Origin of the sequence: Acidimangrovimonas pyrenivorans, from assembly GCF_042643245.1 — a bacterium.
GTDB classification, from domain to species: Bacteria; Pseudomonadota; Alphaproteobacteria; order Rhodobacterales; family Rhodobacteraceae; genus Acidimangrovimonas; species Acidimangrovimonas pyrenivorans.
In genome coordinates, this window is sequence record NZ_JBHRSK010000004.1 from 1284826 (window position 1) to 1339950 (window position 55125).

General features: G+C 70.6%; 55 protein-coding genes (2 of these 55 cut by a window edge). 22 read left to right on the plus strand and 33 right to left on the minus strand.

Features of this window, described 5'->3' with window-relative positions:
- Positions 1–21, plus strand: partial view of a LysR substrate-binding domain-containing protein gene (locus tag ACFOES_RS09095; protein ID WP_377832918.1) — the final stretch only. It extends 846 nt beyond the left edge of the window; the window shows 21 of its 867 coding nt (coding positions 847–867); its start codon lies off the left edge, out of view; its stop codon occupies positions 19–21.
- A gap of 222 nt (positions 22–243) precedes the next feature.
- Here the strand turns inward: ACFOES_RS09095 and ACFOES_RS09100 are convergent, their stop codons facing one another.
- Genes ACFOES_RS09100 through atpD form a run of 9 tightly spaced genes read right to left on the minus strand, consistent with a single transcriptional unit; the run spans position 244 to position 6931 of the window.
- Positions 244–1158 (minus strand): F0F1 ATP synthase subunit gamma, encoded by a 915-nt coding sequence (locus tag ACFOES_RS09100; RefSeq protein WP_377832919.1) that lies wholly within the window; start codon positions 1156–1158, stop codon positions 244–246.
- Positions 1145–2659, minus strand: coding sequence for a F0F1 ATP synthase subunit alpha (locus tag ACFOES_RS09105; RefSeq protein ID WP_377832920.1), 1515 nt, complete (start codon positions 2657–2659; stop codon positions 1145–1147). Before ACFOES_RS09105 ends, ACFOES_RS09100 begins: the two co-directional genes overlap by 14 nt.
- Positions 2656–3423, minus strand: a complete 768-nt coding sequence (locus tag ACFOES_RS09110; RefSeq protein ID WP_377832921.1) for a F0F1 ATP synthase subunit B family protein — start codon at positions 3421–3423, stop codon at positions 2656–2658. Before ACFOES_RS09110 ends, ACFOES_RS09105 begins: the two co-directional genes overlap by 4 nt.
- 3 nt (positions 3424–3426) lie before the next feature.
- Entirely contained in the window at positions 3427–3717 is a 291-nt protein-coding gene (locus ACFOES_RS09115; protein ID WP_377832922.1) for a F0F1 ATP synthase subunit C, read from the minus strand.
- Positions 3718–4491: a F0F1 ATP synthase subunit A gene (locus ACFOES_RS09120; protein ID WP_377832923.1), complete on the minus strand. Its 774-nt coding sequence runs from the start codon at positions 4489–4491 to the stop codon at positions 3718–3720.
- Between the two features lie 4 nt (positions 4492–4495).
- Positions 4496–4777 carry a hypothetical protein gene (locus tag ACFOES_RS09125; protein ID WP_377832924.1) on the minus strand — a complete coding sequence of 94 codons (282 nt, stop codon included), beginning with the start codon at positions 4775–4777 and terminating at the stop codon, positions 4496–4498.
- Complete coding sequence (locus ACFOES_RS09130) at positions 4774–5109, minus strand: AtpZ/AtpI family protein (RefSeq protein WP_377832925.1); 336 nt, start codon at positions 5107–5109, stop codon at positions 4774–4776. The genes ACFOES_RS09125 and ACFOES_RS09130 overlap by 4 nt, the downstream gene beginning before the upstream one ends.
- Positions 5106–5507: a F0F1 ATP synthase subunit epsilon gene (locus tag ACFOES_RS09135; RefSeq protein ID WP_377832926.1), complete on the minus strand. Its 402-nt coding sequence runs from the start codon at positions 5505–5507 to the stop codon at positions 5106–5108. The genes ACFOES_RS09130 and ACFOES_RS09135 overlap by 4 nt, the downstream gene beginning before the upstream one ends.
- Positions 5504–6931: a F0F1 ATP synthase subunit beta gene (atpD, locus tag ACFOES_RS09140; protein WP_377832927.1), complete on the minus strand. Its 1428-nt coding sequence runs from the start codon at positions 6929–6931 to the stop codon at positions 5504–5506. Before atpD ends, ACFOES_RS09135 begins: the two co-directional genes overlap by 4 nt.
- A gap of 268 nt (positions 6932–7199) precedes the next feature.
- Here atpD and polX point away from each other — a divergent pair, with 268 nt between their 5' ends.
- From polX to ACFOES_RS09175, 7 genes are all read left to right on the plus strand, one after another.
- Positions 7200–8921, plus strand: coding sequence for a DNA polymerase/3'-5' exonuclease PolX (gene polX / locus ACFOES_RS09145; RefSeq protein WP_377832928.1), 1722 nt, complete (start codon positions 7200–7202; stop codon positions 8919–8921).
- 148 nt (positions 8922–9069) lie between these two features.
- Positions 9070–9618 carry an HPF/RaiA family ribosome-associated protein gene (locus ACFOES_RS09150; protein WP_377832929.1) on the plus strand — a complete coding sequence of 183 codons (549 nt, stop codon included), beginning with the start codon at positions 9070–9072 and terminating at the stop codon, positions 9616–9618.
- Positions 9619–9803: 185 nt separating this feature from the next.
- Positions 9804–11192 (plus strand): NAD(P)-dependent malic enzyme, encoded by a 1389-nt coding sequence (locus ACFOES_RS09155; protein WP_377832930.1) that lies wholly within the window; start codon positions 9804–9806, stop codon positions 11190–11192.
- Between the two features lie 115 nt (positions 11193–11307).
- Entirely contained in the window at positions 11308–11751 is a 444-nt protein-coding gene (locus tag ACFOES_RS09160) for a YbhB/YbcL family Raf kinase inhibitor-like protein (protein ID WP_377832931.1), read from the plus strand.
- 14 nt (positions 11752–11765) lie between these two features.
- Positions 11766–12440, plus strand: coding sequence for a dienelactone hydrolase family protein (locus ACFOES_RS09165; protein WP_377832932.1), 675 nt, complete (start codon positions 11766–11768; stop codon positions 12438–12440).
- Positions 12430–13524: a CapA family protein gene (locus tag ACFOES_RS09170; RefSeq protein WP_377832933.1), complete on the plus strand. Its 1095-nt coding sequence runs from the start codon at positions 12430–12432 to the stop codon at positions 13522–13524. Before ACFOES_RS09165 ends, ACFOES_RS09170 begins: the two co-directional genes overlap by 11 nt.
- Positions 13525–13627: 103 nt before the next feature.
- Positions 13628–14980 carry a nicotinate phosphoribosyltransferase gene (locus ACFOES_RS09175; RefSeq protein ID WP_377832934.1) on the plus strand — a complete coding sequence of 451 codons (1353 nt, stop codon included), beginning with the start codon at positions 13628–13630 and terminating at the stop codon, positions 14978–14980.
- Positions 14981–15148: 168 nt separating this feature from the next.
- Here the strand turns inward: ACFOES_RS09175 and ACFOES_RS09180 are convergent, their stop codons facing one another.
- The 4 genes from ACFOES_RS09180 to ACFOES_RS09195 form a co-directional block, all read right to left on the minus strand.
- Positions 15149–15703, minus strand: coding sequence for a fasciclin domain-containing protein (locus ACFOES_RS09180; protein ID WP_377832935.1), 555 nt, complete (start codon positions 15701–15703; stop codon positions 15149–15151).
- A 104-nt stretch (positions 15704–15807) separates the two neighbouring features.
- Positions 15808–16500 carry an anti-sigma factor gene (locus tag ACFOES_RS09185; RefSeq protein ID WP_377832936.1) on the minus strand — a complete coding sequence of 231 codons (693 nt, stop codon included), beginning with the start codon at positions 16498–16500 and terminating at the stop codon, positions 15808–15810.
- On the minus strand, positions 16497–17042 hold the full coding sequence (locus ACFOES_RS09190) for a sigma-70 family RNA polymerase sigma factor (protein ID WP_377832937.1): 546 nt from the start codon (positions 17040–17042) through the stop codon (positions 16497–16499). Before ACFOES_RS09190 ends, ACFOES_RS09185 begins: the two co-directional genes overlap by 4 nt.
- Positions 17039–19078 carry an ASKHA domain-containing protein gene (locus tag ACFOES_RS09195; protein WP_377832938.1) on the minus strand — a complete coding sequence of 680 codons (2040 nt, stop codon included), beginning with the start codon at positions 19076–19078 and terminating at the stop codon, positions 17039–17041. The genes ACFOES_RS09190 and ACFOES_RS09195 overlap by 4 nt, the downstream gene beginning before the upstream one ends.
- Before the next feature lie 172 nt (positions 19079–19250).
- Between ACFOES_RS09195 and ACFOES_RS09200 the strand changes: the two genes are divergently transcribed.
- Complete coding sequence (locus tag ACFOES_RS09200; protein ID WP_377832939.1) at positions 19251–20252, plus strand: LLM class flavin-dependent oxidoreductase; 1002 nt, start codon at positions 19251–19253, stop codon at positions 20250–20252.
- A gap of 66 nt (positions 20253–20318) precedes the next feature.
- Here the strand turns inward: ACFOES_RS09200 and ACFOES_RS09205 are convergent, their stop codons facing one another.
- Positions 20319–21521: an MFS transporter gene (locus ACFOES_RS09205; protein WP_377832940.1), complete on the minus strand. Its 1203-nt coding sequence runs from the start codon at positions 21519–21521 to the stop codon at positions 20319–20321.
- 173 nt (positions 21522–21694) lie between these two features.
- Positions 21695–23065, minus strand: a complete 1371-nt coding sequence (locus tag ACFOES_RS09210) for a polysaccharide biosynthesis/export family protein (RefSeq protein WP_377832941.1) — start codon at positions 23063–23065, stop codon at positions 21695–21697.
- A 164-nt stretch (positions 23066–23229) separates the two neighbouring features.
- Between ACFOES_RS09210 and ACFOES_RS09215 the strand changes: the two genes are divergently transcribed.
- The 3 genes from ACFOES_RS09215 to ACFOES_RS09225 are packed head-to-tail and all read left to right on the plus strand — an operon-like array spanning position 23230 to position 25113.
- Positions 23230–24645 carry a hypothetical protein gene (locus ACFOES_RS09215; RefSeq protein WP_377832942.1) on the plus strand — a complete coding sequence of 472 codons (1416 nt, stop codon included), beginning with the start codon at positions 23230–23232 and terminating at the stop codon, positions 24643–24645.
- Positions 24635–24865 (plus strand): hypothetical protein, encoded by a 231-nt coding sequence (locus ACFOES_RS09220; RefSeq protein ID WP_377832943.1) that lies wholly within the window; start codon positions 24635–24637, stop codon positions 24863–24865. The genes ACFOES_RS09215 and ACFOES_RS09220 overlap by 11 nt, the downstream gene beginning before the upstream one ends.
- The gene (locus tag ACFOES_RS09225) at positions 24862–25113 is read left to right on the plus strand and encodes a hypothetical protein (RefSeq protein WP_377832944.1); all 252 of its coding nucleotides are present in this window, start codon (positions 24862–24864) and stop codon (positions 25111–25113) included. The genes ACFOES_RS09220 and ACFOES_RS09225 overlap by 4 nt, the downstream gene beginning before the upstream one ends.
- On the opposite strand, the gene ACFOES_RS09230 is transcribed toward ACFOES_RS09225, so the two are convergent.
- Genes ACFOES_RS09230 through ACFOES_RS09255 form a run of 6 tightly spaced genes read right to left on the minus strand, consistent with a single transcriptional unit; the run spans position 25005 to position 31932 of the window.
- A complete protein-coding gene (locus ACFOES_RS09230) occupies positions 25005–26528 on the minus strand; it encodes a hypothetical protein (protein ID WP_377832945.1) in 1524 nt (507 codons plus the stop codon). The two genes, ACFOES_RS09225 and ACFOES_RS09230, sit on opposite strands and share 109 nt — an antisense overlap.
- The gene (locus ACFOES_RS09235) at positions 26525–27535 is read right to left on the minus strand and encodes a glycosyltransferase (protein ID WP_377832946.1); all 1011 of its coding nucleotides are present in this window, start codon (positions 27533–27535) and stop codon (positions 26525–26527) included. The genes ACFOES_RS09230 and ACFOES_RS09235 overlap by 4 nt, the downstream gene beginning before the upstream one ends.
- Positions 27532–28632, minus strand: coding sequence for a glycosyltransferase family 4 protein (locus ACFOES_RS09240; RefSeq protein ID WP_377832947.1), 1101 nt, complete (start codon positions 28630–28632; stop codon positions 27532–27534). Before ACFOES_RS09240 ends, ACFOES_RS09235 begins: the two co-directional genes overlap by 4 nt.
- The gene (locus ACFOES_RS09245; protein WP_377832948.1) at positions 28629–29909 is read right to left on the minus strand and encodes a glycosyltransferase family 4 protein; all 1281 of its coding nucleotides are present in this window, start codon (positions 29907–29909) and stop codon (positions 28629–28631) included. Before ACFOES_RS09245 ends, ACFOES_RS09240 begins: the two co-directional genes overlap by 4 nt.
- Positions 29906–31105: a glycosyltransferase family 4 protein gene (locus ACFOES_RS09250; RefSeq protein ID WP_377832949.1), complete on the minus strand. Its 1200-nt coding sequence runs from the start codon at positions 31103–31105 to the stop codon at positions 29906–29908. Before ACFOES_RS09250 ends, ACFOES_RS09245 begins: the two co-directional genes overlap by 4 nt.
- 5 nt (positions 31106–31110) lie before the next feature.
- Positions 31111–31932, minus strand: a complete 822-nt coding sequence (locus tag ACFOES_RS09255) for a PIG-L deacetylase family protein (RefSeq protein WP_377832950.1) — start codon at positions 31930–31932, stop codon at positions 31111–31113.
- Between the two features lie 185 nt (positions 31933–32117).
- On the opposite strand from ACFOES_RS09255, the gene ACFOES_RS09260 reads away from it, so the two are divergent.
- Both ACFOES_RS09260 and ACFOES_RS09265 read left to right on the plus strand, forming a co-directional pair.
- Positions 32118–32936: a sugar transferase gene (locus tag ACFOES_RS09260; protein ID WP_377832951.1), complete on the plus strand. Its 819-nt coding sequence runs from the start codon at positions 32118–32120 to the stop codon at positions 32934–32936.
- Positions 32933–34048, plus strand: coding sequence for a GNAT family N-acetyltransferase (locus ACFOES_RS09265; RefSeq protein WP_377832952.1), 1116 nt, complete (start codon positions 32933–32935; stop codon positions 34046–34048). Before ACFOES_RS09260 ends, ACFOES_RS09265 begins: the two co-directional genes overlap by 4 nt.
- Here ACFOES_RS09265 and ACFOES_RS09270 read toward each other — a convergent pair.
- Positions 34043–34882, minus strand: coding sequence for a hypothetical protein (locus ACFOES_RS09270; RefSeq protein ID WP_377832953.1), 840 nt, complete (start codon positions 34880–34882; stop codon positions 34043–34045). The two genes, ACFOES_RS09265 and ACFOES_RS09270, sit on opposite strands and share 6 nt — an antisense overlap.
- 239 nt (positions 34883–35121) lie before the next feature.
- Between ACFOES_RS09270 and ACFOES_RS09275 the strand changes: the two genes are divergently transcribed.
- Positions 35122–36180, plus strand: a complete 1059-nt coding sequence (locus tag ACFOES_RS09275; protein WP_377832954.1) for a cellulase family glycosylhydrolase — start codon at positions 35122–35124, stop codon at positions 36178–36180.
- On the opposite strand, the gene ACFOES_RS09280 is transcribed toward ACFOES_RS09275, so the two are convergent.
- The 9 genes from ACFOES_RS09280 to ACFOES_RS09320 form a co-directional block, all read right to left on the minus strand.
- Positions 36170–37378 (minus strand): GNAT family N-acetyltransferase, encoded by a 1209-nt coding sequence (locus ACFOES_RS09280; RefSeq protein ID WP_377832955.1) that lies wholly within the window; start codon positions 37376–37378, stop codon positions 36170–36172. The genes ACFOES_RS09275 and ACFOES_RS09280 overlap by 11 nt on opposite strands.
- Entirely contained in the window at positions 37375–38601 is a 1227-nt protein-coding gene (locus ACFOES_RS09285; RefSeq protein WP_377832956.1) for a GNAT family N-acetyltransferase, read from the minus strand. Before ACFOES_RS09285 ends, ACFOES_RS09280 begins: the two co-directional genes overlap by 4 nt.
- Before the next feature lie 5 nt (positions 38602–38606).
- Positions 38607–39812 (minus strand): GNAT family N-acetyltransferase, encoded by a 1206-nt coding sequence (locus tag ACFOES_RS09290; protein ID WP_377832957.1) that lies wholly within the window; start codon positions 39810–39812, stop codon positions 38607–38609.
- Positions 39809–41020 carry a GNAT family N-acetyltransferase gene (locus ACFOES_RS09295; protein WP_377832958.1) on the minus strand — a complete coding sequence of 404 codons (1212 nt, stop codon included), beginning with the start codon at positions 41018–41020 and terminating at the stop codon, positions 39809–39811. Before ACFOES_RS09295 ends, ACFOES_RS09290 begins: the two co-directional genes overlap by 4 nt.
- 17 nt (positions 41021–41037) lie before the next feature.
- A complete protein-coding gene (locus ACFOES_RS09300) occupies positions 41038–42339 on the minus strand; it encodes a lipopolysaccharide biosynthesis protein (protein ID WP_377832959.1) in 1302 nt (433 codons plus the stop codon).
- 8 nt (positions 42340–42347) lie between these two features.
- A complete protein-coding gene (locus tag ACFOES_RS09305; protein ID WP_377832960.1) occupies positions 42348–44330 on the minus strand; it encodes an SDR family NAD(P)-dependent oxidoreductase in 1983 nt (660 codons plus the stop codon).
- A gap of 14 nt (positions 44331–44344) precedes the next feature.
- Positions 44345–45490, minus strand: a complete 1146-nt coding sequence (locus tag ACFOES_RS09310) for a UDP-glucuronic acid decarboxylase family protein (RefSeq protein ID WP_377832961.1) — start codon at positions 45488–45490, stop codon at positions 44345–44347.
- Positions 45491–45769: 279 nt separating this feature from the next.
- Positions 45770–46954, minus strand: coding sequence for a cytochrome P450 (locus ACFOES_RS09315; protein WP_377832962.1), 1185 nt, complete (start codon positions 46952–46954; stop codon positions 45770–45772).
- 67 nt (positions 46955–47021) lie between these two features.
- Positions 47022–47483 carry an Lrp/AsnC family transcriptional regulator gene (locus ACFOES_RS09320; RefSeq protein ID WP_377832963.1) on the minus strand — a complete coding sequence of 154 codons (462 nt, stop codon included), beginning with the start codon at positions 47481–47483 and terminating at the stop codon, positions 47022–47024.
- Between the two features lie 141 nt (positions 47484–47624).
- Between ACFOES_RS09320 and cobA the strand changes: the two genes are divergently transcribed.
- From cobA to infC, 7 genes are all read left to right on the plus strand, one after another.
- Positions 47625–48518 (plus strand): uroporphyrinogen-III C-methyltransferase, encoded by an 894-nt coding sequence (cobA, locus tag ACFOES_RS09325; protein ID WP_377832964.1) that lies wholly within the window; start codon positions 47625–47627, stop codon positions 48516–48518.
- Entirely contained in the window at positions 48515–48823 is a 309-nt protein-coding gene (locus ACFOES_RS09330; protein ID WP_377832965.1) for a DUF2849 domain-containing protein, read from the plus strand. Before cobA ends, ACFOES_RS09330 begins: the two co-directional genes overlap by 4 nt.
- Entirely contained in the window at positions 48816–50486 is a 1671-nt protein-coding gene (locus ACFOES_RS09335; protein WP_377832966.1) for a nitrite/sulfite reductase, read from the plus strand. Before ACFOES_RS09330 ends, ACFOES_RS09335 begins: the two co-directional genes overlap by 8 nt.
- Positions 50476–51267 carry a phosphoadenylyl-sulfate reductase gene (locus ACFOES_RS09340; protein WP_377832967.1) on the plus strand — a complete coding sequence of 264 codons (792 nt, stop codon included), beginning with the start codon at positions 50476–50478 and terminating at the stop codon, positions 51265–51267. The genes ACFOES_RS09335 and ACFOES_RS09340 overlap by 11 nt, the downstream gene beginning before the upstream one ends.
- Positions 51264–51677 (plus strand): DUF934 domain-containing protein, encoded by a 414-nt coding sequence (locus ACFOES_RS09345; RefSeq protein ID WP_377832968.1) that lies wholly within the window; start codon positions 51264–51266, stop codon positions 51675–51677. The genes ACFOES_RS09340 and ACFOES_RS09345 overlap by 4 nt, the downstream gene beginning before the upstream one ends.
- A 55-nt stretch (positions 51678–51732) precedes the next feature.
- Entirely contained in the window at positions 51733–52560 is an 828-nt protein-coding gene (locus tag ACFOES_RS09350; protein WP_377832969.1) for a ferredoxin--NADP reductase, read from the plus strand.
- A gap of 210 nt (positions 52561–52770) precedes the next feature.
- Positions 52771–53259 carry a translation initiation factor IF-3 gene (infC, locus tag ACFOES_RS09355; protein ID WP_449222434.1) on the plus strand — a complete coding sequence of 163 codons (489 nt, stop codon included), beginning with the start codon at positions 52771–52773 and terminating at the stop codon, positions 53257–53259.
- A 381-nt stretch (positions 53260–53640) separates the two neighbouring features.
- On the opposite strand, the gene ACFOES_RS09360 is transcribed toward infC, so the two are convergent.
- Both ACFOES_RS09360 and ACFOES_RS09365 read right to left on the minus strand, forming a co-directional pair.
- Positions 53641–54429, minus strand: coding sequence for an FAD binding domain-containing protein (locus ACFOES_RS09360; protein ID WP_377832970.1), 789 nt, complete (start codon positions 54427–54429; stop codon positions 53641–53643).
- Positions 54430–54441: 12 nt separating this feature from the next.
- Positions 54442–55125: the end of a xanthine dehydrogenase family protein molybdopterin-binding subunit gene (locus ACFOES_RS09365; protein ID WP_377832971.1), read on the minus strand. It continues 1686 nt past the right edge of the window; only the last 684 of its 2370 coding nucleotides appear in the window; its start codon lies off the right edge, out of view; its stop codon occupies positions 54442–54444.

Here is a 55125-nt window from a genome sequence, read left to right on the forward strand (position 1 = left end):
GATCGCCCCGACGCGCCCTAGCGGATCGGCCCAAAGCCAGGCTCCGCTTCAGGCGCGGAGCTGGCCTTCGTGGCGGAAGGGACCGGAGCAAGGCCAAGCTGCGCCGACCTTGACGGCCACAGCCGTATCAGGGCCGGGCACGAGCACCGGGCCCGGATCGTCGCTCCTCGGCCCGGGATCGGGCTCGCCTCCCAAAGCAGCTTGCGGCCGATGATCCCCTGCCCGCTGTTCCGGGGGGCCGCGTCAGCCCCGCGGCCCTTCGGCCTCGGTCGCGGAAGCCTCGTAACCGGCGATGATGTCGAGAAGCTCGGAGGTGATCGTCTCCTGCCGCAACCGCTGGTGCGTCGCACGCAGGTCGTCGAGCTTTTCGCCGATGCTGCGATCCGCGGCCTGCATCGCGGCCGCGCGCTCGGCATGTTCGGCGGCGCGCGACTGCAGCACCGCGGTGAAGACCCGCGCGTAGAGAAGCTGCCGGACCAGGTCGCGGGTCACCGCCGCCGGCGGGCCGAAACAGGCCGGGAGCCGCCGCGACGGCCACGGCCGGCCGCGCAGTTCCGCCAACCATCCGGGATCGATCGGGAACAGCGGCACTTCGACAGGGGCGCAGCCGCCCGCCGGGGCGATGCGCTGGTGAAACAGCACCAGGCGCGACGCCGCCTCGGCCTCGCGCCAGTCATCGAGCCGCATCAGCACGTTATGAACCACCGCCGGCAGGGCTTCGATCGTCGTCGGCGCCTCCTCGCCGTGGCGGGGCGGGCCGGCTTCCGCCCGCCAGCCGAGCTCCGCCCGGCTGCCGACCACGAGGACCAGGCGCTCCCCGACGCCGACGCCGGCGGCTTTCAGCCGGTCGAGCGCGAAGCTCACCACGCGCTCGTTGAAACCGCCGCAGAGGCCGATTTCCGAGCCGATGACGACCACGCCCGTCTTCCCCTCCACCGGCCCCGCCGCCGGCGCCCCGGCCCCGGCCGCGCTTCGCGGCACGTGCCGCAGGGCGACCTGCAGCCCCCTTTCGACAACCGCGAGATAGCGCCGCATCTCCTGCTCCGCCACCTCGTGGCGCCGGATGCTCACCGTCGAGATCGTCTTCATCGTGCGCACCACCGATTGCAGGTCCTCGGCAACCTCGATCCGGCGGGCCAGGTCCTCAAGCGAGGCCATGCTGCACCTCCTCCAGCGCCGTCCGCGCCGCCGCCAGGATCGCCGCGCGGCGGGCGCCCTCGAGCGGCGCCCCGGCGGCGATCTCGGCGGCCTCGGGACAGCTTGCCGCGGCGGTCATCACCGCATCGGCGACGGCGTCGGTATATTCGGCCGCCAGGCCGTCGAGCAGCCCTTCCGACACCGCCAGCAACAGCGCGATCTGCCGGGCGACGGCGATCGGCGCGCCCTCGTCCTGCTTCAGCGCCTCGCGCACCGCGCGGCCGCGGTCGAGCTGGTCGCGCGTGTCCTCGTCCAGCTTGGCGCCGAAGCGGGCGAAGGCCTCGAGCTCCTCGAACTGGGCATAGGCGAGCTTGAGCGGCCCGGCGACGGCACGGAACCCCGGCAGCTGCGCCTTGCCGCCGACGCGCGACACCGAGCGCCCGACATCGACCGCCGGCAGTTGCCCGCGCCGGAACAGCACCGGCGAGAGGTAGATCTGGCCGTCGGTGATCGAGATCAGGTTGGTCGGGATATAGGCCGACAGGTTCTGGGCCTGGGTCTCGATGATCGGCAGCGCGGTCAGCGAACCGCCGCCGGCCTCGGGCCGCAGCTGCGTCGCCCGCTCCAGCAGCCGCGAATGCAGGTAGAAGATGTCGCCCGGATAGGCCTCGCGCCCCGGCGGCCGGCGCAGCAGCAGCGAGAGTTCGCGATAGGCGCGGGCGTGGCGGGTCAGGTCGTCGTAGACGATCAGCACGTCGCGCCCGGCGCGCATGAAATGCTCGGCGATGCTGGTCGCGGCATAGGGGGCGGTGTATTGCAGCCCGGCCAGGTCCTCGCCGCCGGCGACGACGACGACGCAGTTGCGCATCGCGCCCTCCGCCCGCAGCCGCGCCACCACCCGCGCGGTGGCATCGCCGCGCTGGCCGATGGCGCAATAGACCGAGACGACATCGTCGCCGATCTGGTTGAGGATGGTGTCGACCGCGATCGCCGTCTTGCCGGTCTGGCGGTCGCCGACGATCAGCTCGCGCTGGCCGCGCCCGATCGGCACCAGCGCATCCACCACCTTGAGCCCGGTCTGCAGCGGCCGCGCGACCGGCGCGCGTTCGAGGATCGCGGGGGCGGCGACCTCGATCGGCGCCCGGCGCTCGGTCGCCAGCGGCGGGCCGTCATCCAGCGGCCGGCCGAACGGGTCGACGACCCGGCCCAGCAGCGCGTCCGACACCGGCACCGAGGCGACGTATCCGGTCCGGCGCGCATGCTGGCCGGGCCGCAGCCCCTGCGGATCGTGCAGCAGGACGACGCCGGCGCGGCCCGGCGCCAGGTCCATCGCCAGGCCGCTGGCGCCGCCCTCGAAGGCGATCACCTCGTCCGACAGCGCCTCGTTGAAGCCCTCGACCTCGACGACGCCGTGCAGCACGCGCCGGACCACGCCGCGCTCGTGGCTGGACAGGGCCGCCGGACGGGCCGCCAGCCGGTCGAGCCGGTCGAACAGGCTGTCGGCAAGGTCGGGCAGCGTCATGGCTCTGCCTCCCCGGCCTCGAGCATCTGCGCCACCTCCTTTTCGAAGCCGTCGAGATGCTCGGCGATGGTCCAGCCGACATGCTGCGAGCCGAGCCGCAGGACGAGGCCGCAACCCAGCCCCGGATCGGCCTCGAAACCGGGCTCGGCCGGGCGGTCGAGCAGCCCGACCACCGCCTCGCCGACCAGTTCCCGCGCCCGCTCCGACAGCGGCAGCGAGGCGAGGATGGTCGGCCGGTCGCCATCGTCGGCGGCCGCCCGCAGCCGCGCCTGCTGCGCCGGCTCCAGCGCGGCGAGGCGACGGGCGAAGGTCCGGGCCATGCCCTCGACCAGTTCCTGATCCGCCATCTCGTCCAGGATGTGGCGCAGGGTGGCGACGAAACTGGCGGCGGCGCGGCGGCGCAGCCGGTCGAGGAAGGCGGCCTTCTCGTCGGCGAGCTGCTCCTGCCAGGCGGCGCGGCGCGCGGAGATCTCCTGCTTGGCGGCGTCGAGCAATGCGGCCTTTGTCGCCTCGGCCTCCTGCTCGGCGCGTTCCAGCCGATCCTCCCGCTCCTGCTCCAACGCCCTTGTCGCGGCGCGATGGGTCTCGGCGGCGGCCTCGGCCTCGGCCCGGGCCGCTTCCGCCGCCTCCAGCCGCTGCGCCACCGCCACCTCGCGCGCCCGCAGCGCCCGTGCCAGCGGCCGGTACAGGGCCCAGCGCAGCAGCCAGATCAGCACCAGGAAATTGGCGATCTGGGCGGTGACCGTGAGCCAGTCGACCTGCACGTCTCAGCCTCCCGCGCCCTGGGCCGCGGCGGCGATCGCCCAGTTCCAGAACGGGTTGGCGAAGAGCAGGATCATGGCGATCACGAAGCAGTAGATCGCGGTCGATTCGATCATCGCCAGGCTGACGAACAGGGTGCGGGTGATGGTGTTCGCCTCGTCGGGCTGCTGGGCGATGGCGCTCAGCGCCTGGGCGGCGGTGCGCGCCTCGCCCAGCGCCGGGCCGATCGAGCCGATGGCGATGGTCAGCCCGGCGGTGACGATCGAGACGGTGGCAATCAGGGTCAGGGCATCCATTCAGCGGGTCCTTTCGCTTGCAGGCGCATCCGACGCGCCGGTCTGGGTTGAGGGCGGCGGGTTTGTGGGCGGCGGCTGGTTCTCGGCCGCGCCCGGTTCGGCGCCACTGGCCGAGGCGATGTAGACCATCGCCAGCACGGCGAAGATATAGGCCTGGATCACCCCGGTCAGCAGGCCCAGCAGCTGCAGCAGCACCGGAAAGAAGAACGGCACCACCGCCAGCAGCACCGCGACGACGACGGTGCCGCTCATCACGTTGCCGTAGAGGCGCACGGCCAGGGCGATGGTCCGCGACAGCTCTCCGATCACGTTGAAGGGCGCCATCAGCGGCGACGGCCGGAAATAGCGCTTCAGGTAGCCCAGCAGCCCGTTATCGGCGATGCCGTAGATCGGCACCGCGACCAGGACGCAGAGCGCCAGCGCCACCGTCGTCGACAGCGAACCGGTGGGCGACATGAAACCCGGGATCACGCCGAGCACGTTCGACAGCAGCACGTAGAGGAACAGGGTCCCGACGAAGGGCAGGTAGCGGCCGGGATCGCCGCCGCCGATCTGGCGGATCTGGTCGCGGATCATCGCGATCAGCAGCTCGACCGCGATGCGCCAGCGCGAGACCGGCGGCGCCGGGCCGATGCCCAGGGTGGCCAGCCGGCCGACCGCGACCAGCACCGCCATCACGATCCAGGTGTTGACGATGGTGGCCGAGACGGGCCAGCCGCCCAGCCCGCCCAGCGGCAGGGTGAAGACGATCTCGCTGTCCGGGGAAAGTTGCATCGCCCTAGCCCTTGCGCGCCCGCCGAACCGCCAGCAGCCGGATCGCGGTGAAGCCGGTCAGCGCCCCGGCCAGGGCGGCGCCCGGCTGGCCGGCCAGCCGCATCAGGACGAAGGTTCCCGCCAGCACCAGCGCCAGCCGCAGCAGCGCCCCGCCCAGCAACCCGGCTGCGCCGCCACCGGCGCCGAAACGCGCCGCGGCGCGCCACAGCCAGAGCATGTGCACCGCCCCCAGGGCCGCGCCGACGATGCCGCCAAGGGCAAGGTTCGCCACCATTTCTCCGCTCACCGCCGATCCTCCTTGTCGTTTCCTTCGCGCCCGTCGCCGCGCCACGCGCCGGTGCGGCGCACCCACCACCAGGCATTGGCCGAGCCCAGCGCGACCCCGGCCAGCAGCCCCATCATCGTCCAGGACGGGCCGTCGGCAAAGCGCGCGTCGAGCCAGCGGCCGACGGCAACGCCCAGCAGGGTGGGCACCGCGACCGCCCAGCCCACCAGCCCGAACATGCCGACGCCGAACCAGACCGTGTGCCGGCCCTCGCGCCGTGCCCGGACCCGGTGCTCGGCCTTGCGGGCGATGGTGTGTTCGAGCTTGTCGGGCCCTTGCTCCGGTTCGGTCACAGCTCGATCTCCATCACGCCGCGGATCGCCCCGGCCTCGAGCCGGGCCAGCGCCGTGCGCGCCGCCCGCTCGCTGTCGTCGAGCGACAGGAAGCGCCGCGTCACCTCGGCCCGCAGCGTCTCGAGGTCGTCGCTTGCGACCGCGCCCAGCACCGAAACCTGGACCGCGTCGCCGCATTTGACCAGGATGCCCTCGTCGATGCCGAGGAAGTGCTCGGTTCCGTCCTCCGCCAGGTAGGACAGAAGCCCGGGCCGCAGCGCCGTCACCATGTCGATATGGCGCGGCAGCAGCGCAAAGACTCCCTGCGCGCCCTCGGCCACGACCTTGCGCGCCTCGGCCTCGACGATCCGGGCGCCGGGAGTGAAGACCTCGAGGCGCAGGACGGGTTGAGACGTCATTTCCCGCCCTCCCCCACTTCCTCGATCGGGCCGATCATGTAGAGATGGCGCTCGGGCCGGTCGTTGAAGGCCCCGGCGAGGATCTGCTCGCAGCCCTCCAGCGTTTCTTCCAGTGTCACCCGGCGGCCGCTGGCAGCGGTGAAACGCTCGGTGGCCCGGAACGGCTGGGTCAGGAACCGTTCCAGCCGGCGGGCGATCGCCACCGTGCGCTGATCCTCGACCGAGAGCTGCTCCAGCCCGAGCATCGCGATCACGTCCTTGAGGCTTTCGTAGTCCGCCAGCGTCCGCCGCACCGCCCGCGCGACCCGGACGTGACGCGGCGCGGCGACCGACGGGGTCAGCATCTTGGACCCGGATTCGAGCGGGTCGACCGCGGGATAGAGCCCTTGCGCCGCGCGCTTGCGCGACAGCACGATCGTGGCCGAGAGATGGCCGAAGACATGGGCCGCGGCCGGGTCGGTGAAATCGTCGGCCGGGACATAGACCGCCTGAATCGAGGTCAGCGCCCCGGAGGCGGTGGAGCAGATGCGTTCCTCCAGCTCGGCGATCTCGGTGGCGAGCGAGGGCTGGTAGCCAACGCGCGAGGGGATCTGGCCCAGCAGCCCCGAGACCTCGGCCCCGGCCTGGACGAAACGGTAGATGTTGTCGATCAGCACCAGCACGTCGGTATTGAGCTCGTCGCGGAAATGCTCGGCGATCGACATCGCCGCGTGGCCGACGCGAAAGCGCACCGCCGGGCGTTCGTTCATCTGGCCGAACACCATCACGGTGCTGTCCAGCACCCCGGCCTCGGCCATTTCGCGGTGGAATTCCTCGGCCTCGCGCGAGCGTTCACCGATGCCGCAGAACAGGCTGACGCCCTGGTAGGAGCCGGCCATGTTGTAGATCATTTCCGCGATCAGCACCGTCTTGCCGACCCCGGCGCCGCCGAACAACCCGGCCTTGCCGCCGCGCTCGACCGGGCAGAGCAGGTCGATGGCCTTGATCCCGGTCTCGAAGATCTCCGACCGCGTCCGCCGCTCCTTCAGCGCCGGCGGCGCGTTGCGGATCGGCCGCCGCGGCGCCTCGCTCAGCGGCGGGCCTCCATCGACCGGTTCGCCGAACAGGTTCAGCATCCGCCCCAGCGCCGTCCGTCCGACCGGGATCTGCAGCCCGGCGCCGGTCAAGGAGAGTTCCGCCCCCAGCGCCACCGGCTGCGAGGCCGACAGCACCAGGCCGCGCGCCACCCCGGCGGCGGGAAACGAGGCCAGTTCGACCCGCAGCCCGGGATCGTCGACGCCGATGGCGAGGTCGCCCGTGCCGGGAGAGCCGCCCTCGAAGCGCAGCTCGAGCATCTGTCCCGAAATGCGGCTCACCCGGGCCCGAACGGGATCGCCGGGCTCCGGCGGGTCGACGCCATCGACGGTCTGCACGCGCGCAGTCATGAAATCTCCACTCGGTCGACGCGCAGGGCCCCTGCCCGGGCGATGGCGCGCCCCATCCTTCTTCACCGGCAGCCCCGCCTCCGGCGGCGCATGCGGCCTGTCGCCCGCTGGCTCCTGCCCGGTCCATGACAACGGCCGGTCCGGCGAATTGCATTGACGTGTATCAAGCCGGCCGGGAGGATCGCCGCTCCGGCGCTTGATGCCCGTCATTGCCAACGCCTCCCGCCCGGTCTTGCCTTGACGAGCGCAGGCAGCGGAAAGGCAGGCCATGCCGGTTCACAACAGCGAGATCGCCGAGGCCTTCGACCGTATCGCCGACCTTCTTGAGATCGAGGGGGCGAACCGCTTCCGGGTGCGCGCCTATCGCAACGCGGCGATGACGCTGCGATCCGAGACCCGCAGCATGGCCGATCTGGTCGCCCGGGGCGCCGATCTCAGCAAGCTGCCGACCATCGGCGACGACCTCGCCGCCAAGATCGCCGAATTCGTCCGGTCGGGCCGGATCAGGCTGCTTGAGCAGCTGCGCGGCGAGCTGCCCGAGGGGCTGGTCGAGGTGACGGCGATTCCGGGCATCGGGCCGAAGCGGACGCGCGCCCTCTACGAGGCGCTCGACATCCGCTCGCGCGACGATCTGCGCCGCGCCGCCGAGGCCGGACGGATCGCCGCCCTGCCCGGTTTCGGCGACAAGAGCGAGACGAAAATCCGGGCCGAGCTGGCCCATGCCGACCTGGCCGAACACCGGCTGAGGATCGACACGGCCGAGGATTTCGCCGCCCCGCTGCTGGCCTTCGTCCGCGCCCTGCCCGGCGTCACCGCCGCCGAGATCGCCGGCAGCTTCCGGCGCCGGCGCGAGACGGTCGGCGATCTCGACATCGTCGCCGCCGCGGCCGAGGGCGCTCCGGTGACCGCCGGCTTCGTCCGCTACGACGAGGTCGCCCGCGTCGTCTCGCAGGGGGCGACGCGGGTGACGGTGATCCTGCGCGCCGGCCTGCAGGTCGATCTGCGCGTCGTCGCGCCCGAAAGCTGGGGCGCCGCGCTGTTCTATTTCACCGGCAGCAAGGCCCATAACATCGCCTGCCGCAAGCGCGCCATCGCGCGCGGGCTGAAGCTGAATGAATACGGGCTGTTCTCGGGCAAGAGCTCGGTCGCCGGCAAGACCGAAGCTGACGTCTACGCGGCGATCGGGCTGCCCTATATCCTGCCCGAGCTGCGCGAGGATCGCGGCGAGATCGCGGCGGCCGAGGCCGGCCGGCTGCCCGATCTGATCGCCCCGGGCGACATCCGCGGCGACCTGCACGCCCATACCGAGGCCTCGGACGGGCACGACACGCTCGCCGACATGGCGGCGGCGGCGCAGGCGCGCGGCTACGGCTACCTCGCGATCACCGACCATTCGCCCAGCGCCCGCGTCGCCCATGGCCTCGACGCCCGCCGCCTCGCCGTCCAGCGGGACGAGATCGACCGGCTCAATGCCGGGTTCAAGGGCTTCCGGCTGCTGAAATCGAGCGAGGTGGACATCCTCGAGGACGGCCGGCTCGATTTCCCCGATGCGGTGCTGGCCGAACTCGACCTCGTCGTCGCCGCGGTCCATTCTGGTTTCAATCTGAGCGAGGCGGCCCAGACCGGGCGCCTGCTGAAGGCGATGGACAATCGCCACGTCTCGATCCTCGCCCACCCGACGGGGCGGCTGATCAACGAGCGGCGCGCCTATGCGGTGGATTTCGAGAGGCTGGCGCGGGGGGCGGCGGAACGCGGCTGTGCGCTCGAACTCAACGCCAATCCGCTGCGGCTCGATCTCGATGACCGGCAGTGCCGGATCGCCCGCGACGCCGGCGTGAAGATCGCCATCTCGACCGATGCGCATAGCGTGGCCGGCCTCGAGGTGATGCGCTTCGGCATCGACCAGGCCCGGCGCGGCTGGCTGGAGGCGGGGGATGTGCTGAACACGCGCGACTGGCCGGCGCTCGAACCGTTGCTGCGCCGGGCCTGAACGCGCGCCCCCGCCCCCGCGTTCGATATCGGGGGCCGATTGGCGCCGGCATTGACTGCCGTCAATGCCCGCTGGGGGGCCTCGGTGAACAAGATGGCAAGCCATCCTTTGGGGCGCGGTCGGGGCAGAGACGCGAAGGAGACCAGACATGCAGAGATCGCCGGTCATAAGCTGGAAGAACCTCGATCCGGCCCCCGCGGTCGAGGCCCGCATCCACGAGCGGATCGCCGCACTCGAGCGGTTTTTCCCCAATCTCATCGGCTGCCGGGTGGTCGTTTGCGCGCCGCAGCGCCGCAAGGTGTCGGGCCGCGAGATCGACGTCCGCATCCATCTCGAGGTGCCGGGCCCCGACATCGACATCGCCCGCTCGATCCACCAGGGGCAGGCCGGCGACGACGCCCTGCTGGCCGTCAACGCCGCCTTTGCCGCGCTGGAACAGCGGCTGAAGGAATATCACCGCCGCCTCGACGGCAAGGAGGTCAAGCACCACCCGCCGCTGCTGCATGGCGAGATCGTCGAGTTCGAACCCGAACTTGGCTGGGGCTTCCTGCGCGCGGATGACGGGCGCGAGGTCTATTTCCAGAAGGACGCGCTCGGAGAGGGCGCCTGGGAGACGCTCGCCCTCGGCGACCGGCTGCGCTTTCGCGAGATGGAGGGCGAGAAGGGCCCCTTCGCGGTCGATGTCACGGTCGTTTGACCGACCGGTTGGACGACAGGCCCGGCCCCGATGACGCCCGGCCTCCCTTGCCCGGCCTCCCTGCACGGCCTTCCGCTTCGCGGCCGACAGCGGCACGGCCAAGCGGTGCGAAGCCGCGAGCGGTCTGCGGCCGCAAAACCACCGCGCCGGCGCGACAGGACAGGAAGACCGGAAGGAGCCCGAGCATGAGCCAGTCCGAAACCCGCAGCAGCGAGATCGCGGCCCAGGCGCTCGACGCGCATCGCCGCTGGCACGGCAAGATGCAGACGCTGCCGAAATGCCCGGTGCGCGGCATCGAGGATTTCGCCCTCTGGTACACGCCGGGCGTCGCCGCGGCGGCCCGGGCGGTGGCCGAGGACCCGGCGCAGTCCTTCGCCCTGACCGATCGCGGCGACCGGGTCGCGATCGTCTCGGACGGCAGCCGGGTGCTGGGGCTGGGCGATATCGGGCCCGAGGCGGCGCTGCCGGTGATGGAGGGCAAGGCGCTGCTGTTCAAGTATCTCGGCGGGGTCGACGCGACGGCGCTCTGCATCGACCGGCACGGCATCGACGAGATCGTCGATTTCGTGCAGGCGATTGGCCCCAGTTTCGGCGGCGTCAACCTCGAGGACATCGCCACACCGAAATGCTTCCGCGTGCTCGAGAGGCTGCAGGCGGCGCTGCCGATCCCGGTCTGGCACGACGACCAGCAGGGGACCGCGGCGGCGGCCCTGGCCGGGCTGCTCGGCGCGCTGGAGATCGTCGGCAAGGCCATGGCCGAGAGCCGCATCACGCTGATCGGCGCCGGCGCGGCGAATGTCTCGGTCTACCGGCTGCTCAAGGCGGCCGGGGCCGACCCGGCGAAGATGCGGGTCTGCGACAGCGCCGGGCTGCTGCACCAGGACCGGGTCGACATCTCGGCGGATCGGGAGCGGCTGCGCGAGAAATGGACGATCTGCCGCGAGACCAACCCCGACAGGCACCGGGGCGGCATCGTCGAGGCGCTGGCCGGTGCGGATGTCTGCATCGCCTTCTCGGCCCCCGGCCCGGGGCTGATCCCGCCCGAGGCCATCGCCGGCATGACCCGCGACGCGATCGTCTTCGCCTGCGCCAACCCGACGCCCGAGATCTGGCCCGAGGCAGCGCGGCAGGCCGGGGCGCGCATCGTCGCCACCGGGCGCAGCGACTTCGCCAACCAGGTCAACAACGCGCTGGTCTTTCCCGGCCTGTTCCGCGGCGTGCTCGACATCCGCGCCCGCCGGATCAGCGACCGGGCGGCGCTGGCGGCGGCCCGGGCGCTCGTCGGCCGGGCCAGGGCGCTGGGACTGGGCGAGCAGAGCCTGCTGCCGCCGCTGGACGACATCGCCGCGGCGGCGGCGGTCGCCGGGGCCGCGGCGGCGGCGCTCGCGGCCGAGGGAGAGGCCGGGATCGACCGCAAGGCAGAATGGGTCCGCGAGGCGACCACGGCCCGCATCCTTGCCGCCCGCGCGGCCACGGCGCTGATCGCCGGCCCCGACGGGCTCGCCGACGGGCTCGCCGGCGGGCTCTCCGACGGGCGCCACAACGCGCCGGCCGCGTCCGGACAGGCGCGTTGACGCAGGACAATGAAGCGGCGGCGGCGCCGGGCCATGCTTGCGGCTGGATGCAAGCAAAAGACGGCGGGCGCGGCACCATCCCGCAGCAGCGGCTGCCCGCAGGAGGAGACCGCTCATGGCCATGGAACTCACCTCGCCGGCCTTCGCGCCGATGCAGCCGATCCCGAGGGAACATACCTGCGAGGGCGCGAACCTGTCGCCGCCGCTGAACTGGTCCGGGGTGCCGGAGGGCACGGTGAGCCTGCTGCTGACATGCGACGACCCCGACGCCCCGCGCGGGGTGTTCCACCACTGGGCGGCCTGCAACATCCCGGCCACGGCGACGGGTCTTACGGCGGGCGAAGGCGCCGGGCAGGCCGCGCTGAACGATTTCCGCAAGCCCGGCTATGGCGGCCCCTGCCCGCCGCCGGGCGACCGGCCGCACCGCTATGTCTTCCGCCTTGTCGCGCTCGACACCCGCCTCGCCCCGGCCGCCGGGGCGCGCTGCCCGGAGCTCGCGGCGCTGGCGCGGGGGCATGAGCTGGCCCGGGCCGAGTTGATCGGCCTGTTCGGCCGCTAGCAGGGAGGGCGGACATGACGTCCGAGCCATCTTCGCAAGTCCAGGCGGTGCGGATCGAGACCGGGGACGGGCCGGTCCTGCCCGGCGATCTCGGCCTGCCGCAACAGCCCGCCGGCATCGTCGTCTTCGCCCATGGCAGCGGCAGCAGCCGGCTCAGCCCGCGCAACCGCCATGTCGCCGCGGCGCTGCGGCAGGCGAGATTTGCCACGCTGCTGTTCGACCTGCTGACGCCGGAAGAGGCGGCCGACCGCGCCAATGTCTTCGACATCCCGCTGCTGGCCGGCCGGGTCTGCGACGCCCTGCGCTGGATCGCGCGCCAGCCCGCCCTGGCCGATCTGCCCGTCGGCCTGTTCGGGGCCAGCACCGGTGCCGGCGCGGCGCTGGTCGCCGCCGCCCGCATGCCCGGGGCGGTCGGCGCCGTGGTCTCGCGCGGCGGCCGGCCCGACATGGCCGGCGCGGCGCTGGCCTCGGTCCGGGCGCCGGTGCTGCTGATCGTCGGCGGCGCCGACACCCAGGTCATCGCCCTCAACCGCGCCGCAGAGGCCGAGCTGACCTGCGTCAAGGCGGTCGAGATCGTGCCCGGCGCCACCCATCTGTTCGAGGAGCCGGGCACGCTCGACGCGGTCGTGGCGCTGGCGCAGGGCTGGTTCGCGGCCCATCTGCAGACCGCCTCGCGCCATGACCGCTGAGCCCATCCGTCTGTTCCTCGCCGGCGACGTGATGACCGGGCGCGGCATCGACCAGATCCTGCGCCACCCCGGCGATCCCCGGCTCTACGAGCGTTACATGACCTCGGCGGCGGATTACGTGACCCTAGCCGAGCGGCATTCGGGCCCGATCCCGCGCGGCGTCACCGGTGATTACCTCTGGGGCGAGTTGCTGGACGAGATCGAGCGGCGCAACTGCGACCTGCGGATCGTCAATCTCGAAACGGCGATCACCACCGCCGCGCAGCCCGAGCCGAAGGGCATCAACTACCGCATGAACCCGGCGAATATCGGCGTGCTGACCGCGGCCCGGATCGACGCCTGCGGGCTGGCGAACAACCATGTGATGGACTGGGGCGAGGCCGGGCTGGTCGAGACGCTGGCAACGCTGGAGCGGGCGGGCATCGCCTGCGCCGGGGCCGGCCGCGATGCCCGGGCCGCCACGGCGCCGGCGGTCCTGCCCCTGGCCGGCGGCGGGCGGCTGCTGCTGCTCGCCTTCGCCAGCTCCGACAGCGGCGTGCCGCTGCATTGGGACGCGCCCCCGGACCGTCCCGGTCTCGCCCTGCTGCCGGCCGATCCGGTGGCGGCAACGATCCGCGCCGTGGCCGGGCTGCGGCGGCCGGGCGACATCCTGCTCGTCTCGCTGCACTGGGGCGGCAACTGGGGCTATGCGGTGCCCGACAGCCAGCGCCGGCTGGCCCGCGCGCTGATCGGGGAGGCCGGGGCGCAGGTCGTCTTCGGCCATTCCTCGCACCATCCCAAGGGGATCGAGAGGATCGGCGACGGCATCGCCCTCTACGGCTGCGGCGACCTGATCAACGATTACGAGGGCATCGGCGGAGAGGAGGCCTACCGCCCGCAACTGGGCCTGGCCTACTTCCTCGATCTCGACCGCCGGGACGGCCGCTTCCGCGGCCTCGAAATGCTGGCGCTGGAACGGCACCGGTTCCGGCTACGGCGCGCCTCGCCCGAAGACGCCGTCTGGCTGCAGCAGAGCCTCGCCCGCGTGCCGCTCGGCCCCGCGCCGCGGCTCGACCCGGACGGCACCCTCCGGCTCGAGGCCTGACCGCCGGCTTGATGCGCATCAACGCCTCCGCCGCGCCGCTGTGGCACGGGCAAAGACAGACGGGCACGGCCCCCGGCCGGCGGAGAGAGGATCGAACGGCGCGATGACGGACAGCTTTCTTCTTACCGACCTCTACCAACTGGCGATGATGCAGGCCTATCTCGAGGCCGGCGAGACCGACATCGCCGTGTTCGAGTTCTTCGTCCGCAAGCTGCCGCCGGGGCGCAACTTCCTCGTCGCCGCCGGGCTGGACCAGGTGCTGGACTATCTCGAGACGCTGACGGTGTCCGAAGAGGACCTGTCCTGGCTGGCGGGGAGCGGCCGCTTCTCGCCGCGGCTGATCGACTACCTGCGCGGCTTCCGCTTCACCGGCGAGGTCGCGGCGATGCCCGAGGGCACCGTGTTCTTCCCCGACGAGCCAATCCTGCGCCTCACCGCGCCGCTGCCGGAGGCGCAATATGTCGAGACCCGGATCGTCAACCTGCTGCAATTCGAGACCCTGATCGCGTCGAAGGCGGCGCGGATGCGGCTGGCGGCCGGCGCGCGGACGCTGGTCGATTTCGGCCTGCGCCGGGCGCATGGCAGCGAGGCCGGGCTGCTGGCCGCGCGCGCCGCCTACCTGGCCGGCTTCGACGCCTCGGCCACCGTGCTGGCCGAGAAGTGCTTCGGCGTGCCGGCGGTCGGCACCATGGCCCATTCCTTCGTCCAGGCCCATGACAGCGAGACCGCCGCCTTCCTCAGCTTCGCCCGGGCGCGGCCCGACAACCTGACCCTGCTGATCGACACCTACGACACCGAGGAAGGGGCGCGGAAGGTCGTCCGGCTGGCGCCGAACCTGCGCGCCGAGGGGATCGAGATCGGCGCGGTGCGGCTCGACAGCGGCGACCTGGTGGCGCTGGCGGTGAAGGTGCGGCAGATCCTCGACCAGGGCGGGTTGCCTGCCGTCCGCATCCTCGCCAGCGGCGGGCTGGACGAGCACCGCATCCGGGCCCTGCTGACCGCCGGCGCGCCGATCGACGGCTTCGGCATCGGGACCAGCCTGACCACCTCTGCCGACGCCCCGGCCTTCGACTGCGCCTACAAGCTGCAGGAATATGCCGGGCTGGCGCGGCGCAAACGCTCGGCGGGCAAGGCGACATGGCCGGGCCGCAAGCAGGTCTGGCGACGCTTCGATGCCGACGGGCGGATGGCGGGCGACACGATCTCGGTCGCGGGCGATCCGCAAGAGGGCCAGCCGCTGCTGCAACCGGTGATGCGGAACGGACGCCGGCTCGGCCCCGCCCCGTCGCTGGCGGAGAGCCGGGACCATGCCGCGCGCCAGCGCGCCGGCCTGCCGGAGGCGATGACGGCGCTGGAGGACAGCCGCGGCTACCCGGTGACCATCGCCCCGGCCCTGCGGGCGCTGGCGCAGGAGGTCGACCGGCGCATCGACGTGCTGAATGCCCGCGACGCCTAGGATGTGCCCTGACGGATCTCGCGCCCTCCGCTCGGCTCGGACGATCACGCCGTCGAGATCTTTGCAGGGGCTGCGGCCAGGCCGCTCGCCGTCCCGGCTGGCGGCCGAAACGGAACGGGCCGCCCCCGTGGAGAGGACGGCCCGGCGTCATGCGCGACAGCTGCGGCGTCAGTTGGCCGGCAGCAGGACGTGGTCGATGACGTGGATCACGCCGTTCGACTGCTTGACGTCGGCGATGGTGACATTGGCGATGTTGCCCTGCCCGTCCTTGATCTCCAGCTTGGCGTCCTTGACCATCGCGGTGAAGGTGCAGCCGCCGACCGTCTTGATCTTGGCCATGCCGCCGCCATCGGCGACCATCTTGGTCAGGTCGGCGGCCATCTCGTCCCCGGCCACGACGTGGCAGGTCAGGATCTTGGACAGCTTGTCCTTGTTCTCGGGCTTGAGCAGGCTGTCGACGGTGCCTTTCGGCAGCGCCGCGAAGGCCTCGTTTGTGGGCGCGAAGACGGTGAAGGGCCCCTGCCCTTCCAGCACCGGCACCAGCCCAGCGGCCTTCACCGCCGCGACCAGCGTGGTGTGGTCGTCCGAATTCACCGCGTTCTGGACGATGTTCTTGCTGGCATACATCGGCGCGCCGCCGACCATCGGATTGGCGGCCATCGCGGCGCAGCCTGCCAGGGCAACGGTGGCGGCGGTGGCGGCGATCTTGAAGTTCAGTTTCATGGTCGTCTCCTCAGGTTGCGGTCCGGGCTCCGTTCCCGGTTCCATGGCCTGAGTTACGCAGCGGCGGCGCGAACAGTTTCATCGCGGCGCCGCTTTTCTTCGCTTCACAGCTTGGTCAAGGGCCCCGTCACCAGCACCGGCCCGGTCGGCGCGCCGGTGCGCGAGCCGCCGATGGGCTCGAGGCTGACCGCCAGCACCGCGCCCGGCCGCAGTGCCGGCAGCGACAGCTTGGTCACCCCGCCGCGCAGCAGGCCGAGCGAGATCGGCACGCCGCCCTTGGCGATCAGCCAGAGCTCGTAATCCCGGCCCTTCTCGGCGGCAAGGCCGACGGTGCGCGAGACTTGCAACTCCTTGGTCTCGGCGCTCCAGGCGGCGGCGAAGACCAGCGGCATGCCCCTGGCCTCGATCGTCGCGGCATAGCGGTCGGCGGGCGCGTCGAAGCCGTCGGTATGGTTCATCACCAGCGTCAGCAGCGCCACGGCGGCCAGCGCGCCGCCGACCAGCACCCAGGCGAGGCGCATCAGGTTGCGCTGCTGCACCCTGGCCGGGGTGCCGAAGATCCGCGCCTCGATCTGCGGCAGCAGATCGGGGGCGTGTTCGGGCTCGTAGGCCATGTTGAGCGGCGAGAAGCGGTGTTCCCAATCCGCGACCAGCGCGGCGAAATCCGGCTCCTCCTCGATCCGGTGCTCGGCCACCAGCCGCTCGTCGCGGGGCAGCGTGCCGAGGACGTATTCCGCGGCGATCACGTCGTCCCGGCTGTCAGCGCCGGGCCCCAGGGAGATCGGGCTTTCATTCATGCCTCCAGACACTCCCTCAGCCGGATCAGGCCCCGCTGCAGCCAGGTCCGGATCGTGTCCTGCGGCACGTCGTGGCGCCGGGCGAGCTGGGCATAGGACAGCCCGCCGATATAGGCGCCGCGCACCGCCTCGGCCCGGTCGGGGTCGAGCGCGTCGATGCAATCGCCGATGCGCCGCACCCGTCCGGCCGCCACCACCGTGACCTCGGCCGCCGGTGCCGGCTCGGGCATGTCGACCGCGGCGGCGTCCTCGGCCGTCGGCGCCGGCTCGGGCCGGGCGCGCAGCCGGTCGATCGCATCGGCCCGCGCCACCGCGATGATCCAGGTCATGCCGCGGCCGCGCGCGCCGTCGAAGCGGCCCGCCCGCAGCCAGACCCGGGCAAAGACCTCCTCCAGCGCCTCTTCGGCCTCGGCCCGGTCGCGCAGCATCTGCAGCAGCACGCCGAAAACCTTGGCCGAGGCGGCATGATACAATTCGCCGAAGGCCGCACGGTCCTGCGCGGCCACCCTGGCCAGAAGACCCGATATCGGGTCCGGGGTCACCCGCGCCGTCTCCTGCGGCCGCGGTCGCGGTCGCCGCCGCTGTTGAAGCTGACATCCGGCAGGGTCACCACCTTGCCCAGCTCGGGGAAGGCGTCGACCGCGTGCGGCAGGGCATTCGCGTTGACGAAATGCTCCTGGAACCGCGGTTCGATCGCGGTCTCGACCTTGTGAATCCTGCCGACCACTGCTTCGATCTCCTCCCTCGCCGCGACATTGCAGAGCGCGATGCGAGCTCCCGTTCCGGCAGCATTGCCCGCCGAAATCACGTTTTCAAGAGGCGCGTCGGGGATCATGCCCAAGATCATGGCATGCTTGGCCGAAATATGGGCACCGAACGCACCGGCCAGAACCACCCGGTCGACCTTGTCGATGCCCAGCTCATCCATCAACAAACGCGCGCCGGCATAGAGCGCGGACTTGGCCAGCTGGATCGCGCGGATGTCACCCTGCGTGACCGTGATCCGCGGCCCGCCCTCGGCGGCGCCGTCATGGATCAAATATGCGTGAGTGCGACCTTCCGCCACGAGTCGGGGGCTGCCGACCTGCTCGGCCGAGCCGATCAGGCCCGAGGGATCGACGATCCCGGCCGCCCGCATCTCGGCCACCGCCTCGATGATGCCCGAGCCGCAGATACCGGTGATGCCGGTCGCCGCGGTGGCCTCGGCAAAGCCGGCCTCGTCCGACCACAGATCGCAACCGATCACCTTGAAGCGCGGCGCCTTGGTCTCCGGGTCGATCTGGAGCCGCTCGATGGCGCCCGGCGCGGCGCGCTGGCCCGAACTGATCTGGGCGCCCTCGAAGGCCGGGCCGGTGGGCGAGGAGCAGGCCAGCACCTTGTCCTTGTTGCCCAGCAGGATCTCGGCATTGGTGCCGACATCGACGATCAGCACCATGTCCTCGGACTTGTGCGGCTCCTCCGCCAGCGCCACGGCGGCGCAGTCGGCGCCGACATGGCCGGCGATGCAGGGCAGAATATAGACCCTCGCGTCGGAATTGATCGCCGACAGCTCCAGCTCGCTCGCGTCGAAGGCCAGCGATTCCGACACCGCCAGCGCGAACGGCGCCTGGCCCAGCTCGACCGGGTCGATGCCCAGCAGCAGGTGGTGCATCACCGGGTTGCAGACGAAGGTGGTCTCGACGATCAGCTGCGGGTCGATGCCCGCGTCCTTGGCGATCTCCTTGGCCAGGTCGTTGATCGCGCCGCGCACCGCCCTGGTCATCTCGACATCGCCGCCGGGATTCATCATCGCGTAGCTGACCCGGCTCATCAGGTCCTCGCCGAAGCGGATCTGCGGGTTCATCACCCCGGCCGAGGCCAGCACCTGGCCGTTGCGCAAGTCGCACAGATGCGCCGCGATGGTGGTCGAGCCAAGGTCGATGGCGAGGCCGTAGAGCCGACCCTCGAAGAACCCCGGCCAGACCTCGAGCACCCGCGCCCTGGCGTCGTGATTGCCCTTGTTGAGCGCGACGGTGACCTTCCACTCGCCCTTGCGCAGCGTCGGCTGCAGCTTGCGCAGGATGTCGAGATCGGCCTCGACATCCGCGACCTGCCACTGCTCCTTCAGCGCCGCCTTGAGGCGCTCGAAATCGCCCGAGGGTTCGTGCATGTCGGGCTCGGCGACCTCGACGTAATAGAGCCGGCTGGCCGGGTCCATGACGATCGCCCGCGCCGTCGCCTCCTTGCGCACGACCTGCTTGTGGACCTGGCTTTCCGGCGGCACGTCGATGACCACGTCGCCCATGATCCTGGCCTGGCAGCCCAGCCGCCGGCCCTTGGCCAGCCCGCGGACGCGGTCGTAGCGTTCCTCGACCTGGTTCCATTCCGACAGCGCGTCGGCGGCGACATGGACCCCGTGCTTGGGAAATTCGCCATAGCCCGGCGTCACCTGGCATTTCGAGCAGATGCCGCGGCCGCCGCAGACCGAGTCGAGATCGACCCCGAGTTGCCGGGCGGCCGTCAGCACCGGGGTGCCGCGCGGCACCCGGCCGCGTTTGCCCGAGGGGGTGAAGATGACCAGCGCGTCCTGTTCGGCCATGAATACCGCTCCTTTGTCCTTCCCTGTCGTTCTAGGCGGGCGCGCGCGAAGCGCAATGTCTGTTCGCGGCGCCTTTCGGTCGCTCGCCGTCAAGCTTCTCCCTTTGGCCGCCCCCTCGCCTTTCCGGCGCCGCGCCCTATCATCCGGCGCTGCAGCAACCGAAGGCCCGCCGATGATCCCCTATTCCGTCCTCGACCTCTCGCCCGTGCCCGAGGGCGCCAGCACCGCCGACGCCCTGGCCAACACGCTCGACCTCGCCGCCCATGCCGAGGCGCTGGGCTATCGCCGCTTCTGGCTCGCCGAGCACCACAACATGCCCGGTATCGCCAGTGCGGCGACGGCGGTGGTCATCGGCCGGGTGGCGGCGGCGACCTCGACCATCCGGGTCGGCGCCGGTGGCATCATGCTGCCCAACCACGCACCGCTGGTGGTGGCCGAGCAGTTCGGCACCCTGGCGACGCTGTTTCCCGACCGCATCGACCTCGGCCTCGGCCGGGCGCCGGGCACCGACCCGCGCACGATGCGGGCCCTGCGCCGCAGCCTCGAGGCCTCGGACAGCTTTCCCGGCGACGTCGTCGAGCTGATGCGCTATCTCGGTGATCCCGAGCCCGGCGCGCCGATCCGCGCCGTCCCCGGCACCGGCACCCATGTCCCCGTCTGGATCCTCGGCTCCAGCCTCTACGGCGCCCAGCTCGCCGCCCATCTCGGCCTGCCCTACGCTTTCGCCTCGCATTTTGCGCCGCAGGCGCTGCGCGAGGCGCTGGCGATCTACCGCGAGACCTTCCGCCCCTCGGAGACCCATAGCAAACCGCATTTCATGCTGGCGATCAATGTCTTCGCCGGCGAGGACGATGCCGAGGGCGCCTATCTCAAGACCTCGATGCAGCAGGCCTTCGCCAACCTGCGCTCGGGCCGTCCGGGCAAGCTGCCGCGCCCGGTCGCCGACATCGAGGCCCATGTCGAGCCGGCGATGCGGCGCATGGTCGACCAGGCGCTGGCGGTCTCGGCCAGCGGCGGCCCGGCGACGGTGCGCGACCAGCTCGCCGCCCTGATCGGTCAGCACCGGCCCGACGAGGTGATCCTGACCGGCCAGATCCACGACCCGGCCAAGCGCCGCCGCTCGTTCGAGATCGCGGCCGAGGCGATGCGGGCGATCGCGGTTCCGGCCGGCTGAACGACATCGGGGCCGAGGCGATGCCCCGGCCCCGGCATTTCCGGCCGAAAACGTGACCCGCCGGCGTCAGCCGTGCTGGCTGTCCGGCGCCCGGCCCAGTTTCAGCTGCGTGCCGCCCCAGAGCAGCGTCAGCGCCAGCACGAAGCCGAGCAGCAGCGCCGTGCCGCCATATTCCAGCGCCAGGCCGCCGACGGTGCCGCCGAAGAAGATGCCGATGAACTGGGCACTGGAATAGAGGCCCGAGGCGGTGCCCTTGGATGCCGCCGGCGCCGCCTTGGTCAGCAGCGAGGGCAGCAGCGCCTCGAGCACGGTGAAGGCGGTGAAGAACAGCACCAGCGCCAGCACCAGCCCGACGGTGCTGTTGTCCCACAGCAGCAGGGCCAGCTCGCTGAGCCCGATGCCGGTGATCGACAGCAGCCGGACCTGGTTCATGCGGCCATGCTTCTCGGCCATGATGACGAAGGGCACCATCAGGATCGCCGCCGCCGCCAGCACCGGCAGATAGAGGATCCATTCGTTGCCGCCATGCAGCGCCAAGGTGTGCGAGATGATCGTCGGCACGGCGAGGAACAGCGCCGTCATCGTCGCGTGCAGGGTGAAGATGGCGAAATCGAGCTCGAGCAGGCGCGGATCGGTCAGCAGGTGGCGCATCCGCGTCGGGGCGATGCCGACCCCGGCCTCGTGCGTCTCGCGCGTCGGGATCACCATCGAGGCGATGACGATGCCGATCAGGGCCAGCGCCGCCGTCAGCCAGAAGATCCCGGCCATGCCGGCAAAGACCGCGATCGCCGGGCCGACAACGACGGCGACCATGAAGGAAAACCCGATCGAGACGCCGACGATGGCCATCGCCCGGGTCCGCGTCTCCGGCCGGGTCACGTCCGCGACCGAGGCCAGCAGCACCGAGCCGATGGCGCCCGCGCCCTGCAGCGCGCGGCCGACCAGCACGCCCCAGATCGAGCCCGACAGCGCCGCGATGACGCTGCCGACGCAGAAGACGGCAAGGCCGAGCACCACCATGGTGCGCCGGCCAAGCCGGTCCGAAAGCAGCCCGAACGGGATTTGCAGCAGCCCCTGGGTCAGGCCGTAGGCGCCCAGCGCGAAGCCGATGTTGCGCGGTGTCGCCCCGCTCAGGCCGCGGGCGAAATGCGCGAAGACCGGGTAGATCATGAACAGCCCCATGAGCCGCGTCATGTAGATCGCCGCGATTGCCGCCGTGGAACGGAACTCGGTCTTGGTCAGGGTGGTTTCGTTCTTTTGATGACTCATGCTACCTCGCTCATCCGGCTTTCCGCCAATAGACGGCAATGATCGGCTCTATGGCCCCCGAGGCGAAGGTGGCGAAAGGGATTTTGTGTAAACATTCTTGTGATCGCGCGCGCCAGGCGGCGATCTTCGCATCCGTTGACGGCGGATTTCCCGCCCGCGCCGTCCCTGCCGCGCTACTGCCCGACCTCGGCGCGGGCCGCGGGGGCCGGCTCGCCGGTGACGACCTTGACCTTCGCGACCGAGACGATCAGCGTGTCGCCCGGCGCAAGCACCGTGGTGGCCGTCGCCTGCTTCGACGGTCCGATCGCGTAGGTCACGTCCGGCTCCGCCTGATACACCGCATCGCCGACATAGCCCTGGGCGAGTTCCGCCGACCGACGCTCCCCGCCCCGGCGGGCATAGAGCGTGGCGAGCTGGGACTGGACGCTGTCGAGCTTGCCCAGGACATCGCTCCGCGTCGAGGCGGCGAAGTTGTTGAGCTTCAGGTTCTGACGCTCGAGCGAGACCTGCGTGTCGCCGAGCGAGATCAGCAGATCGATGCGCGAGGACAGCATGCTGGAATAGGACGTCTGCAGCGCCACGTAGTCGGATTGCCGGGCAAGCCCCCTGTCTCTCAGCGATTGCAGCTTCTCCAGTTGCGCCTTGGTTTCGGCGATGCTGCCGTCGAGCACGTCGAGCTGCGCCCCCAGCTTGGTGATCTTTTCCGCGAGCGCCTGGCCCTGAAGCTTGTCCGAATTGGCCTCGGCAAGGGTCGAGTCGATCCAGTCGGCCATCATTGACTGTTGCGTGGCGCGCATTCCGGCCAGGCCCGGCGCCTGCGCCACGTCGCCGGGGAACCGGATCGGGCGGAACGCGCCGCCCGCCCCGAGAAGCTGGCGGAACTGGGCGATGGTGTAACCGGCAAGCAGGCGGGTGGCCTGCCCGGCCTGGTCCGCCGGTGGCGACGCGGCCGCCTGCGGCGGCAGGAAGGCGGCAAGGTTCAGCGCCTCGGAAGCCGTCTTCTCGCCCGCCTTCCCGTCGAAAACGAGACTGACGAAGTCGCGCTCGGCCTGGAGCCGCGCCTGCTGAGCATGCAGGGTCGCGATCGACCGCTCCAGCGTGGTGTAGGTTTCGATCGTGCCATAGGCCTGGAGCGTGGTCCCGAACTGGTCCAGCATCGCCTTTCGCAAGCCGCCGGACAGGGCGACGGCCTGCTCGACCGTCAGCCCGGGATGCCATTTCAGGGCGCCCGGAGTGCGGACGTCACCGTCGACATAGACATCTCTGCGCTTGACGACATCGATGTAGACACTCGGCTGCTCGACCACCGCAGCGTTCTTGAGCGCGGTCCTGACCCGGTCCTCGAGTTGTTCGACCGTCCCCCCCGCGGCATCGACGCGCCCGACCAGCGGCAGCAGGATCTTCCCGTTCTCGTCAAGAGTCCGCTCGCCGGACAAGGCGGGCTGCCCATAGATGGTGACATTGACGATCTCGCCCGGAGCAAGCGGGATCGAGCCGGCCCGAACCGTCCCCGGCAGGGCGGCGAAAATCAGCAAAAAGCTCAACACAAGCACGTTAAAACATTGAATTTTAGGCCTCATCGCCAGCCTCGCACAAATTGCGTCGGAATCTGAAATGCGTTATAGGTTTATATTAAAGTATCTTTTCGAAAATGACACCGCTGCATTTTTTTGGTGTCGGGGGTTTGGGTCGGTTGGAAAATGTCTCGTTGCATCAGCATTGGCACGACATCTATGTTCGGCGCTGGCTGATCCTGCTCACCGCCCTGGCGGCGGCGGCGGCGGCATGGGTCTTCAGCTCCCGGGTCACGCCCGTCTACGAGGGCAAGACCACCTTCTTCATCGACTACAAGGCCCCTCAGCCCGGCTATGTGGCGGCCACGCCCGATGCGCCGCCCGCGCCCCTGTATCCGACGCCGGAGTCGAAGGCGGCCTCGGTCGACATCGGCTATCTGCGCGGGCGGGAAGTCCGCGCGCGGCTCGCCAGGCAATTCGGCCTGAACGTCGGTGAAATCGCGCGCAAGGTCGACGTGACGCTGGGGGGCGAATTCATGGTCGACGCCTATGCCCGCGACCCCGACCCCAGGCGGGCGGCCGATATCGCCAACGCCGTTCCCAAGGTCTACGCGGCGCTTCACGCGCAATCCATGCGCAAGCGCGCCGCCGAGGATGCCGCGACGATCCAGGGACGGCTCGACACGCTCTACCAGCGGCGGGACAGGCTGCAAAGCACGTTGCGCAAGATGCGCATGGACTCGGTTTCGACCGCCGACACCGCGGCCCTGTCCGCGCTTCAGGCGGATCGCGAGGCGGCCCGGAAACAGGCCGAGAACCTCGCGGCCCAGATCGCCAGGAGCGTGGCCGAGCGCGCCTCGCTCGATGCCGCGCTGCGCCAGGAGAAGGGCTATTACGCGGATGGCAACACGGTCGAGACGACTCCCTCGCTCGACGGCCTGCTCCAGCATGTGCTCGATCTCCGGGTCCAGCAGGCCGCCCTGTCGGACGGACCGAACAGCCCGCGCTACGCCGCCATCGAACGCCAGATCGCGGCGATCGACGACGCGATGGCGGTCGAACGCCATCGTCTCGCCACGGCCACCGCCAAGCCTTCCGGCAGCCTCTACGAGGAACTCCGGCTCAAGCTGTCCGGGATGGATGCCACCATCGCCGGGCTGAAGGCGGCGCAGAAGGACGCACGCGACCGCCTTGCCGCCGCCACGAAACGGTTCGACGCGCTGGTCGACACGGTCGGGGCTTCCGACAATGCGGCCAAGGACCTGGCCGACGTGAACCGGCAGATCGGCATTGCCGAGGACAACCTCGCCTCCGCCCGCCTGCAAAGCGCGCATGCGAAACCTCAGCTGGTGGTGGTCGAACAGGCGGTGCCGCCCGAGCGGCCGATCTTTCCCCTGCCGATACTCAACATGGTCGTCGCCGCCTTCTGCGGCATCATCTTCGGCGCCTATTACGCCCTGTTCGTCGCCCAGTCCGAACGGGCGAAGCGCGCGCGCTACATTCTGGCCCAGCCGATCCCCGCCTTCACCGCCAGAGAGCTTGCCGAGCTCAGGGCGCTTTCGTCGCAAGGCGCGGTGACCGTCGAGTGGAGGACCAGACGTGAAAGATGACCTGCCACCCGGCACCCGTGCCCTGATCCAGGGCTTTTCCGCCCAGGGACGCGAGGCCATCGAGAGGGGCGTCTTCGGCGCGCATCACCGCGCGGGGCGGCTGCGGGACGCCCTTCTGCGCGCGGTCGGGGCGATTGCCATCGGCATCTGCGCCGCCGGGCTCGCCATCTTCGCCACCGTCATCCTGCTGAACCTGGTCTTTCACTACGCGCCGACATGACCGAGCAACCGGATCCGATGAGCTTGCGCGCCATTGTCCTGGACGCGGTCAAGCGTGAGGCCGCGACCGACATCGATGCGGGCAAGGTTCTGTTCGACGGCAGCTGGATCCCCCGGGAAGAGCTGAAGTCGAAACGGCGTCAGCGCCTGCTGCGGAACATCGGCAGGACGCTCGAGGCGCTGGTCTTCTGGCTTGCGGTCGCCGGGGCCGGCATATTGCTCATGCTGCTTGCCTCGATCATCGTCTGACCGCCTCCCCGTGGCAGGCCGCGCAGCAGCAGCACCGTCGCCTGGGCGAGGGCGAAGACGAGCCATTGGTTGCTCTGGTCGAGGTTCGGCTCGGACTGGCCCAGAACGAGGGACGTCACCAGCATCAGCAGGGTGACGGCGGCAAGGTTGGTTCCCGCCTGCCAGCGCGCCCCGGTCACGCGGACCAGGTCCAGCGACAGCTGGAAGTATATCGCGATGAGGATCAGGGCCCCCTCGATGCCGAGTTCCGCCGCGGCCTCGCCGAGCAGGTTGTGGACCGGCCGGTTCCAGAAATTCCCGTCGACATGGCCGAAGCCGTGCAGCCCGGTTCCGACGAACGGGCTGCGCCCGATCTCTTCGAGCCCCAGGATGAAGAGCGTCTTGCGCTGGTCGACCCCCTTGGCCACGCCGGCATCGCCAAAGCTCATTTCGTATATGAGGTGTATCAACCCGGCATAGTAGGCGATGGCGAGAAGCGCGAGATAGGCGAGGGCGATGTGAAGCGACAGGCGCGGCCAGCGCAGGAAGGGAAACAGCACCAGCGCGAACAGCGCCGCGAACAGGCCGCCGAAATTCAGCGACACGCCGATCCCCGCCAGGATGATCGCCACGGCGACGGCGTTGCGCAGCGGCCGCTCTCGGGTGCACTGCCAGAGGGCGAAGGGCAGCGCGTAGATCAGGAAGGACGAGTAGTGCTGCGCCGTGATGCACAGACCCGAGGCGCGCATGATGAAGCCGAACGGCGTCGGCTTGAAGGCCGAGAGCGCGGGCTGGATCAGCGTGAACCGGAAGATGCCGAAATAGGCCAGCGTGAACTGGACCACCCCGAACAGCGCGCTGAGGACGGCGACGAGGACGAACGCCCGCAGGGCCAGAACGAGGATGCTGCTGTCACGGCAGGTATCGACCACAAGCAGGGTGACGATGACGACGCGAACGATGCCGTACATGCCGACGAACCAGTTGTAGGGCGACATCACCGGCAGGTGGGCGAAGCCGAGAAAGGCAAGGGCGGAGGCGAAGTAGAACAGCGGGGACAGGCGCACCGCGTGCTCCGGATCCGCTCCCCGCTTGGCCAGCCAGGCCATGAACAGCCCGAAGATCGTGGCGTCGAACGTGTCCAGCGGTCCGACATGGATGCCGTTCAGCTGGGAGGCGGCCATGATCAGGATCACCGCCAGCGTCTCGAAATCCCGCGCCTTGCGCATCAGCCCGGCGAGGATCAGGCCCAGCAACGACAGCAGCACGAGCAGGGCAATCGCGCGATAGGGCAGCTCGGCCATCCCGAGCCGTCTCCACACCCCCGTTGGCACCAGCGCGGAGATTCGGGGATCGAAGACCACGAGCGCGGCCGAGACCACCGGCACCAACAGCCAGGCCAGGGCGAGCAGGAAGCGCCGGGGAGACGTCGTCATCGGGCCGCCCCCGCCAGCCTGGCGACCGCGCGCAACCGGATCCGGATCATCGCCGCGAGGATGACCAGGCTGCGAATGATGACGAAGCCCGCCCCGACGAGCAGCCCCGCCCCCAGCCCGACCAGCGGCGCCTCGCGCCGCGCCGTGTCCCGGATCAGCGGCAGGCCGAGCGCCAGCCCGCCGAGCAGCGACAGCGCCGCAAGCAGGGCTTCGGGCATGCCGCGGAAAAGGGCCAGCACCAGCAGCGGCAGCGACAGCGCGATCAGCCCGAATTGCGCCTTCAGGCTCATCGGCGTCCAATGGTCGTGCCGGCGCTTGTGCGGATGGCGGCCATAGACCTCGAGCCGGCCGACGGCGCGCCGGTACTTGGTCGCGATGAACTGGCCCCAGCTGCGCTGATGCGCATGGGCGACGGGGGCCGTCTCGACAAAGGCGATGCGGTGGCCGCGGCTGGCCAGGCGATAGGCCAGGTCGACATCCTCGGCCTGGCGCAGGCCGGCGTCGAAGCCGCCCAGCGCCTGGAACGCCGACCGCACGACGCCACAGGAGGGCGCGGCGATGAAATCGACCCCCTCTTTCGCCGCCGACATGCCGCGGTAGCGGTCCTCGATCTCGAGCTGGACCAGCCGCGGGACGACACCGTCATTGGCCGCCCGCAGCGTGCCCATGACCGCGTCGAAGCCGGTGCCGTCGATGGCACCGGCCAGCGCCGCCACCCAGTTGGCCGGCGGGGTGCAGTCCGCATCGAGAAACAGCAGCAGCGCCCCCCTCGCCCGGGCGGCCCCGGCATTGCGGGCGGCGGCGGGGCCGGCATTGCGCTGCCGGATCACCTGCGCCCGCCCCGCGGCGATGCTGTCGCCGCCGTCCGTCGAGCCGTCATCGACGACGATCACCTCGAAATCCGGGGCGCCGCTCTGGGCGTCGAGCGCGTCGAGCGTCGCAGCGATGGTATCGGCATCGTTGTAGAGCGGGACGATCACCGAAACGCGGGGCGGGGAGGCGGTCATCCGACGGTCTCCCGGAACAGGGCGGCCGTCCGGGCCCCGGCGCTGTCCCAGCTGTAGCGGGCGAGCCGGTCATAGCCCGCCCGTTGCAGCCGCGCGAACAGGGCGTCGTCTCCGGCCAGCGCCTCGAGCGCCTCGCGCAAGGCGACCCGATCGCCCGGCGGCACCAGCAGCCCCGCCTCGCCCACCACCTCGGGCAGGGAGGTGGCGCGGGCGGCGATCACCGGCGCCCCGCGCGCCATCGCTTCGAGAACGACCAGGCCGAAGCCCTCGGCGACGGACGGGAAGACGAAGCCGCGACAGCGCAGGAAGGCGTCGCGCAGCTCTTCCTCGCTGACGAAGCCGCGCAGCTCGATGCGCGCGTCGGCCCCGCGCAGGGCGGCCTCGACATCCCGCGTCGCGTTGCCTTCGGGGCCGACGATCAGCAGGCGATAGTTCTGGCGGGCAAGAAGCGCGCTGTCGCGAAACGCGTGGATGAGATCGACGATGCCCTTCGTCCGCTCGAGCTTGCCGACGAACAGGAAGGTCCTGTCGGGCATCGCCCCGGCTCGGCGCTCGCGGCCGGGGCCTCCCTCGGTGATGGTCACGACCCGGCCGGGATCGGCCCCGCCGAAGCGCACGACATCCGCCGCGGTGAAGGCGGAGACGGCGATCACGCGATCGCTGCGGGCCACGGCCCTGCGGATCACGCGGCGCAGCGCGGCGGCCTTGAGATGGCCGAACTTCTCGGGGGCCCTGAAATGCAGCATGTCATGGGCGACCAGGACGCTCGGCCCCCGCAGGCGCGGCGCCCAGATCAGGTTGGGCAGGAAGGTGAGATCGGCCCCGAGGCGGTTGGCATAGTCGACGAACCCCGTTGCCTGCCACAGCAGGCGGCGGCTCGGCGCGCGCGGGGGATCGAGGCATTCCAGGCGCACCCTGGGGCCGAACGCGGTCTCGCTCAGGCCGCGCTGCCACGGGGCGTGGGCAAGCGTCACCTCGAGGCCGGGATCGGCGGCCAGCAGGCGCGGCAGCAGCTCCATGAGATAGCGGTCGGGGCCGCGCGGCCGGGCATTGTCGTTGATCCCGTTGACCAGGACATGCAGCGGCGCGGCGCTCATGTCGCCACCCGTTCCCGGTCCGGCACCGGATCGCTGTCGAGCAGGGTCGAGATCAGCTCGAACTCGCGCGCGAGGATGCGGCCCCAGTCATGCGCCCTTGCCGTGGCCGGCCCCGCGCGCGCGCAGTCGCGGTAGAGCTGCGGCTCTCCGATCAGCCGCCGCACCGCCGCCGCGATGCCGGCCCCGCTGCAGGCGGTGGTCAGCCCGGCCCCGCTGCGCTCCACCAGATCGCCCGCCTCGGAGCCTTCGAGCGCGATCACCGGCAGGGCCGAGGCCATGTATTCCAGCACCTTGAGCGGCGCGGCATGGAGCCGGAGCGGATGCGGGCGGAACGTGGCCAGGCCGATGCCCGCTTCGGCCAGCGCGGCGGCGACCTCTTCCCGGGGCCGGTCGCCGCGCCAGTCGACCGCGGATGCGAGCCCGAGCTCTCCGACCCGCGCCGCCAGACGGTCGCGGTAGAGGCTTTCGACGGGGCCGAATATCTCCAGTCGCGCGTCGGGATGGTCGGGACGGAGCAGCGCCAGGGCATCCAGCGCCTCTTCGATGCCCGACCACGGCGCCACCCGGCCGACGAAGATCAGGCGCGGGCGCGGCTCCTCGCGGGGCCGGCCGGCGAAGAAGGCGCTGTCGACACCCGTCGGCGACAGATCGACCCGCGCCCCGGGGATGCCGTTCAGACGGGCCGCGAGCCGCCGGCCGATCGACAGCGTCAGGTCCGCCTTCGCCGCCGCGCTGCGTTCGTGGCGCGCGGCCCAGCCGCGCCGCAGCGGCGAGGTCACGAAGCCCGGCTCGTAGTCGCGGTCGACATAGACCAGCGCCGCGATCCGGCCGTCGCGCCGCAGCGGCAGCGCGGCCCGGACGGCCCAGGGGCCGAAGGCCTCGCAGATGGTCGTCTCTCCGGGCCGGAGCGCCTTGCGGGCCGCGTGGCCCAGGCTGCGGAGCGAGACCTCGTCGCGGGCGATCGCGATCGTGTCGAGAACCAGGCCGAGGCCGCGGCGCATCCCCCCTGCCCGCCCCTCCTGCCGGGTCAGCGCCCGCACGGTTCCCTCCGGCGGGTTCAACGGCGGATCGACCCCGATATAGCGCACCCCGTCCTCGCTGCCTTGCGTCCGGCCGCTGCCGATCAGCGCGCCAAGTCGCCGGCCGGCAGCGCCGCGCTGCCGGTAGACGACCGTGACCCGGTCGAAGCGCCGGCTCAGCTCGCGGATCACGTGATGCTCGCGGTTGTTGCGGCGACCGCGCACGTCGAGCGTGGTCAGGACGAGAAGATGCTTCACGCGACGCCCTCCGACAGGCGGGCGGCCGGTCCGGCCATTGCCGCGGTCAGGGCCCGGGCCAGCGCGGCCGCCACCCGTGGCTCCAAGAAATCGCGCTCTACCCGGCAACGGGCCGCGGCGCCCAGCCGGTCCGCCAGCGCATCGTCGCGCAAGACGCGGTCGATCGCTTCGGCCAGCGCGGCGGCATCGGTCGGCGCCGCGACCAGCCCGCTTTCGCCGTCGACCAGCCAGCTTTCCGTGCCGCCGAGGCCAAATCCGACCACCGGCCGGCCAAGCTGCATCGCCTCCATGCCGACAAGGCCGAACCCCTCGGGCACGAGCGAGGGATGGGCGAGGCAGCGCGCCCGGGCCATGGCCCGGCGCACCTCTTCGCCCGCGACCCGGCCGTGGAACGTCACCTGCCGGGCAAGGCCGAGCCGCGCCGCCCGGCGCCGCAAGGCCGGCAGCGCCGGCCCGTCGCCCAGCAGAACCAGACGCGCGCCCGGCACCCGCAGCCGGGCGAAGGCCTCGACCAGCAGGCAGGCCCCCTTGTCCTCCGAGATCAGGCCCGCATAGAGAACGACGGGCGCCTGCCGGGACGGCGGCGGCGCGGCAGGCACCTCGGCCTCGACGGCATGCGGGATCACGCGCAGCTTGGCTTCGTCCAGGCCCGCGGCAACGGCGCACCGCGCCAGGTAGGCGCTCGGGGCGATGAACAGCCGCGAACGCTCGCACAGCAGGTGCCAGAGGGCACGCCGCATCGGGCGGTGGCGCAGCCGTCCGATCCCTTCCCGCAACGGCAGCCGGGACCGGCCCGCGCCCAGGACGCCCCGGCTGGGGCCGAGGGCTTCGAACGGGGAGACATCGTGCAGCACCGTCACCAGCGGCGCGGTTTCGGCGGCGGCGGCGGCGAGCTCGGGCACCAGGGTGGCGAAACCGAGGTGAAGCTGGATCACGTCTGCCCCCTGCGCCGCGCGGCGCAGGGCCGCGACCGAGGAGGCCGCCTGCGACGGGCCGCCTCTCAGCCGCACCGAAACCGCCCCCCGGCCGCTCTCCGCGGCCTTGTCGGCAAGTGTCCGCGATGGACCGTTCGGCACCAGCCGCAGCAGGTCCACCCGCCAGGACAGGGCCTCGAGCATGCGCCTCTGCTGGTCCACGGCGCGCCTGATCCCGCCGCCCTGCTCCGGCTTGTCGGTTATTTGCAGCAGCTTCGGCATCGGGCTCAGACCTTCAGACGCGCGCAGATTTCGGCAAACCCCGCGGCGGTGGTCCGGTGGAACGCCTCGGCATAGCCTTCCGCCTGGCCACCGGAGCGGGCGCGATAGGTGTTGAGCGCCATCGCCGCGGCGACGTAGTCGGTGGTCGCGGTCTGCGAGGCATGTTCCGCGATCGCCTGCCACTTGGTCCCGGCCACGGGAGTGATGTCCAAAAGCGCATTCGCCGGCAGCGGGCTCCAGACCTCGTAGGCGAGGAACTCGGTGCCCGGCGGCAGCGCCGTGGCGGCGGCCTCGCTGGCGATCCGCGCCGCGACGGCGTGGTCGGCATGCCGGTCCGCCGGGAACGGCGCGGCCAGAATGTCCGGGGGGCTTGCCTGCCAATGCGCCGCCAGGCGGTCCGCAAGCCGGCCTTCGTCCTGCTGCAGCGCGCCATCCCTGCCGTCGCACCAGACGGCCTCGGCGCCGAGCCGGGCCAGCGCGGCCGTTGCTTCCCGGCGTCGCGTTGCGCGCAGCTGGGCGCCCGCCGCCTGACGCTCCGCGAGGGGGCGCGACTCGTCTCGCACCAGCCGGCTTCCCTGCTCTCCTTGCGTCAGGAAGATCACCTCCACAGACCGGCCGGCCTGGGCCCAGAGCGCGATCAGCCCGCCGCAACCGATGCTCTCGTCGTCGGGATGGGGCGCGATAACGGAAAGCCTGTGTCCCGCGGGCAGTCCGATGTTCTGGAGGGGCCCGAAGCGTTCGTAGGCCAACAGCAGCGGCCGCAGCCAGCCCGGCCTGACGCGACGGACGATGACATCGAGCAGCGGCTGTTTGAACTGAATGGCCAATTATCAAATGCCCTGAAACCGCAGCGGCCACGAAAGAGCGCCCGGCCTGCTTGCCCGCAAAGGCGCCGATCAAGGAACGAAATGTGCCCCGGTTCGAGTTTGGGGCGAATCGAGAAATGTGTTAACCTTAAGCCTAATATTATTACCGTGCTATCAAAGCGAACCAAACATTATTTTCCGCGATATTGGTTCCGGGTTTCAGCAATGAATTTCAGGATCGCAACTCATCCGTTGGTTTCGCGATTAATTTCGCGATGCGCAGGCCCGACCAGAACCTGGGAGGGCAGACGCCTGTGAGACCGACACCCGGGGTGCGGAATTCCGCGACCGAAACCGAAGGCCACAGCCCGGCGGGGCCGTTCTCGGCGGGCGCGGATCAGCCGGTCTGCGCGCCCGACGGGCTATGCTGGGCGATCAAGCAGGCGGCAGAACGCTGCCTTGCCGGCCTGCTGATCCTCTTCTTCGCCCCCGTTCTTGTAGTCATCGCGCTGGCGATCGTCGCGGAATCGGGCCGACCGGTCTTCTTTGTCCAGCCGCGCTTTGGCCGCAACGGCACCCCGATCTCCATCCTGAAATTCCGCACCATGCGGCAGGAACTGAGCGACATCTCCGGCGCCAATCAGACCGCCGACGAGGACCCCCGGATCACCTGCGTGGGCCAGTTGCTGCGGCGCACATCGCTGGACGAACTGCCCCAGCTGTGGAACGTGCTCACCGGCCAGATGGCGCTGATCGGGCCGCGCGCCCATCCCTGCGGCATGCGCGTGCAGGGCACGCTCTGCGAGGATCTCGATCCGCAGTACCATCTGCGCCACGTCGTGCGCCCGGGCATTACCGGCTGGGCCCAGGTGAGCGGCTCGCGCGGAGCGGTGAAGACCCCTGAAATGCTGCACCACCGGGTTGCCCTCGACCTCGAATACATCCGTGACTGGTCGCTCTGGCGCGATCTGAAGATCGCGCTGCGCACCGTCCAGGTCGTGCTTTCCCGGCGTCAGGCGCGATGAGCCCGGCTGCGAACAACGCCCCCGGCGCGGCGGTGCCGCTGCAGGCCGAGCGGATCGATCCGGCGGTGACGCCCGGGTTCGCCAAGCTCTGGCAGCAGCATCTTGCCGCCACGCCGGGGGCGACGCTCTTTTCGGGCCCGGACTTCCAGGCGGCGCTCCGGCGCGCCTTTGCACCGGATGGCGCAGCGCAGGCGATCGCCGTCTATCGCGGCACCTGCCTCGCGGGCGTTCTGCCCCTTGCCGACCTGCCCCTCGCGCGCGGCCCGCTGACGCTGCGCGAAAGCGGCTTTCCCCGCAACGCCCACACGCTGCGCAACGATCTGCTCGCCGGGTCCGACAGGACCCTGCTCGCGGCGATGTTCGCGGAATGGCGGCGCGGGTCCAGGACCGATACGCTGGTGCTCGAGAACCTGCCCCACCGCGATGATCTTGCGAAAGCCATCTCGCAGGCCGCCCGGGCGGCAGGGCTGGTCGCGGACCCGCCGCGGCCGGGGCGCCTGCTCGACTTCGCCGAGACGGAGGGCGGCTACGACGCCTATCTCGCCACCCGTTCGGGCCAGTTCCGCCGCCAGCTGCGCAAGAAACGCCGCATTCTGGAAGCCGCCGGAGACTTCGAGATCACCCGGCTGACGGGCGCCCCGCTGCGCGAGGCGTTTCCCCAATGGCGCAGCGTCGTCGCCCGGAGCTGGCAAGGCGCGGCGGAGGCGGCGGCGAATACCCCGGCCGACTGGCAGCTGCATGAAAGCCTGGCGGCGAACGGCGCCCTCTGGCTGGCCCGGCTCGACGGCGAGCCGATCGCGGCGCTGCGGATGCTCGAGGACAGCAGGGCCGCCTATGTCCATACAATGCATTTCGATCAGGACCGGCGCGAGCTGGCACCGGGCATCGTCCTGTTCGACGCGATGATGCGAGACGCCTGCGCGCGCCGGCTGCCGCGGGTCGATTTCAACGGCCATTCCGATTTCTTTGCCCGCTGGGCGACGGGGCAGGATGCCCGCATGTCGATCCGGCTTTACCGCAACAGCCTGCGCGGACGCGGCGCCCGGCTCCTGCGCGGGCTCGGCAGGCGCGGCCCGTCAGCGGCGACCGGCGCCGACCGGGTTTCCTCATAGGCGCCCCCGCTGATGGGCCAGGAACTCGGCCAGCGCGGCCAGCGTCACGATCACCGTATGCTGGTTCGATTGCCCCAGCGGCGGCATGTTGCGCGCCTTCCAGCCGCCGTCCGGAAGCTGATTGCGCAACAGCCGGATAATCCAGGACGGGCGGATCAGGTCATGCCTCTCCAGCCATTGCAGGACCATGCACCGCTCGGCGAAGATGTCCTCGGCGCGCGCGGTGATCTCGTTGGCACGCCGGATGACCGGGACCGTTTCGGCCATCATCTCCCGCACCTCCTCGGCCGGCGCGCCGCCGTTCCAGATCAGCATCAGCCCGCCGACGACGATATGGGTCGTGCCGTAGAAGCCGTTGTCCGCGAAGGCGCGCAGACGGTCGAGGATGTCGGGCTGCGGACGCTTGTCGGCCCAGGCTGCGTCGAGCATCAGCAGCTCGACCGGGTAGTAGGGCCGGACGCCCTGGACATGCGGCACCCCGGCATAGGCCGGATCCTCGTCGTCGTAATCGGGATAGATCAGCCGCAGCGCGGGGTCCCGGATCGTCCGCCGGTAGTGTTCGGCCTTCTCGTGCAGGAAGGCGAAACGGGAATCGCCGGTACGCTCGAGAGTGCGCTTGGCACAGAACAGAACCGACATCGACACGTCCGCCTGCGGCAGCAGCCAGGCGACGCCCCGGTCGATGGCCCGGTCGACCCTTTCGAGCCAGAGATCGGGGGCGCGGGCATAGGCGGCGTCAAGGCGCTCGTTGCGCAGCGGCACGGTCGCGCGTTCGAAGCGGAACTCGGCCGATCGCAGGACACGCTCGTGAAGGCGGGGCTGTGCCATGGTCATGCCCGCCTCCCATCGGCCCGGCCCGGCCAGGTGCGAGGTCCGGCCATGCCCTCCAGCGGGCGGCCGGCGCCAATCTGGTTCGATCCTGTCATCCTTCCTCCTTTCCCCGGCGCGCGGCGGGCGCCGGGAAGCGACTGCCGCGCCCGGGCCGACCGCGGGCGCGCCGCGGTGCCGGGCCTGCCGGCCGGTCCGTTTTCTGATATGATCGCATGGTGCCACGGGTGAGCATGGGGGAGCATATGCGGGCTCTGTCTCTCGGTATCCTGGCGGTGATCGCTGCCACCGCCTTCGTCGGCCAGGCCTGGCTTCGCGCCGCTCCGGCGGAGGCACCGCCGCCCGGCGAGGCCGCTTTGCGCGCCGCCACCGCGGCCTGCACCCGGACGCGGGCCCGGATCCCGGGCGGCGTTCTCGGCATCAGCGACCCGCACGCGGACGATCCCGGCGTCATCGACCTGATCGCCGCCACCGGCGTGCACTGGGTCCGGGCCGAATTCTACTGGCGCAAGATCGAGCCGGTGCCGGGCGCCGGCTATCACTGGGCGCATTACGACGCGATGGTGAAAGCCTATGCCCGTCGCGGGATCCGCATCCAGGCGATCCTGACCTACATGCCGGACAGCCTGCCGCCGGACTGGTCGCAGCGCGCCGCCGCTTTCGAAAGGTTCACCGCCGCCGCCGTCCGCCGCTACGCGCCGCTCGGCGTGCATCTGTGGGAGGTCTTCAACGAGCCGAACCTGCCCGGCTATGGCTGGCTGACCCGTGGCAACGACACGCGCGCCAATCTCGACGGCTACGTGCTGATGCTGGCCGCGGCCAATCGCGCAATGCGCAAGAACGATCCGAAGGCGGTCGTGCTGATCGGCGGCATGGCCTCGGACCAGCATCGCGGATTGCCGGTCGAGACCACGATGGCGCGGGTCTATCGCCTCGGCGCCCGGAACTGCTTCGACGTGATGGCCTTCCATCCCTATGGCTACCAGGGACGCTTCGGTGCCGCCCGCGCCCGCATCGACGCGCTCCTCGAGAAGGCGGGCGACAGCGACAAGCCGGTCTGGTTCAACGAATACGGCTGGACCGAGCAGAAGGCGATGGACATGGCGCGCAATCCCGGCGCCGCGGGCAATCCGATGCTGCGGGCCCTTGAGCAGCGCACGGTGGCCGATGCCTTCTTCTGGTTCTCGGCCAAGGACTACAGCAGCCGCTACGGCACGCCCGCCTTCGGCCTCGCGACCTACAAACTCGAGCGGCGGCCGAGCTTCTACACCTTCCGGCACTTCGTCGAGGGGCTCAGGCAGTAGCATTCCCGGGCGCCTCCCATCGCCGCCGCGTCCGCGCGATCAGATCGTAGGCCCGGCCCCGGGGGGTCGGCAGGAAGGCACAGACATTGACCAGCATGTGGCTGCTGTCCGACAGGTGGCGGGTCCAGTCCTGGGTCGAGTTCAGGTCGAAGCGGCGCAGCCCGTGATCCGCCCCCCAGTCGATCCCGGCCCCGATCGCCAGCAGGCCCGCGCTCGCCTTCGGATAACGGTCGTTGCGGAAGGTCAGCAAAGCGGTCAGCGTCTCGCCGTGCCGGGCCGAAAGCAGCGCGCTGACCACGCCGTCCCGCGTCAGCCCGAGGCTGAGCACGGGCTCGATCCCGGGCTCACCGGCGGAGAGGGCGCGTTCGAAGAAGGCCCGCTGGCGCGCGTCGAACGGGATCACCACCCGTCCGTCGGCCGCCCCCTGCCCCTTCCAGCTTTCGGCGGCAAGCTGCGACAGCGCGTCCATCTCCGGCGCCACCTGCTGCCAGCCGACGCGGGTTTCGAAGCGGATTCCCGCCTCGGCCGCAGCGGCCCGGGCCCGGCGCACGTTCTGCCGGTATCTCTTGTTCTGTTTCGCCACGATCGCGTCGAAGGGCGCGAGGCGTTCCAGCGTCAGCACCTTGCGGCGCAGCTGGTGCACCCATGGCGCCAGGCCCGCGGCGCGCAGCCCGTCCAGCCAGACCGCCTGCTCTTCCTCGCGCACCGGCAGCACGATCTGGTCGATCTGCGCCTGATTGGCGAGATGCAGGCACAGCGCCCGGATCACCGCGCCGCGCAGCTCCGGCTCTGCCAGCAGCGAGGGGCGCAACCATGTCGCGCACCAGGACACGACCGAAGAGATCTGGCGCACCGGGAACAGCCGGCGCCCGCCGGGCACGAGCGCGCTGTCGAAGGGGCCGTAATCTATGTGCGGAACGAAACCCGGCCCGCGCCGCATCCGCGCCCGCATCACCGGCAGCACGCCGATCAGCTGGCCCTGCTTCCAGGCCAGCAGCACCCCCGGCTCTGCCCCTTCCGAACAGGTGAGGCGCCAGGCGTCATAGACGGCCGGCCACTTGAAGAACATCGCGTCCAGCCGCTGCGCCAGCCCGCGCCAGGCCGCGCCGTGCCGCTGCAGGGCATCGTCGGCGCCCAGACAGGCCACGGTGATGCCGGCCCGGTCCGCTGCCGAAGAAACGCGAGCCAGCTGGTTCATTTCAGCCTCCTCGCCAGCCCGGAGACGATGCCCAGCGCCCGACCGCGCAGGCCGTTCGAAAAGCAGACGACGTTGTTCTGCGTCCGGATGCGGTCGGTCAGGTGGCGCGCCCAGTCCTGGGTGACGTTGAGGTCGACAGCCGACAGGTTCCGCGCCGCAGCCCAGTCGATCATGCGGCCGACCAGCAGCAGGCCGGGACTGGCGCGGGCCGCCTCGGCGGTGCGGAAGGTCAGCAGCGCCGTGACCCGGTCGCCATGTAGCAGCCAGAGCAGCGCCGCGACGGGCCGGCCCTGCAACCGTGCCAGGGCCAGCACCGGCGTCATCTCGGCCTCGAGCCCCGGATCGGCGATCAACGCCTCGACGAAGGCCCGTTGCCGCCCCGAATAGGGGATCAGCAGGTCGGCATCTTCGCGCCCGGTCTCCTTCCAGCTTCGGGCGGCGACGGCGGCGAGCACGGGAAGGGCGCTCAGCACGGCATCGCGCCCCTGGTGCAGAACGATCTCCAGCCCGAGGTCCCGCGCCGCGCCCTCGGCGCGCCGGACATTGCGGCGGAAGTTCCGGTTCTGCCGCGCCACGATCTGTTGGAAGGGGGCGACGCCGTCTATCCCGCCGATCCGGCGGTCGAGGGTGAGAACCCATGGCGCCAGCCCCTCCGCCCGCAACGCGGCGCGCCATTCCTCCTGTTCGGTCTCGGCATCGACCGGCAGGACGAGGCCATCCCAGCCCGCCATCTGCTTGAGGGTGCGGGCAAAGGCGCGGATCACCGCCGCGCGCTCCCGCGGGCGGCACAGCGGCGCCGGCCCGACGCAGACCGCCGGCATCGAGACGACCGGCGACAGCTGGCGCAGGCGGAACGGGCGCGGCCGGCGCGAATTGAGCAGCCCCCGGTCGGACGGGGCGAAATCGTGCCGCGGGGCGCAGCTCGGCCCCCGGCGCACCGTCGCCCGCATCATCGGCATGATCCCCGCCAGCCGTTCCCCGGCCCAGGCGGTCAGCAGGAAGGGCTCGACATCGCCCGAGAGCGTGTCGCGCCAGGCCCGGAAATAGACCGGCATCGCGAAGCAGGTCGCCTCTCCGCAGTCGCGCGCGAGGCATCGCCAGGCGTCCCCGACCGCGGCGATCTCTTCCGGCGTGCCGAGCCGTTCCGTGGTCAGCGCGCCCGCGTCGCCGCGGGGCAGCGAAATGCGCACCGGCGTGATCGAAGCGAGCGGCTGGTGTCGCATCGCCGTCACCGCAACTTCTGGACCAGGCCGGCCGCCGTCCAGAGCGCACGCGCGTCGAGCCGGGGCGCGCAGGCGATGACGTGGCAGACCCGCTGCCGGGAATCGCTCAGGTGGCGGATCCAGGGCGCCGTCGCGTTGAAATCGATGTGCTGCAGCCCCCTGTCGTTGGCCCAGTCGATGCAGGCGCCGAACAGCAGCAACCCCGGGCTGCATTTCGGCAGGCGCCCGTTCCAGAAGGTCAGCAAGGCCGTTAGCCGGTCGCCATGGCGCAGCATCAGCAGGACCACCAGCTCCCCCGCCGGGTCGGAGGCAACGCCGAGGACCGGAACCGCCCCGGCATCTTCCTCGGCCAGAAAACGCTCGAAATACTGCCGCTGTTCGCCGTCATAGGCGATATGCACGTCGGTATCGGCGCGCCCCGCGTGTTTCCAGCTTGCCCGCGCCAGCGCGTCGATGGTGCCGAACCGGGCGGCAACCGCCGCCGCGCCTTCGAAGACCTCGAGCTGCAGGCCCGCCTTGCCGGCGGCGGCCCTGGCGCGGCGCACGTTCTGGCGGAACTTTCCCGCGTTGCGGTCGACGACCTCCTGGAACGGCGCGACGTCGCGCAGGTCCTGGACCACGCGGCCCAGCGGCTCGAGCCGGCTCCGGATGTCGTGCCGGGCGAAGGCGTCCTGCCAGATCGCCGCTTCCTCGCCCTCATGGGCCGGGAAGACCGCGATCTGCCAGCCGGGAAGCCCGTGGATCGCCCCGGCAATGGCATCGCAGACGAGGGCCCGGTCCCCGGGCCGGCACAGCGGCCCGACCCAGAGCAGGGTCGCGGGCAGCGACGACAGCGCGGTCAGTTGCTGCACGGGGATCGGGCGGCGCCGGCGCTGGCGGACAAGGGGCAGGTCGCGCGGGTCGTAGTCGTAGCGCGGCGAGAGTTTCGGGCCGCGCCAGACCCGGTCGCGCATCAGCGGCATCACCCCGCGCAGCCGGCCGTCGCCGTCGCGCACGACCGCCAGCGGCGTGCTGCCCGGCCGCCGAAACAGCTCGCGACAGGCAAGGAACGCCCGCGGATGACAGGACCAGGCCGCGCTGTCGACCGCCTCGAACAAGGCCTGCCATTCGGACAGCATTCCGGCGACATCGCTGTCGCGGGTCAGGATCGTCGCGCTCATGACCTCCGGATCGGCCATCAGGGCGGCGGGGGACCGCAGATGCGATGTCATCGTCCCCCTCCCCCGGCCAGCCGGACGCGCGCGCCGCGTATTCCCGTCCTGATGCGGCGCACTGCCTTCAGCGCGGCCAGCAGGGTCGGGCCGGAGAGCGGCGAGACGGCGACCAGCCGGCGCTCGATCCGCCTGTCGTGACGCCAGAGCCGCGCCATCAGCGCATGGCCGTCGCCGGTGCAGGAATCCATCCACCGGAACGTGTCGCGGCCGTGCAGGTCGCGGATCGCCTCGAGCTCCAGCAGCACCCCGGGCGAATAGCGCGCGAAGGCCTCGTCATAGGCCACCTTGAAGGCCATCCCCGCGCCGCCGGCCGACAGGAAATTGCATTGCAGCGCGATCGGCCGGCCGTCGAGGAACAGCCCCGCCATGTGCAGCTCGCCGCGCGCCGCGGCGGCCAGGCAACAGCGCCGGAAGAAGGCGCTGGCCGAGGGGTCGGCCACCACGGCCGTGCCTTCGCGCCCTTTCCAGCCCTCGGCCTCGAGCGCGAGAAAGTCCTCGATCCACGCGGCGGCCGGGTCCCCCCGCCCGAGGGCGCGCGGCTCCAGGCTTCCCTGTTCGGACAGGCGGCGGAGCTGGCGGCGCCAGGACTTGCGCGACTTGGCCGTGGCGGCCTTGGCGATATAGACCTCCGCGCCTTCCGGGTCGCGGCGCAGAACGCGCCGCTCGAAACCGTCCATCGCGACCGAGGCCGCGGGCGGAACCATGGCCGGGCTGTCCCCGGGCAGATCGGGAAGATCGATCAACCGCGCGCCGGCACGATGCGCCCAGCCGAGAAGCAGCCGCCAGGCCAGGCCGGCCCGGCCGGCATCGACAAGCGGCGCCGCCAGGAACATCTGCGGATGGCGCCAGGCGGCAAGGGTCGCAAGCGGCAGCCCGTAGAACCGCTGTCGCAGCACCAACGGAAAGACGCCGATCAGATCGCCGCCATGGCTTGCCGTGTCGCGAACGAAGACGACCCGTATCCGCTCCTGGCCGGCGAAGAGTTCCAGCGCCGGCAACAGGCACCAGGGCTCGTAGAAAGGGTTGGGCTCGGCCGCGCGGCCAGCCAGATCCTGCCACTCGGCGACCAGCCGGGCGGCCTGCGCAGCCGTCTCGGCCACCTCCACCGCCGGGCGCAGGCTGCCGCGATTGCCGGCGGCGGTCATCGGCCTCTGCGGTGCCTGCCGGGACTGCGGCGCGGGTGCAAGATCAAGCGGGCTGTCCATCCTGCTCTCCTCCCTGCTCACGCCGAACCGGCCTGGCCGACGGCCTCGCCGCCGGCGGAGACGGCGCCCGCGCCATTCCATCCGCGCCGCAACGCGCGCCAGACGAAGACGCCGATCGCGGCCATGGCGATCAGCCGCGACAGCACGTCGGCGACCGCCATGCCGACGCCGCCCGCGCTGGCCACCAGCGGGATCGCGAAGGCGACCCGGAGCCCCATCTGCATCATCGCGCCAAGAGCCAGGATTCGCGCCTCGCCGAGGGTCAGCAGCACGAGCATCAGCGGGGCGCCGACAAGCGTCATCACGGAGGCGGTCAGCAGGACCACGAAGATCGGCGCCGAGTCCGCGTAGCCCGGGCCGACGAACAGCACCATCGCGGGCTCGGCCAGCAGCCAGGCCGCGAGCGGCAGGAGCAGCACCGGCAGCAGCACCCGCGATCCCTTGACCATGAATTCGCGGACTTGCCCGGCATTCTCGAAGCGCGAGATCGTCGGCAGCAGCGTGGTGACCAGCGCCTGGGTGACGACGCCGACGCCGACGCAGAGCTGCGCCGCGACGGCGAAATGGCCGGCCTGCCCGGCACCGCCGAGCCAGCCGACGAGCCAGAGGTCGAGCCGGCCGCCGAGCATGGCGAGCGCGGCCAGCGCCATCCAGCGGTTCACCCGCAACAGCGCGGCAAGCCCCTCTCGCAATGGCGCGGCATCGCGCAGGAAGGACCACGACACCATCCGGACGCTGAAAAGGAAGGTCACCACGGTCGCCCCGCAGATGGCCAGGGCCGCCGTCCACGGGTCCGGCTCGGGCCGCAGCAGGAAGGGCAGCACGACGAGGATCCGGATCGCGTTCTTCCATGTCGAGACCAGCGCGATACGGCCAAAGGCCTCATGCGCGGTCAGCAGCGCCAGGATGAAGCCCTGCATCCCCGCGACCAGGGCCGCGCCTCCCGCGACAGCGATCAGCGGCGCTATGGACGCGTCGCCGACCATCGCGATCGACATTGGCCGCGCGGCCAGCGCGGCGATCACGGCGTAGATCAATCCCGCGATCAGCTTCGACCACAGCCCCGCCCGCAACAGGTCGGGGCTGGGCGCGCCGGTGGTGCCGCGCCGCGCGGCGAGATTGACCATCCCGGTATTGACCGACGCATCGAGAAACATCTGGCCGCCGTCGATCACGGCGATCACCCCCATGACGATGGCCAGTTCGGCCGGCTCGAGACTGCGCCCGAGCAACAGGAGCAAGAGCAGCCCCAGCCCCGTCGCGGTGACGTTCCCCAACGTGACAAGGCTACCGCCACCCAGCAGCCGACGATATGTCACGGCACGGCTCATCGAAACCGGCCGAGGGCCTCGAGGATCTTCTCGGACTGGGGCGCGGTGCCGACGGGCAGCATCACCATGCGGCCGTCATCGAACTTGTAGGGCGCGATGACGATCCCCTCCTCGGCAAGCTCCTTCACCATGCGGTCGAAATCGCTCGGCGCCTCGGCGAAGATGTAGGGCGCGTTCGACGGGATGTGCCGGATCCCGATCTCGCTCAGCCGCCTCTGCATCTCGGCGCGGTTCTCGCGGGCGCCGTCGAACACGAGCTGACGGTGCTGCGCGTCACCCAGCGCGGCGATGGCGGCGACCTCGGCGGTGTGGGTCAGGGTGAAGATCTGTTCCGAGCGCCGGATCAGGTCGAGCAGCTTCGGCTGGGCGTAGGCATAGCCGACCCGCAGCCCCGCCATCGCGTAGAACTTCGAAAAGGTGCGCAGCCCGATGATCGCATGCGTCCCCTCGCGCACCAGGCCGGGCACGTCGACCATGGCGGGATCGTCGGCATATTCGGCATAGGCCTCGTCGATCATCACCGGCAGATCGGGCGGCAGGTCGGCAAGAAACTCGCGCACCTCCGCCTGTTGCAGCGTGACGCCTTCCGGGTTGCTCGGGCTGATGAGATAGACCAGCCGCGTCCGCGCCGTGATCGCCTCGCGCATGGCGGTCAGGTTGTGGGAGGCCCGGTTGCCGCTGCCGCCCCGATCGAACGGGACCAGCTTCTGCGCGATGCCGTTGCGCTGGCAGGTCAGGTTGAAGCCGAACCAGCCCGGCCCGCTCGAAACGATCTCCTCGCCCGGCTTGGCAAAGACCTGCACGACGCGGGCGATGAGTTCCCAGGAGCCGGGCCCGAAGGCGAAGAAATCATCCGGCAGATCGTGCTCCTGCGACAGCGCCTTGCGCAGCGCGGTGTAGCGTTCCTCGGGGTAGTAGCTGGGCGGGTGCGTGACCAGGCTGTCGCGCACCGCCTCCAGCACCTTCGGCGAAGGTCCGAACTGGTTTTCGGCCCGGTCGAGCAGCGCGATGCGCCCGGGATCGCGCGGCACGAATTCGCCCTTTATGTTGAGCTCGGGATAGAGGATCGCCTGCCGCGTCGCGGCGACGCCGGCAAGCTGGGCCTCGCCCTCCGGATCGGCGTTGAAGCGTTCCGCCGAGAGGGTCCGGCCATGCAGCAGGTGACCCGGGCCGGTCGCGCAATACTCGAAGGCGGGCAGCAGGATCTCGGCAGAGGGCAGCAGCTCGGCCGAGGCCCAGTCGCTCGCCGCCTTGCGCTCGGTCCGGACACTGGGAAGAACCAGCGCGGTCACCACCACGCGCGCATCCGGCAGGTCCGAGGCGATGTGGCGGGTCAGCGCCTCGAGCCCCGCCTTGGAGGTGCTGTAAGGGACCATCTTGGGATAGGCACCCTCGGTCGCGATGCTCGAGATGTTGAGCACGCGGCCCGGCTTCTCGTGCTCGATCAGCCAGCGCACCGCCTCGGCGGTCGCGATCATCGGCCCGGTCAGGTTGATGCGGACCGTCTCGTCCAGTTCCTCGGGCGCGGCCTGCCAATACGGCCGGTAGGGGCCGGCGATGGCGGCATTGTTGATCAGGATGTCGAAGGTGCCATAGGCGGTCTCCGCGGCGTCGAACAGCTGCCGGATGCCCTCGGGCGTGGCGACATCGGCCACCACCCCCTCGACGCTGAGGCCCTCGGCCCGCAGCTTGCGCACGGTGTCCTGCACCGCCTCGCCGCGGCGCCCGTTGACGACCAGACGCGCGCCGAGCGCGCCGAAGCGGCGCGCGACGACCAGCCCGACGCCCTGGGTCGCCCCGGTGATCAGCACGACCTTGTCGGCAAGCCCCGGCGCGGCGCTCTCGACCCTGGGCAGGGAGGCGATCAGCTCTTCGACCTCGGACGGGGTGCTCAGCTCCTGCCAGGCGCGGCGGCCGAGATGAATCGACCGCGCGGCAAGCCGCCGGGTGCGATGCAGAAAGGGATGCGTGGTGGCCATGACGTTCCCGACAGTCAGTTACTGTTGAACCCGATGCGGTCGGAATCCGCATCCTTGCCCGCGTGCCCGTTCGGCTTGCGGCCGTTGCTCCGCAACTGGGCGCTGTCCGGATGCAGCCGGCGCATCTGCTGCTCTCCGGCGGCGACGTGAAGCGAATCCGTGAACAGCCGCCCGACGATCGGCCCGCCCCGCGACGGCTGCGTCATCGCCCGCGGCCGCTGTTGCTGGTGGCTTTCGAAATACTCGACCGTCCGCGCCAGCCCCTCCGGCAAATGGGTCGTCGGTTGCCAGCCGAGATTCTTGAACGCCAACGAGATATCGGGCCGGCGCCGGATCGGATCGTCCTGGGGCAGCGGCAGGAACTGCAGCTCGCTGCTGCTGCCCGTGGCCTCGATCACGTGCTCGGCCAGCTCGCGGATTGTGGTTTCGGTCGGATTGCCGAGATTGCAGGGTTGCCGCATGTGGGGACCGGCATTCATCAGCCGGATCAGCCCTTCGACGAGATCGGTCACGTAGCAGAACGACCGGGTCTGCTTGCCTTCGCCGTAGATCGTTATCGGCTGGCCCGACAGCGCCTGCATGATGAAGTTCGATACCACCCGGCCATCGGAGCCCGCCATGTTGGGACCGTAGGTGTTGAAGATCCGGGCGATGCGGATATCGACGTCGTACATCTTGCAGTAGTCGTGGAACAGCGTTTCCGCCGCCCGTTTGCCCTCGTCATAGCAGGCGCGCGGCCCGAAGGAGGTCACCGAGCCCCTGTAGCCCTCGCTCTGCGGATGGATCTCGGGATCGCCGTAGACCTCGGAGGTCGAGGCCTGAAGCACCCGCGCCCCGGTGCGGCGGGCCAGTTCGAGGATGTTGATTGCGCCGATGACGTTCGTCCGCAGGGTTCGGATCGGATCGTTCTGGTAGTGAACCGGACTGGCGGGACAGGCGAGATTGTAAATCTGTTCGATATCGTTGAAGGCACTCAGCGGCAGCTCGACATCCTGCGCCGAAAACAGAAACCGTTCATTGGGTACGAGATGAAGGATGTTTCCAAGCGAGCCCGTCTGAAGATTGTCCAGGCAAACGACATGCTCCCCCCTGTCCAAGAGAGCTTCGCACAAGAATGATCCAACAAAACCCGCACCACCACTGACCAAAATCGATCCCATGGCTAGGCTCCAGAAATGGAATATATCGTCAATATATGCAGCGCCGCGAATCAATGGCGCCGTAGGAATAACAGTCCCGAGCAATAGCACACATTGTCCACTCGGTCTATTTGGACGTGCCCGGCCGGCGGGGAGAGCATCCGGCCGGCCCCGTCGCGCATCGTCGGGACATCGACAAACGGCGAGAGCGTCTGCGAAAGGCAGGCCTGCCGGCGGCGGGCGTGCCGGGCTGTCAGCGAAGAGCGCGAATGCCGCAGCAAAGCGCCGCCGGCGGCGCTTTCAGTCCCAGCGGGCCGGCAGCGCCTCGAGGCCGTGGAAATGGTAGAGGTCGGCATAGCGCGGCCGGCCGGCGATCGTCAGGCCGGGCAGCCGGTCGAAGAGGATCGGCAGGGCGGTCTGCAGTTCGAGCCGGGCCAGCGGCGCGCCGAGGCAGAAATGGACGCCGGCGCCGAAGGACAGATGCGGCTTGCACGGCCGGGCCGGGTTGAACCGCGCCGGGGCGTCATAGGCCGAGGGATCGCGATTGGCGGCGGCCAGCAGGCAGGCGACCCGGTCGCCGCGACGGAACCCGTGGCCCATGACCTCGACATCCTCGTAGACGTGGCGCATGAAGAGGTGCAGCGGCGGGTCGAAGCGCAGCGCCTCCTCGACCGTCGCCTCGATCCGCTCGGGCGCCAGCGCCGCGGCGCGCGGCTTGTGCCGGGCCAGCGCCTTGATCGCGTTGCCCAGCGTGTGCACCGTCGCCTCGTGACCGGCATTCAGCAGCAGGATGCAGGTCGCGATCAACTCGTCGGTCGACAGATGCTCGCCGGCCTCCTCGGCGGCGATGAGATGGGTGATGAGGTCGTCGGCCGGACGGCTGCGCCGCTCCTCGACATAGCCGCGCAGGAAGGCCGAGAACTCCTGCGCCGCGGCCACCGCCGCCGCCTCGACCCGGGCGTCGCGCCGGGCCTGATACATCGCCACCATCGCGTTCGACCAGCGCAGCAGGTCGTCCGACCGCTCCTCGGGCACCCCCAGCATCCGGGCGATGACAATGACGGGCAGCCGCTGGGCGAAGGCCGGCAGCAGGTCGGCGCCGCCGGCGGGCAGCGCGTCGATCAGCTGGTGGCTGAGGGCGGCGATCTCGGGCGCCATGGCGGCGATGCGGCGCGAGGTGAAGGCGCGCAGCACGAGGCCGCGCAGCCTTGTGTGGCGCGGCGGCTCCAGTTCCAGCATCGAGTGGTCGTCGATGGCGTAGAACGGGGCGAGATGTTCGGGCGGGAGCGGCCGGTTTTCCGGCAGTGGCTCGCGGCCGAAGCGGCGGTCGCGCAGGATGGCGTTGACGGCGGCGTAGGAGAGCGCGCAGGGCAGCCCGTACTCCTGCCACCGGACGATGCGCCCCAGCTCCCGCGCCCGTTCGTAGAAGGCATAGGGGTTCTGGACGAATTTCGGCTCGGTCGGGGACTGGCTGATGGTTTCCATGGCGTTTCCTGGGGGCCAGCCAAGCCGAGTGCGGCCGGAATGGCAAGGGGCCGGCGGCGGCAGAGGCTCAGACCGGCAGGATCGTCGTCGACTTGATCTCTTCCATCGAGAGCAGCGCGGTGACGTTGTAGATCCGCACCTCCGAGATCAGCGCCTGGTAGAAGGCGTCATAGGCGCGGGCATTGGCGACCCGGACCTTGAGGATGTAGTCGATATCGCCCGCCAGCCGGTGCGCCTCGAGCACCTCGGGCCGGGCCCGCAGGGTGGTCAGGAAGCGTTGCTGCCACTCCGCCTCGTGCTCGGAGGTGCGGATCAGGACGAAGAAGCAGGCCTCGAGCCCGAGCGCCTCGGGATCGAGGATCACGGTCTGGCGGGTGATCACCCCGGCCTCGCGCAGTTTCCGAATCCGGTTCCAGACCGGGGTCTTGGACGAGCCCACCTTGCGGGCGATCTCGTCGAGCGATTGCGAGGCGTCGGCCTGCAGCTCGGCAAGGATTTTCCGGTCGAGATCGTCTAGTCGGGCCGCCATTCGCTCCTCCCGTGGAATTTGGGAAATCGGGTTTCGCCTCAGGACAGTGTCGGAACAAACTTCCTTATTTGCAAGGGTATATGGCGCCAAAGCGGGATAATATTCTACCTTTGAGGCAAGACACCACTCCCGGAGGCCGCCATGACCCACGCTTCGATCTTCCCCGCTTCGCCGCTTCGCCGCCTCTGCGCGCGGATGATCCGCGGCGGCGCCGGCATGGCGGCACGGCTGGCCGGTGGCGGCGCCGCCGCGCTGCCCCTCGACCGGCGCTGGCTGCGCGCGGGGGAAGCCGGGGCCGGCCGGGTCGACCTCGTCGGCGCCGGGCCGGGCGATCCGGAACTTCTGACGCTGAAGGCGCGGCGGCTGCTGGCCGAGGCCGAGGTCGTGGTCCACGACCGGCTGATCTCGGCCGAGATCCTAGCGCTGATCCCGCGCCGGGCGCGCAGGATCGCCGCCGGCAAGCAGGGCTTCGGCCCCTCGGTGCCGCAAGAGGAGATCAACGCGCTGCTGGTCCAGCATGCCCGGGCCGGCGCCCGGGTGGTGCGGCTGAAATCCGGCGATCCGGGCGTCTACGGCCGGCTCGACGAGGAGGTCGAGGCGCTCGACGCCAACGGCATCGACTGGGCCATTACCCCCGGCCTGACCGCCGCCTCGGCCGCCGCCGCCGCGCTCGGCCAGGGGCTGACGGCGCGCGGGCGCAATACCGGCGTGCGGCTGCTGACCGGCCACGACGTCGCCGGCTTCGCCGAGCAGGACTGGCGCGGGCTGGCCGAGCCGGGCGCCGTCGCCGCCATCTACATGGGCAAGCGGGCGGCGCGCTTCCTGCAGGGCCGCCTGCTGATGCACGGCGCCGGCGGCGAGACGCCGGTCAGCGTGGTCGAGAACGCCTCGCGCCCCGACCAGCGCATCCGCCCCACCACCCTTGCCGCCCTGCCCGCCGCGCTCGAAGGCGTCGGCGGCCCGGCGGTGCTGCTTTACGGCCTTGCCCCGCGCGGCGCGGCGGCCCGGGCCGAACCCGAGGAGAAAAGCGCATGAGCAAACGCTTCACCCCCAAGGTCGTCACCGCCAACGCCCTGCTCGAGGGCGACGTGGTCTATTTCACCGAGGACGGGCGCTGGACCCGGCTGCACCGCGAGGCCGAGCTGATCGAGGACGAGGCCGTCGCGCAATTGCGGCTGCTCGACGCCCAGGCCCGGCACCACCAGGTCGTCGGCGTCTACCTCGCCGAGGCCCGCCCGGGAGCCGACGGTCCCGAGCCGGTGCATTTCCGCGAAGGCTTCCGCGCGCAGGGCCCGTCCAACTATGCCCACGGCAAGCAAGTGGAGCTGAAGAATGTATGAATACAACGACTTCGACGAGGCTCTCGTGCGTGAGCGGGTGGCCCAGTTCCGCCAGCAGGTCGGCCGCCGGATCGACGGCAGCCTGACCGAGGACGAGTTCAAGCCGCTGCGGCTGATGAACGGGCTCTACCTGCAGCTCCACGCCTACATGCTGCGCGTCGCCATCCCCTACGGCACGCTGAACAGCCGCCAGATGCGCCAGCTGGCGATGATCGCCGACCGCTGGGACAAGGGCTACGGCCATTTCACCACCCGGCAGAACATCCAGTACAACTGGCCCCGGCTGGCCGACGTGCCGGACATGCTCGACGCGCTGGCCGATGTCGGCATGCACGCGATCCAGACCTCGGGCAACACGGTGCGCAACGTCACCGCCGACCATTTCGCCGGCGCCGCGGCGGGCGAGGTCTTCGACCCGCGCCCGGTGGCCGAGCTCTTGCGGCAATGGTCGACCGATCATCCCGAATTCCAGTACCTGCCGCGCAAGTTCAAGCTGGCCGTCATCGGCACCGAGGCCGACCGCGCGGTGATCCGCGCCCATGACATCGGCCTGCAGATGGTGCGCAACGCGGCCGGCGCGCTGGGCGTCCGCGTCTTCGTCGGCGGCGGGCTGGGCCGGACGCCGCTGCTCGGCCTCGTCACCCGCGAGTTCCTGCCGCTGGCCGACCTTCTGCCCTATGTCGAGGCGGTGCTGAGCGTCTACAACATGGCCGGACGGCGCGACAACAAGTACAAGGCGCGGATCAAGATCACCCTCCGCGAGCAGGGCGAGGCGGCGCTGATCGCGCAGATCGAGGACCGTTTCGCCGAGCTGCGCGACAGCTATGGCGGCGCCGACCGGGCGCTGCTGGCCGAGATCGCCGAGCATTTCCTGCCGCCGCAGTTCAAATCGGCACCGGTCGAGGCCCATGACGCCGCCTATGCCGCCGATCCGGTCTTCCGTTCCTGGGCCGACACCAACCTCTCGGCCCATCGCCACCCGGATTACGCCATCGTCCAGATCAGCCTGAAGAAACCGGGCGCGACCCCGGGCGACGCGAGTTCGGCCCAGATGCGGGTGATGGCCGACCTGGCCGAACGCTACGGCCATGACGAACTGCGCGTCAGTCACGCGCAGAACGTCGTCCTGCCCCATGTCCATCGCGGCGACCTGCCGGCGGTACATGCGGCGCTGAAACAGGCCGGGCTGGCAACGGCGAATATCGGCCTCGTCTCCGACATCATCGCCTGCCCCGGGATGGATTACTGCGCCCTGGCCACGGCGCGCTCGATCCCGGTCGCCCAGGCCATCGCCACGCGGTTCGAGGAACTCGACCTCGAGCATGAGATCGGGCCGATGCAGATCAAGATCTCGGGCTGCATCAACGCCTGCGGCCACCACCATGTCGGCCATATCGGCATCCTCGGCCTCGACCGTGCCGGGGTCGAGAACTACCAGATCACGCTGGGCGGCGACGCCTCCGAGACCGCCGCGATCGGCGAGCGGGCCGGGCCCGGCTTCGCCTACGACCAGATCGTGCCCGCCATCGAGCGGCTGATCCGGGCCTATCTCGACCTGCGCGACGGGCCCGGGGAGAGCTTCATCGCCGCCTTCCGCCGCCTCGGCCCGGCGCCGTTCAAATCCGCGCTCTATCCCGCCGAAAGGACCCGCGATGCCGCTTGAAGCCCCCCTCACCCCGGTCGAAGAACGGGTGGCGGCGCTCAACGACCGCTACCGCCACCATGCCGCCACGGCGGTGCTGCACCACGCGCTCGAGGACCCCCTGGTCGGGCGTCTGGCGCTGGTCTCCAGCTTCGGCGCCGAATCGGTGGTGCTGCTGCACCTGCTCTCGGCCGTCGCACCGGACACGCCGGTGCTGTTCATCGACACGCGGATGCTGTTCGCCGAGACCCTGTTCTACCAGACCCGGGTCGCCGAAACCCTCGGTCTGACCGATGTCCGCCGCATCCGCCCCGATCCGGCGCAGGTGCTGGCGCGCGATGCCGAGAACCTGCTCTACCGCTCCGATCCCGACGGCTGCTGCGCCCTGCGCAAGACCGCGCCGCTGGAGCGGGCGCTGGGCGATTTCGACGCCTGGATCACCGGCCGCAAGCGGTTCCAGGGCACCAGCCGGGCGACGCTCGACTTCTTCGAGGCCGACGAGGCCGGGCGGATCAAGGTCAACCCGCTGGCCCATTGGCGGCGGGAGGACATCGCCGAATACATGGTCAACAACCGCCTGCCGCGCCACCCGCTGGTCGCCAGGGGCTACCCGTCGATCGGCTGCGCCCCCTGCACCACCCCGGTCAAGCCGGGCGAGGACCCGCGCGCCGGGCGCTGGCGCGGCCGCGACAAGGAGGAATGCGGCATCCATTTCGCGGGCGGCCGCGTCGTGCGCGGGCCGCTGCCGCAGGCAGAGGAAACCGCCGGCACCGATGGCGACAAGACGGAGGACGCGGCATGAGCGTGATCGTCACCGACAGCGGCTTTGCCGCGGACGACTGGCAGGGCGAGATCAGTCCCCTCGCCGCGCTGGCCGACCGGCCCGAGGCCCGTGCCGTGGCGCTGGCGGCCGAGGCCGACCCGGCGGCGCTGGCCGGGCGGCTGCACGGGCTCGCGCTGATCGTGGTCCGCTTCGCCGCCTATGCCGACGGCCGCGGCTTCACCCTCGGCCGGCGGCTGCGGCTGGCGGGCTATGCCGGCCGGTTGCGCGCCGCCGGGCCGCTGATCGCCGATCAATACGCCATGGCCCGCCGCGCCGGTTTCGACGAGGTCGAGATCCCCGACGAGATCGCCGCCCGCCAGCCCGAGGAGCAATGGCGTTTCCGCGCCGACTGGCGCGCCCACGACTATAGGTCGCGGCTGCGGGCGTAATCCGGGGCTTTCCCCGCCCGTCAACAGCAAGTAGAGAAGAGGCATTCCGCAGCAGATGACCGAACAGATTACCGTGACCGACACGCCCGCCACCCCCGTCAAGACCCTGCCCGATGCCCAGACCGTGACCGAGGTCACGCACTGGACCGACCGGCTGTTCTCGTTCCGCGTGACCCGGCCGAAATCGCTTCGCTTCCGCTCGGGCGAATTCGTCATGATCGGGCTGATGGGCGACAACGGCAAGCCGCTCCTGCGCGCCTATTCGATCGCCTCGCCGAGCTGGGACGAGGAGCTCGAGTTCTACTCGATCAAGGTGCCGGACGGGCCGCTGACCTCGAAGCTGCAGCATATCCAGGCCGGCGAGCAGATCATCCTGCGGCCCAAGCCGGTCGGCACGCTGGTGCTGGACGCGCTCTTGCCGGGCAAGCGGCTGTGGTTTCTGGCCACCGGCACCGGCATCGCCCCCTTCGCCTCGCTGATGCGCGACCCGGAGACCTACGAGAAATACGAGCAGGTGGTGATGATGCATACCTGCCGGACCGCGGCCGAGCTGGAATACGGCCGCCAGCTGGTCGAAAGCCTCAGGGACGACCCGTTGATCGGCGAGTTCGTCGGCGACAAGCTGCGCTATTACCCGACCACGACCCGGGAAGAGAGTGCACAGATGGGCCGGATCACCGACAACCTGACCTCGGGCAAGGTGTTTCAGGACCTCGGCATCGCGCCGATGGAGCAGGAGCACGACCGGGCGATGGTCTGCGGCTCGCTCGCCTTCAACCACGACGTCAAGGCGGTGCTGGAGGGCTTCGGCCTGCGCGAGGGCGCCAACAGCGATCCCAAGGAATATGTCGTCGAGAAGGCTTTCGTCGGCGACGGCATCTGATCGGGCCTCGCGGCCGGACCGGTCGGCGCCGGATCACAATCCCGCGCCTGCGCCCCGCCGGGCCCGCTTTGCGCCCCGGCAGCCGCGAATCCGGTTGAAAGAGCTGCAGGCCAAAGCTATTTTGCCGCGCATTGATCAGATGACAGAAGGAACTTCACCATAGCTCGCAGACCCCACAACGCCCCGCCGACCCGCGACACCGGACCCCGCGTGAACGGACGAATCCGTGCGCCCGAGATTCGCCTGATCGGTGCCGAAGGCGAAAACCTTGGCGTGATGCCGCCCGCGCGGGCGCTGGGCCTGGCCGAGGATGCCGGTCTCGACCTGGTCGAGATCTCGCCCAACGCGACGCCGCCGGTCTGCAAAATCATGGATTTCGGCAAGTTCAAGTACGAACAGCAGAAGCGCGAGGCCGAGGCGCGCAAGAAGCAGAAGACGATCGAGGTCAAGGAGGTCAAGTTCCGGCCCGGGACCGATGTCCACGACTACGACGTCAAGATGCGCAACGTGGTCCGCTTCCTCGAGGCCGGCGACAAGGTCAAGGTGACGCTGCGCTTCCGCGGCCGCGAGATGGCGCACCAGCAGCTGGGCATGGACCTGCTCAAGCGCGTCGCCGAGGACGTGGCCGAGCTGGGCAAGGTCGAGAACATGCCCAAGCTGGAAGGCCGCCAGATGGTGATGATGATCGGCCCGCGCTAGGCCGACCGACAGCGACGGAATTCAGGCGCCCTCCCCTTGCGGGAGGGCGTCTTGCTTTGGGCGAGAGAATTTGCCCCACTCCGAAGCGAGAGGGAACGGACCCGGGAGCCAGGCGCAACTTCGCCCGGTGCGCGCGGGAACCGCGCAGGGCGAGCGTCTGCCCGTCCCGGCGGGCTGGCGCTTTGGAACCGCGCGCATCGCTCGTATTGCGGAGGGCTTGGCTGACATAAAGCGCGCCGTTCGGCTGTTGCGACCGCCACCCCACGGGCAGGCGCTCACCCCGCTCATGTCGTGCCTGGCAGCGGGGCTCAGCCAGCAGCCCCAAACGCTAAGAGCCCCCGCCAGCGGCAGGGGCTCCTCTGTTTCACACTGACCAGTGGCTCAGCCGGCGGCGGTCACCGCGCGGCCGGTCAGCACCTTGACCAGGTGCGCCCGGTAGGCGGCCGAGCCGTGCAGGTCGGCGATCATGCCGTCGGCATCGACGCTCAGCCCCGACACCGCCCCGGCCGAGAAATCCGACGACAGCGCCGCCTCGGCCTCGGACCAGCGGAAGACACCGTCGCCCGAGGCGCCGGTCACCGCCACCCGCACCCCGTCAGGATATTTCGCCACGAACACCCCGGTGAGGGCGAAGCGCGAGGCCGGCTGTTCGAACTTCTGGTAATTCGCCGCCTGCGGGATCGGGAAGCGGACCTCGGTGATGATCTCGCCTTCCGCCAGCGCGGTGGTGAACATGCCGTCGAAGAAATCGTCGGCCGCAATCTCGCGCGTGTTGGTGACGATGGTCGCCCCGGTCGCCAGCGCCGCCGCCGGGTAATCGGCCGACGGGTCATTGTTGGCCAGGCTGCCGCCGACGGTGCCGCGGTTGCGCACCGCCGGGTCGCCGATATTGCCCGCCAGCGCCGCCAGCGCCGGGAAGCTCGCCGCTGCCTCGCGCGCCGCCACCGCGTGCGGGGTGCCGCCGCCGACGCAGACCGCGCCGCCCTCGACGCGCACGCCCTTGATCTCGTCGATGCCGTTGAGGCTGACCAGCAGCGCCGGCGCCGCCAGCCGCTGCTTCAGCGTCGGGATCAGGGTCTGGCCGCCGCCCAGCGCCTGGGCTTCCTCGGCCCCCAGCGCCTCGACCGCCTCGGCCACCGTGCTCGGCCGCTTGAATTCGAACGCGTACATGAGCGTCCCTCCTTACTGCTGCATCGCTGCCCAGACCCGCGACGGGCTGAGCGGCATGTCGATATGGGTGATGTCGTGCCCGGCCCGGGCCAGCGCGTCGACGACGGCATTGACCACCGCCGGCGGGCTGCCGATGGCGCCGGCCTCGCCGCAGCCCTTCACCCCCAGCGGGTTGTGGGTGCAGGGCGTGGCACAGCTGTGATCGACCTTGTAGAACGGCACGTCGGAGGCGCGCGGCATGGCGTAATCCATGTAGCTGCCCGAGATCAGCTGGCCGTTCTCGTCATAGGCTGCACCTTCCAGCAAGGCCTGGCCGATGCCCTGGCCAAGCCCGCCATGGACCTGGCCGTCGACGATCATCGGGTTGACGATATTGCCGAAATCGTCCGCCGCCGCGAAGCTCTCGATCGTCACCTTGCCGGTGTCGGGATCGACCTCGACCTCGCAGGCATAGGCGCCGGCGGGATAGGTGAAGTTCGACGGGTCGTAGAAGGCCGTCTCCTCGAGTCCCGGTTCGAGCTCTTCCAGCGGGTAGTTGTGCGGCACGTAGGCCGCCAGCGTCACCCCGGCCCAGTCGACTTCCTTGTCGGTGCCGGCGACCGAGAACTTGCCGTCCTTGAGCTCGATATCGGCCTCCGAGGCCTCGAGCAGGTGGGCGGCGATCTTCTTGGCCTTGTCGATGATCTTGTTGGTCGC

Excerpts from the sequence above, each read along its gene's own strand:
- ACFOES_RS09120 (WP_377832923.1), bottom strand. The coding sequence starts at position 4,491 with ATGCAACTTTCCCCGGACAGCGAGATCGTCTTCACCCTGCCGCTGGGC.
- ACFOES_RS09105 (WP_377832920.1), bottom strand. The coding sequence starts at position 2,659 with ATGACGCTGCCCGACCTTGCCGACAGCCTGTTCGACCGGCTCGACCGG.
- ACFOES_RS09330 (WP_377832965.1), top strand. The coding sequence starts at position 48,515 with ATGAGCAAACGCTTCACCCCCAAGGTCGTCACCGCCAACGCCCTGCTC.
- ACFOES_RS09200 (WP_377832939.1), top strand. The coding sequence starts at position 19,251 with ATGATCCCCTATTCCGTCCTCGACCTCTCGCCCGTGCCCGAGGGCGCC.
- ACFOES_RS09290 (WP_377832957.1), bottom strand. The coding sequence starts at position 39,812 with ATGACATCGCATCTGCGGTCCCCCGCCGCCCTGATGGCCGATCCGGAG.
- ACFOES_RS09165 (WP_377832932.1), top strand. The coding sequence starts at position 11,766 with ATGACGTCCGAGCCATCTTCGCAAGTCCAGGCGGTGCGGATCGAGACC.
- ACFOES_RS09280 (WP_377832955.1), bottom strand. The coding sequence starts at position 37,378 with ATGAACCAGCTGGCTCGCGTTTCTTCGGCAGCGGACCGGGCCGGCATC.
- ACFOES_RS09345 (WP_377832968.1), top strand. The coding sequence starts at position 51,264 with ATGAGCGTGATCGTCACCGACAGCGGCTTTGCCGCGGACGACTGGCAG.
- ACFOES_RS09235 (WP_377832946.1), bottom strand. The coding sequence starts at position 27,535 with ATGACCGCCTCCCCGCCCCGCGTTTCGGTGATCGTCCCGCTCTACAAC.
- ACFOES_RS09155 (WP_377832930.1), top strand. The coding sequence starts at position 9,804 with ATGAGCCAGTCCGAAACCCGCAGCAGCGAGATCGCGGCCCAGGCGCTC.
- ACFOES_RS09270 (WP_377832953.1), bottom strand. The coding sequence starts at position 34,882 with ATGACCATGGCACAGCCCCGCCTTCACGAGCGTGTCCTGCGATCGGCC.
- ACFOES_RS09315 (WP_377832962.1), bottom strand. The coding sequence starts at position 46,954 with ATGGAAACCATCAGCCAGTCCCCGACCGAGCCGAAATTCGTCCAGAAC.
- ACFOES_RS09160 (WP_377832931.1), top strand. The coding sequence starts at position 11,308 with ATGGCCATGGAACTCACCTCGCCGGCCTTCGCGCCGATGCAGCCGATC.
- ACFOES_RS09360 (WP_377832970.1), bottom strand. The coding sequence starts at position 54,429 with ATGTACGCGTTCGAATTCAAGCGGCCGAGCACGGTGGCCGAGGCGGTC.
- ACFOES_RS09170 (WP_377832933.1), top strand. The coding sequence starts at position 12,430 with ATGACCGCTGAGCCCATCCGTCTGTTCCTCGCCGGCGACGTGATGACC.
- ACFOES_RS09320 (WP_377832963.1), bottom strand. The coding sequence starts at position 47,483 with ATGGCGGCCCGACTAGACGATCTCGACCGGAAAATCCTTGCCGAGCTG.
- ACFOES_RS09180 (WP_377832935.1), bottom strand. The coding sequence starts at position 15,703 with ATGAAACTGAACTTCAAGATCGCCGCCACCGCCGCCACCGTTGCCCTG.
- ACFOES_RS09185 (WP_377832936.1), bottom strand. The coding sequence starts at position 16,500 with ATGAATGAAAGCCCGATCTCCCTGGGGCCCGGCGCTGACAGCCGGGAC.
- ACFOES_RS09225 (WP_377832944.1), top strand. The coding sequence starts at position 24,862 with ATGACCGAGCAACCGGATCCGATGAGCTTGCGCGCCATTGTCCTGGAC.
- ACFOES_RS09350 (WP_377832969.1), top strand. The coding sequence starts at position 51,733 with ATGACCGAACAGATTACCGTGACCGACACGCCCGCCACCCCCGTCAAG.
- ACFOES_RS09340 (WP_377832967.1), top strand. The coding sequence starts at position 50,476 with ATGCCGCTTGAAGCCCCCCTCACCCCGGTCGAAGAACGGGTGGCGGCG.
- ACFOES_RS09205 (WP_377832940.1), bottom strand. The coding sequence starts at position 21,521 with ATGAGTCATCAAAAGAACGAAACCACCCTGACCAAGACCGAGTTCCGT.
- ACFOES_RS09195 (WP_377832938.1), bottom strand. The coding sequence starts at position 19,078 with ATGGCCGAACAGGACGCGCTGGTCATCTTCACCCCCTCGGGCAAACGC.
- ACFOES_RS09150 (WP_377832929.1), top strand. The coding sequence starts at position 9,070 with ATGCAGAGATCGCCGGTCATAAGCTGGAAGAACCTCGATCCGGCCCCC.
- ACFOES_RS09175 (WP_377832934.1), top strand. The coding sequence starts at position 13,628 with ATGACGGACAGCTTTCTTCTTACCGACCTCTACCAACTGGCGATGATG.
- ACFOES_RS09230 (WP_377832945.1), bottom strand. The coding sequence starts at position 26,528 with ATGACGACGTCTCCCCGGCGCTTCCTGCTCGCCCTGGCCTGGCTGTTG.
- polX (WP_377832928.1), top strand. The coding sequence starts at position 7,200 with ATGCCGGTTCACAACAGCGAGATCGCCGAGGCCTTCGACCGTATCGCC.
- ACFOES_RS09135 (WP_377832926.1), bottom strand. The coding sequence starts at position 5,507 with ATGACGTCTCAACCCGTCCTGCGCCTCGAGGTCTTCACTCCCGGCGCC.
- ACFOES_RS09295 (WP_377832958.1), bottom strand. The coding sequence starts at position 41,020 with ATGGACAGCCCGCTTGATCTTGCACCCGCGCCGCAGTCCCGGCAGGCA.
- ACFOES_RS09275 (WP_377832954.1), top strand. The coding sequence starts at position 35,122 with ATGCGGGCTCTGTCTCTCGGTATCCTGGCGGTGATCGCTGCCACCGCC.
- ACFOES_RS09240 (WP_377832947.1), bottom strand. The coding sequence starts at position 28,632 with ATGAGCGCCGCGCCGCTGCATGTCCTGGTCAACGGGATCAACGACAAT.
- ACFOES_RS09305 (WP_377832960.1), bottom strand. The coding sequence starts at position 44,330 with ATGGCCACCACGCATCCCTTTCTGCATCGCACCCGGCGGCTTGCCGCG.
- ACFOES_RS09285 (WP_377832956.1), bottom strand. The coding sequence starts at position 38,601 with ATGCGACACCAGCCGCTCGCTTCGATCACGCCGGTGCGCATTTCGCTG.
- ACFOES_RS09335 (WP_377832966.1), top strand. The coding sequence starts at position 48,816 with ATGTATGAATACAACGACTTCGACGAGGCTCTCGTGCGTGAGCGGGTG.
- ACFOES_RS09310 (WP_377832961.1), bottom strand. The coding sequence starts at position 45,490 with ATGGGATCGATTTTGGTCAGTGGTGGTGCGGGTTTTGTTGGATCATTC.
- ACFOES_RS09115 (WP_377832922.1), bottom strand. The coding sequence starts at position 3,717 with ATGGATGCCCTGACCCTGATTGCCACCGTCTCGATCGTCACCGCCGGG.
- cobA (WP_377832964.1), top strand. The coding sequence starts at position 47,625 with ATGACCCACGCTTCGATCTTCCCCGCTTCGCCGCTTCGCCGCCTCTGC.
- ACFOES_RS09100 (WP_377832919.1), bottom strand. The coding sequence starts at position 1,158 with ATGGCCTCGCTTGAGGACCTGGCCCGCCGGATCGAGGTTGCCGAGGAC.
- atpD (WP_377832927.1), bottom strand. The coding sequence starts at position 6,931 with ATGACTGCGCGCGTGCAGACCGTCGATGGCGTCGACCCGCCGGAGCCC.
- ACFOES_RS09250 (WP_377832949.1), bottom strand. The coding sequence starts at position 31,105 with ATGCCGAAGCTGCTGCAAATAACCGACAAGCCGGAGCAGGGCGGCGGG.
- ACFOES_RS09265 (WP_377832952.1), top strand. The coding sequence starts at position 32,933 with ATGAGCCCGGCTGCGAACAACGCCCCCGGCGCGGCGGTGCCGCTGCAG.